This window comes from Kitasatospora sp. NPDC048239 (assembly GCF_043202015.1).
GTDB lineage: Bacteria > Actinomycetota > Actinomycetes > Streptomycetales > Streptomycetaceae > Kitasatospora.
The window spans coordinates 139159-195857 of sequence record NZ_JBICZP010000014.1 but is presented as its reverse complement, the minus strand read 5'-3'; the positions used below and the strand labels follow the sequence as shown (position 1 = coordinate 195857).

Genomic DNA, 56699 nt, shown 5'->3' with positions numbered 1-56699 from the left:
CGCGCTCCGGGGTCCGTCCGGGCCGCGGGAGCTGCGGGCCCGCTACGTGGTCGGCTGCGACGGCGCGCACAGCCTGGTGCGGAAGGCGGCCGGCCTGCGGTTCGAGGGCGACGCCTTCCCCGAGCAGTACATGCTGGGCGATGTGGAGGTGGACTGGGACCTCCCGGCGGGGTACGGCATCCGGGCCGTGCACCACGACGCGGACGGGAAGGTCGACGACCTGCTGGTCTGCATCCCGCTCCCGGGCCGGGGGCGGTACCGGATGTCGATGACGGTGCCGGACGAACTGTCCCGCGCGGGTTCGGGGGACGGCGTCGAGCACGGGTTGGAGGGCGGCCGGGCCCCCGAGCTGCGGCACATCCAGGCGGTGCTCGACCGGCTCTCGCCCCGGCCCGCGCACGCCTCGGCGCTGCGCTGGTCCTCCGCCTTCCGGATCAGCCACCGCCTGGTGGACCGCTACCGGGCCGGGCGGCTGTTCGTGGCCGGGGACGCCGCCCACATCCACCCGCCCACCGGCGCCCAGGGCATGAACACCGGCGTCCAGGACGCCTACAACCTGGCCTGGAAACTGGCGCTCGCGGTGCGCGGCATCCCCGCCGACGGCCTGCTCGACAGCTACCACGCCGAGCGGTACCCGGTCGGCGCGGAGGTCGTCGGGCGGACGGTCCGGCACGCCAGGGCGGGCGTCCCGGCCGACGCCGAGTCCGACTCCGACGACCTGGAGACGATCCTGCGGCGGGAGGCCCAACTCCTGGTCGGGTATCCGGACAGCCCGCTGGTCGAGCAGGCCGAGGGCGCGGACGCCGGGACGGGTGGCCCCGCCCCCGGCGACCGGGCGCCGGACTGCCGCGGGCTGGAGCGCGAGCTCGCGAGCTACCCGAGCCGGCTGTTCGACCTGCTGCGCAGCCCCCGGCACACGCTGCTGTTCCACGTCGACCCCGGGGCCGCCGGCGAGCAGGTGACCACGTGTGCGGTGGCCGCGCTGTCCGCGGCCCACGGGCTACTGGACGTGTACGCGGTGCTCGCCCCGGGCGCGCCGCAGCCGCAGTGGCGCCTGCCGTTCCTCCGGGACGGCGCGGGCGAGTTCGCCGCCGCCTACGCGGCCCGCCCCGGGGAGGCGTTCCTCATCCGCCCGGACGGCTACCTGGCCGGGCGGTTCCACCCGCCGACGCCGGAGCGGCTGGCGGGCTGCCTGCGCCGGACGTTCGGCGTGGGGTGAGGCCGCTGGTGAGCGGGTGTCGAACGCACGGACGTAAACGCCGTTGACCGAACGACCACTTGTGGTACGTTCAGCGTCGCCGTTTACCGCAGGGACCGAGGAGGTGAGACCGATCAACGCTGTGACAGATCGGAGCTCCCTCCCGCGCATCGCGTAGGGAGCGCCGCACCAGGCACCCCGAAAGGCTCCTGCCATGCGCTTCACCTCCCGGACGTCCTCCGACGGCGTCACCGAGCAACTCTTCACCCTCGCTTCCGACTTCGGTGAGATCCCCGGCGCCCTGTGGACGCCGGACGACGCCACCGCGGGCCGCCCCCTGATCCTGATGGGGCACGGCGGCGGCCAGCACAAGACGGCCCCCGGCATCGCGGCGCGTGCCCGGCGCTTCGCGGCCGACGGCGGTTTCGCGGTGGCGGCCGTCGACGCGCCCGGCCACGGCGACCGGCCGAGGACCGCCGAACACGACCGGATCATCACCGAGTTGCGGACCCGCGCGCAGACCGGAGGGGACGTGTCGCCGGTGGTCGCCGAGTTCCACGCGCTCCTGGCCGGCCAGAGCGTCCCGGAGTGGCGGGCGGTCCTGGACGCGGTCCAGGAGCTCGACCGGGTCGGGGCCGGGCCGGTGGGCTACTGGGGCATGTCGATGGGTTGCGGACTCGGCGTTCCGTTCGTCGCCGCCGAGCCCCGCGTCCGCGCGGCGGTGCTGGGTCTGAACGGGGCGGAGACCTCGGCCGGGGCGGCGGCACGGATCACCGTCCCGGTGGAGTTCCTGGTGCAGTGGGACGACCAGATGGTGCCGCGGGCCGCGAGCCTGGCGCTGTTCGACCTCTTCGCCTCCGCCGAGAAGACGCTGCACGCCAACCCCGGCCGGCACGGGGAGATCCCGGCGTTCGAACTGGACAGCTCGCTGCGGTTCTTCGCCCGGCACCTGGGCTGACACCCGGCCGGGAGCGACCCGCCGGGTGCGAGGCGCCGATCGGGCTTCGCTCCCGGTCGGCGGGTACGGCACACACCTGGTGCCGGGCGGCACGGCAACGTGCTGCCCGGCAGCGGGTGGTGGGGGTCTCAGGAGCGGCGCAGGCGGCGCAGCCGACGCGCGAGAGCGAGCGCGCCGGCCCCGATGGCGGGCACGCCGATGACACTGCCGAGCAGCGCGGGATTGCCGCCCGTGCCGGCGGTGGCCGGAGCGACGGGCGCGTCAGGGGCGGTCGGGGCGGTGCTCGGCGTGGCAGCCGGGGCGGTGCTCGGCATGGCAGCCGGGGCGGGCGCGGCGGGGGCGTCGGCGGGCGTGCCGGGGATCGAGTCGGTCCTGATGTTCCTGGTCTGCTCGGCCAGCAGCACCCGGGAGCCGGGCGCGGTCAGCCCGGAGCGCAGGGTGATGGACGGGAGGCCGCCGTCGGACGCTCCGTCACGGGGCAGCCCCGCCTCGGCGTTGATGCGCAGCTTCCGGGTGGCGGTGTCGCCGACCGGGACGGTGACGCCGCCGGGCAGCGTGCCGCTGAGGCCGGCGCTGCCGTCGGCGTGCCGCTCCAGCGGGACCGGCTTCCAGGCGCCGTCGGCGGGGTCCTGGTAGTCGATGGCGATCGCGCGCTCCGGGGCGCCGGTGCCACCGGTGGCCGTCAGGACCAGGACGTAGGTGCTGGTCTCGGTACCGGTGTTGGTGACGGCCTCGGTGAACTCGACCGGCTGGCCGGCGAGTCCGACCGAGGCCGGGCCGTGGACGGCCAGGGTGGCATGCTTCACGGCCTCCGCGTGGGCGGCGGGCGCCGAGAGCGCGACGGAGCCGCACAGGGCGACGGCCCCGAGAGCGGCGGCGACGGCGGCGGAGCGACGCGAACGGCGGGTGCGGATGACAGTGGACATGACGGTTCCCCCCTGGAACGTCGGTGCGGGCATAAGGAGTTACCGGCTTCCGGGCATGCGGGCACGCGGGCGTGCCGCGGAAGCGGTCGGCTGTGCGATGAGTGGAGTCGAGCGGACGCACGAGGCAGGTACCGCGGTTGCGTCGCTTCCGGGTGGTGGCCACCACCCCGCCCCTGCCTCACCCTTGAAGACGCATGGCGCGCGCCAGGGTTGCAGGTGGGTACGGAGAAATTTTCCGCTCCCCCGAGAAGACGCTGCACGCCGGCGCCGAGGGCGGGCACGCCCGGGCCGATCAGGACGGGGCGGGACCGCCCTCGACTGCCGTGCGCTGACGCCGGTAGTGGCGAGCTGCCCGGGCGCGGTTTCCGCACGACGGCTTGCACCACTCCTGCCGCCCGTGGCTCTTGACGAAGTAGCGCACGCACCGGGGCGCGGTGCAGGATCGCAACTGCGTGCACTGCGGGCCGCTGAGGAAGTCGATGGCGGCTCGGGCCAGGGCCGCGACAAGCCGGACGTGCGGATCGTCTTCCGCGGACAGCAGTCGGGCGGTGGGGACTCCTCCGACGGGCCAGTCGATCTGCGGGGCGACCGGTTCCCGCGCGGCAGCCGTGTTGAGGCGGGCCGCTGCCTGGTCGGCAGTCATCAGGCGATGGGCGTCCGCCGGGCTGGGGGGAGCCGGACTGACCGCTCGGGCGAACAGGGCCCGGACGGCCTGCCGGAGCTCGATGATCCCGAGCCTGAGGTCTTCGTCCGCTACGAGTTCTCCCGCCGGAAGGAGGCCGGCCAGCAGGTCCCCCTGCTCCTGGATCCAGCGCGTCGTTCCCCGGACCGTGGCGAGGTCATCGGCGACGCCGCCATCTCCGTCGTGGCGAATCGTGCTCGCCAGTTCCAATGCCAGCCAGCGCTCCACGAGGCATCCCCTTCCATCTCGGTGCCCGGTCGTCAGCCACTTGATCACATCCCTCCGCACACCCTAGGGTCTCTAACGGTAAACAAAAAACTTCCGTTAGGACGGGAACGGGTGGCGACACCTGCCCCGGCACAGGACGGCGGCCGAGCCCGCCATGGGAGGCGACAGCGGAATGACACTGCTCGCACAGATCAGCGACCTGCACCTGGACGGCAGCGAGCGGGCGACCCGACGCGCCACCCGCGTCATGGACTACCTGCGAGCCCTGCCCCGCCCGGTTGACGCACTCCTGGTCACCGGGGACATCGCCGACCACGGCGAGGAGGCCGAGTACGAGGAGGCGGCCCGGATCCTGGCAGCCCCCTTCCCCGTGCTCACCTGCCCCGGGAACCACGACGCGCGACCGGCCTACCGCAAGGCCCTGCTCGAAGAGGCGCCCGACCACGGCCCCATCAACGAGGTCCACCACATCGCCGGCACCGCCATCCTGATGTGCGACTCCACCATCCCGGGCCGCGACGAGGGACGCCTCGACGACCGGACACTCGCCTGGATCGACACCACCCTCACCGCGCTGCCGCAGGACACCGCGGCCCTGATCGCCTTCCACCAGCCGCCGGTCGAACTCCACCACCCCCTGCCCGACTCCGGCATGCTCGAAGAGCCCGGACAACTGGCCGACCTGCTCGACGCGCACCCGCAGGTCGCCGCCGTCCTCACGGGCCACGCCCACACCGCGGCCGCCTCGACCTTCGCCGCGCGTCCGCTGATCGTCGGACCGGCCATCACCTGGACGCTGCGCATGCCCTGGGAGGGCGACCAGGCCGCAGACCGCGACCAGCCGCCCGGCCTCGCGTTCCACGTCCTGTCCGACGACCGGCGCCTGACCACCCACTACCGCGTCGTGCTCTGATCCCCCGCTCGCACGATCCGGAGGCACCGTGGTCCATCCCTACGCCGTCGCCGGGTTCCTGGTGGCAGTCCTCCCCCTGATCGCCACCCCCGGTGCCAGCCTGGCCCTGCTGGTCCAACACGTCACCGACGGCGGCCGCCGCCAGGCCCTTCCCGTCATCCTCGGCACCGTCACCGGCCTGTACATCCACGCGACCCTCGCCGTGGCCGGACTGTCAGCACTGGTCATGCGCTCCAGCCTGGCCTTCACCGCCGTCAAGCTCATCGGCGCCGCCTACCTCATCGGCCTGGGCATCTGGACATGGCGTTCCGCCGCACCGGACGCGGCGCCCGCCCCGCACCGCCAACGCCTGCCGAAGGGGTCGGACTCCGTCTACGCCCAAGCGCTGCTCGCCAACGTCCTCAACCCGAAGGCGGCGGCCATCTACCTGACCCTGGTCCCCCAGTTCATCGCACCCCACCGGCCGTTCGGCGGCCAGATCCTCACCCTGGCCACCGCCCACGCGCTGCTGGTCGCACTCTGGCTCGCCGCCTGGACCTTCCTCATCCTGCGCGCCTCACACGCCCTGCACACACCCCGCTTCCAGCAGGCCGCCGCCAAGGCCACGTCGGCTGTCCTCATCACCCTCGGCATCCGGAGCGCCGTGACGTAGGCCGGGAGCCACCTCCGGCGCCGCGGTGACGTGGGCGAACGGCGTTCAAGTGCCGGCCTCGGGCTGATGGTCCGTGGAACAACCATCTGTGGATCAAGCATCAGCGGACGGTTACGACTTCGTGAAGGCTCGATGGAAACCATTGCATCTTCAACTATGCACAGGAAAGGCTTGCCTTAGCAGTCACTCACCATGGCCGCGTCACAGCGGTCCCCCGTCCCCCTGGAGTACCTCAATGCCGCTCGTCCCCAGCAGTGTCGTCGACACCGCCCGCCCGTATGTGGTGGGCCTGTCGCGCATCGCGATCGGCCTGCTCTTCACCTGCCACGGCGCAGCCTCGCTGTTCGGCGTCCTGGGTGGCGCCAAGGGCGGCGGCACAGTGGAGGCGCTGTCCTGGCCCGGCTGGTACGCGGCCGTGATCCAGCTGGTCGGCGGCGGTCTGGTGACACTCGGCCTGGGTACCCGGACAGCGGCGGTGATCTGCTCCGGCTCGATGGCGTACGCGTACTTCAGCGTGCACCAGGAGCACTCGCTGTTCCCGCTCCAGAACGGTGGCGAGCCCTCCGCGCTGTTCTGCTGGGCCCTCCTCCTGGTCGCCGCCACGGGCCCGGGCGCCCTCGCCGTGGACAGCCTGCTGACCCGCCGTTCGGCCCCGGCCACCACCGAGCCGGCCACCGCCTGACCGGCGCACGTCCGATGCCTGCCCGACCCGCCGAGCCGGCGGGTCGGGCAGGCATCGGCGTTCGGGGCGCAGCGGGTCAGAGAGTGCCGAACTCACCGGCCCGGACACCGGAGATGAACGACCGCCAGGAATCGGCCGGGAAGACGAGCGCGGGGCCCTCGGGGTCCTTGGAGTCGCGCACGGGCACGAGACCAGGGAGACCGGGTGCCGCCTCAAGGCAGTCACCACCCTGCTGGCTGTAGCTGGACTTCATCCACGCCGCGCGTGTCAAGTTGATGCCGGACATGTATTTCCTTCCCGAGCAGCGCGAATCCATTCGAGAGTCGCCGTCTCGGCCAGCGCTCCCACCTGCAGCCGATCGTAGTGTCTCTTCCAAACTGCCAGCATGCCGGAATCGCGCTCAAGATGGCTTCGCCCCTCCGACTCCGAGTAGCCCAGCAGGGAGTGGTCAGGGAGGGTGAGAAGTCGTATGGGCAGGGCAAACGGCCTGTGCTCGGCCATGGAGAACGGGGCGACCTGAAGAATCACGTGACTCTCGTCGAACTGCCCTTCAAGGATGGCCAACTGGTCCTTCATCACAGCCGGACCGCCGATCGGACGCCGCAGGCAACTCTCGTCGAGAACGGCATGCACGAGTGGCGGACTGCTTCGCTTCAGCAACTGCTGACGAGTGAGCAGGAAGGCCACTCGCTCCTCGGCCTGCCTTCGCGTGATCGATCCTCGGCGCACATCAGCCATCGCCAAGGCCGCCGCATAGGCCTCGGTCTGGAACAGGCCAGGCACGACACCAGACTCGAAGATCCGTATCTCGGTTGCCTTCGCCTCGTGGCTCGCATACTCCGGGAAGCCCTCAAGAAGTGCCGAGTGCTTGTTCTGCAGCCACATCAGCAGCAGCGTGCCACCGGTCTCCAGCGCCTCATCCGCCCTCCGAGCGAACTTCTCACTCGGAGGCTCACGCGTTGCAAGTTCAGCGTAGGAGACATAGGACGGGTCGAACCCGACCTTCTTTGCCAGTTGGGCCTGGGTAAGCTCCCTCGCCTCGCGTGACCTGCGAAGCTGTACGCCGAACGGCGCCCAGGGTCCTGACGTCGGGTCAAGTTGCCTGCGGTTCACCATGTGTCACCAACTTGTGGATCATCAGCATCAAATTCAAATCTCGGGCTGTTCCTACACCCCCGCGCGGCATCATAAACACGAGCCGTAAGGGGCTCGACGCACAGAGCAACCATTGGAGCATCCATGCCCCGTCGCCCTCACATTCCCGCCTACAAGCCCGAGGTGGGTGAGGTCGTCCGCGACATCGCCCACCGCTCCCCCGGCGGGACGCCCGCCGAGGGTGTCTACATGGACACCCTCGGCGGGCTGGCCTACCTCCGCCCCGAGCGCGGCGGCTGCGAGTGGACCACCAGGCCCGAGGACCTCCGGCGGCTCGAACTCCCCCGCCTCGTCCCCGTCCAGCAGCCGAGTCGGCCCCGCGCGCACGACGCGGCGTGAGCGTCGGCGGCAAACTGCTCGCGATCACGCTCGCCGTACCAAGCCTCAGCGCCGCCACCGCCGCAGTCGTCTGCTGGCCGATCCGCAGCGGGCCCCTCGCCCCGCGGATCCTCATCTTCGGCCTGATCCTCGCGACCGGTGTCATCGCCGGAATCCCCGCCTGCTTCAGCCGGCTGTCGGCGACCGAATCCGATCGCCCTCCTCCCGACCGCCCTCCTCCCGACCGCCCTCCGGCCCGGGGCCCCCGCAGGAACCGGGCGGGGGCCCCGGAGCACCCCGAACCTCCCACCAAGGAAGCCGACTTGCTGTACCCGCTGCCCGAGATCCTGACCCACCCGCCGCGCCGCCGGCTCGACCACCAGGCCCTCGTCCTGAACGCCGACGGCGCGGTCCTCCTCGTCGAGACCACCTACCGCAACGGTTTCACCCTCCCCGGCGGCCCCGCCGAGCGCGACGAGCTCCCCCATCTCGCCGCCCGCCGGCACACCGAGACCGAGACCGGCCTCGTCCTCCCCCTCCGCACCCTGCTCGCGACCGACTACGTGGACGAGCAACTCCTGCCCGAGGGCGTGACCTTCGTCTACTGGGGCGGTCGCCTCACCCGCGCGCAGGAGACGACCGTCGGCCGCCACCGCCCGCCCGAGCAGATCGTCGGCCTGCACTGGGTGCACGACGCCCGGCTCGCCGACGTCATGGCCACCGACCAGCACCGCCGGGTCACCCAGTCACTCACCGCCCTCGCCCGCGGCGCCCATCTCCCCTTCCTCCTGCGCGGCATCCCCGCCGGCTGAGGCCTGTTCCGGTAGGCCGGCACCGGGCAGGCGTCCATGCGCTCCGGCCTGCTGGTCGACGAGGTTCGCATGGTTCACGTGGTTCACGTGGTTCGGGCGAGGCCGTCGTGCAGGTGGGCCACGGCCGGAGCGGGGATCCCCACCTCACTGGCAGCGCTGCGGCTGAGCGGTGCGCCGCAGGGTTGCGGGTGTCTGTCCGTACCAGCGTTGGACGGCGCGGCGCAGGGCTCGGGCGTCGGCGTAGCCGGTGCGGGCGGCTACCGCGTTGATGCTGAGGTCGGTGTCGTGGAGGAGTCCGGTGACGTGGGCTCGGCGGATGTCCTCGACCTCACCGCTCCACGTGGTGCCGTGTTCCTCGAGCCGGCGTTGCAGGGTCCGGGTGCTGAGGCTCATGCGCTGCGCCACGGCGGACAGGGTGGGAGGGGCCGTTTCGTGCGCGGACGCCAGGGCGGCACGGAAGAGATCCAGCCAGCCGCGCAGCGGGATGGAGGTGGCGAGCGTCTGCTCGGCGTGCCTGCGCAGCACTGCCGACAGCCCCGGCTGGGAGAGGGGTGATGGCGCCTTCAGGTCGGCGGCGCGGAAGGTGATGGAACTGACCGGTGCCTCGAAGTCGATGGCGCGCGTGCCGTACAGCTCGATGAGGGCGTCGTGGCTCCGGGGCACCTCGGTGGCCAGGGCGACGTGCACGGGGACGAGGTGACGCCGTGCGGCATGGCCCAGGCGCGACTGGAACAGGCCGAGCGCGCACGCGCGGACGGCGCAGGCGGCCTCGAAGGTCAGATCGGCCCCGTTGTCGTGACTGACGGAGACGTGTCGGCCGTGCTCGATGACCTCGATGCTGCCCGTGCCCACGTCGAGGACGGTCGCCAGATACGTCGCTGCGTCACGGATCCCCTCAAGCGGGCTGGGCGCGCAGGTGATCAGGTAGTCCCAGACGCCGAGACTGCCGATGCCCGACTGCTGTGTCATCAGCAGCGCCACCTCGGGCCAAGCCGTGTGTGCGGTCATCAGCTCCGCGATGCGGATGCTGGTGGTGGTGGGAGCCCGGCACAGGTCGTCGTTGAGGTGCTCCGGCGCGAGGCCGAGCAGATGTGCGTACCCCTTCGCGGGTACGCCGAGCAGGCGTGCAGCGTTGACGTTGAGGCGGGTGAGGGCCGAGGAGGTCGTCCCCTCGTGTGCGGGCGGGATCACAGGGGCCGAGCGTAGACCAGCTCGAATCACAAGATCATCGCGGGGTGCGGCGCCGGGTGTTCCCGTCCCGGCGCGGGCGGTCCGCCCGTGGCGCGCGAGGTCTCCTTGCTGGCGCGTGCTGCCCTCGCTGAAGGATCTTCACAGCAGTAGCGTGATGATCGTTCTCGCGTGAGCCCGTCCGACTCGGTGAGCCCGGACCAGGGGCGGCCGGTGTACCGCAGCCGGTCAGGTCGGCGGGCTCCGCCACGTGGTGCAGAAGCTCCCCGTCGCAGTGGTCGACGGGACGATCGCAACAACGTCCCCGCACCGACCCGCATTGACCTGCATCGACCTGTGTTGACCTGCAGTGATGGCGGTCAGGCGCGGTGGGCAATTCAAGAAGATGAGTCGAAGGAAAGCATGATGCAGAAGTTCGCCACCCCCGCCCCGGTCACCGCCGTCCTGGACATTCCGGCGGGACGCATCCGGTTGGTCGCCGCGGACCGGGCCGACACCACGGTCGAGGTGCTGCCCGCCGACACCTCCAGGGGCCGTGACGTGAAGGCGGCGGAGCAGGTCACCGTCGACTACTCCGGCGGCCTCCTGCGGATCGACTCCCCGGCGGCAAGGAACGGGATCCTCGGCGACTCCGGCGCCGTCGAGGTGACCGTCCGACTGCCCGCGGGCTCCCGCGTCGAGGCCAAGGCGGCCAGCGCCGACCTGCGGGGCGTCGGACGACTGGGCGACGTCACCCTCGAACTCGCGCACGGCTCGGTCGAGCTCGACGAGACCGCGAGCAGCTACCTCACCCTCCAGGCCGGCGACATCCGGGTCGGCCGCCTGGGAGGACCCGCCCAGATCACCACCCAGAAGGGCGACATCACCATCACCGAGGCCGTACAGGGCACGGTGGCCCTGCGAACCGCTGCCGGAGACCTGTCCGTCGGCGCCGCCCGCGGTGTCTCCGCCACCCTGGACGCCGCCACCGCCTACGGCCGGATCGACAACGCGCTCAGGAACGCCGACGACACCCCCGCGCTCAGCATCCACGCCACCACCGCCCACGGCGACATCACCGCCCGCAGCCTCTGACACACCGCCAGCCCTCACCTGGCGCGCGAGATGCTCCTCGACCCCTGAGGCCTCCTCGCCCTCGTCACCCCTGCCGTCACGGCACGACCACGGCGTCGCCATGCCCGGAAACGCTGCCAAGGAAGGACAAGAAGAATGAGCACCACGGAGGACTACCAGGCCGCGGAGCAGCTTCTGCACCGCCCCGCCCGCCCCGGCGAGCTCGTCGTCGGCGACAAGGTCAGGCCGCAGTGGATCGACGGGGGCGCCCGCTTCTGGTACGCGGTGAGCAACGGCACCGGCAGGCGGTTCGTGCTGGCCGACCCGGCGGCGGGCACCCGCGAGCCGGCCTTCGACCACGCCCGGGTCGCCGCCTCGCTGGCCACCGCCACCGGGCAGCAGGTCGACCCCGAGGCCCTGCCGTTCCCGGCCGTCGCACTGGTCGGCAACACCGTGGAGTTCGCCGCGTTCGGCGCGTACTGGCGCTGCCGTCTCGACGACTACACCTGCGAGCCGGCCGAGTTCACGCCACCGGGCAGCCCGCTGGACGTGCCGTCGCCCGACGGCACGGTCGCGGTGTCCCGGCGGGGGCACGACCTGTGGGCGCGCTCGCTCTCCGACGGCCGCGAGTGGGCGCTGACCACCGACGGCGGGCCCGACCACCAGTACGGCCCCGGCCCGGACTGCACGGCCAACGCCACCCTGCTGCGCAAGATCGGCCTGCCGTACCTGCCGCCCGCGGTGGCCTGGTCGCCCGACTCGACGAAGGTGCTGGCGCACCGGACCGACGAGCGCGGCGTCCGGCAGACCCACCTGGTGGAGGCCGGGCCCGCCGACGGCGGCGCGCCCGCCGTACACACCCAGCGGTACGCCCACCCCGGGGACGAGAACGTGCCGCGGGCCGAGCTGGTCGTGCTGGACGTCGCCGCCGACACGGTGGTGCGCGCCCAGGCCGAGCCGCTGCTCATGCCGCAGATGTCACCGATCACCACCAAGTGGGCGTGGTGGGCGGAGGACGGCTCGGCGGTGTACTACCTCGACCGGCCCCGCGACCTGCGCACGCTCACCCTGCACCGCCTGGATCCCGCCACCGGCGAGGTCACCACCGTGCTCGGCGAGACCGGCGACACCCGGGTCGAGCCGAACCAGTGGCAGTACGAGCCGCCGATCGTGCGGGTGCTGGCCGACGAGGTGCTCTGGTACTCGCAGCGGGACGGCTGGGGCCACCTCTACCGGTACGACCTGCACACCGGCGCGCTGCTCGGTCAGGTCACCTCCGGGCCGTGGGCGGTGCGGCAGATCCTGCGCGTCGACGAGGCGGCGCGGGTGGTGCACTTCACCGCCTCCGGGCTGGTCGAGGAGGACCCGTACCGGCGCACGGTGTGCCGCGTCGGGCTGGACGGCTCCGGCTTCGCCAAGGTCACCGACGACGAGCTGGACCACGTCGTCACGGTGCCGGACGGCCAGGAGTACTTCATCGACTCCGCGTCCACGGTCGACACCCCGCCGGTGACCCGCGTCCACGACTGGAACGGGCGGGTGCTGGTCGAGCTGGAGCGCGCCGACACCGGCAGGCTCACCGCCACCGGCTGGACGCCGCCGGAGCGGTTCCGCGTCAAGGCAGCCGACGGGGTGACGGACATCTACGGGGTGCTGTACCGGCCGCGCGGGTTCGACCCCGCCCGACGCTACGCCGTGGTGGACAACGTCTACCCCGGCCCGCAGGTCACCCGGGTCGCCCCGTGCTTCGACCCCGGCGGGATGGGCATGGACGCAGAACCCCTCGCGGCGCTGGGCTTCGTGGTGGTGGCGGTGGACGGGCGGGGCACCCCGGGGCGGAGCAAGGCGTTCCACGACGCCTCCTACGGCCGCCTGGCCGACGCGGGCTCCCTGGCCGACCACGTGGCGGCGCTGCGGCAACTGGCCCAGACCCGGCCGTGGATGGACCTGGACCGGGTGGGCGTGTTCGGCCACTCCGGCGGCGGGTTCGCCGCGGCGCGGGCGATGCTGGACTTCCCCGAGGTGTTCAAGGCCGGCGTCGCCCTCTCCGGCTCCCACGACGCCCCCCGCTTCAACCAGGGCTTCGTGGAGACCTATGACGGCGCGGCCGACCCCGAGGCATGGGCCCGTACGTCCAGCGTGTCCGACGCCGGCCTCGCGGACCGGCTGGCCGGCAAACTGCTGCTCGTCCACGGCGAGATGGACGACCAGGTCCACCCGTCTCACACGCTGCGGCTGGCCGACCGCCTCGTCGCCGCCGACAAGGACTTCGAGCTGCTCATCGTGCCCGGCGCCGAGCACACGCTCATCGACTGCCTGGCCTACGTCCGCAAGCGCTGCTGGGACTTCATGGTGCGCGAGCTGATGGGCACCCAGCCCCCGGCCTACCGCCCTGCCCCGATCGCCCTCGGCCCCGAGCTGCTCGGCGAGCTCTTCTCCTGAGCCCGACAGGGTCTCCGACGTTCTGGCTCGCCGCGACGCCACGGCCCGGCTCCTGGGCGGGAGCCGGGCCGTGGTGTCGGGGCAGGGGTCGGCGGGACCGGCCCCCGGTTTCGCCGCGACGGGAGTATGAGGCCGTGGTCCCGGATGCGTCCCGGCACCAGCGCACCAACCGGAGGGTCCTGTCGTGGGCCTGTCCGGGGTCGGGCACGGGATACGCCCCGCACGCATGCGCGCGGGGCGTGCCCGTCTACTGCCTCGGGCCTGCCAGGGCGTAGACCACGGTGCCGGTGGCCAGCAGGGCCAGTGCCGTTGCGGTGGACGCCGTGGTGCCGGCGGGGAAGATCATCCAGTGGATCACCTCTCCCAACCTGCCCTGGGGAGCGGGGATGAGGAGGGCGGCCGCGATCCAGCCGGTCGGCAGGGTCCAGGCGAGTTGGGCCCCGCACAGCGCCGCCCCGAGCGCGGCCAGGCCGACCAGGCCCGCGCTGTCCCGGAGGACGACCTCGGTGGGGGCGAGCTTCGCGCCCGCCGCCTGGACCACCAGCATCGCGGCGCCGGCGAACACGCCGATCAGCAGGACGTGTGCCGCGCGGCGGGGCACCCACCGGATCGCGGCCGTCCTCTCCAGCACGACGTCCGGTCCGCCGAGCCCGACGGAGGCGGCCGCCACGTTCGCGGTGAGGACCAGGATCGCCACCCCCAGGTCCACCGGGCCCGGTCCGCCCTGGTTGAGGGCCCACACCGCCACCGCGACGAGCGCGACCGCGGCGGCCGAGGCGGGCACCTGCCGTGAACGGGCGTAGAGCGTCAGCCACCTCATCGCGCCGTCTCCCCGGCCAGGGCCGAGAGCTGCACGTACCCCGAGCAGGAGACCGTGGCGGCCCGCACTGCGGCGATCCGCGAGCGCTGCTCGGCGGGTGGCGCCGCCATCAGCTTCTCCCAGCTGGTGTCGGCGTCCGCCCAGGTCTTGAGCGACCACGCCTCGGTGCCCTTCGGCTCCAGCGGCTGGAGCCGGGGATCGTGCAGGGCCCAGCTCACCGCGATGCTCTGGACGGCGACGTCGTCGCTCCCCCCGCCCTCCCGGTCGCTGTGCCCGTGGCAGTTCGGGGCCAGGCCCTGGCCGATCAGCACACGGGTGAGTTGCTCACCCTTCGCGTCGACGAGCTGCCGTTCGTCGAAGTCGACCAGCACCACGTCGCCGGAGAGTGGGCGTTCCTGGCCGAGCGCGCGCAGCATGGTGTCCTCCCGCACCGAGGTCGGTGCCTTGTCGCCGAGGAGGTCGTGCAGCACGCGCAGCGCCTCCTTGCCGCGCAGCGCGAGTTCGGGCAGGCGTGCGCGGTTCGCCTGTGTCACGCACACCGGTCCGTCGCAGACCTGGGCTGCGGCGGCGCGGTCGACGACGTAGGCGTCACGCGGAGCGGACGGGAGGACCGGCAGGGCCACGGCCAGGCCGACCAGCACGGGGATCACCGCGAGCAGCCGGGCCCGCCGGGTCACGGCCGACAGCAGGGCGAAGCCGGTGGCGAGCAGGCCGAGCAGCCAGAGCGTCTGACCGAGGTGCACGGAGCCGGACAGGGTCAGCAGCATCTCCCGCGGCTCCACCGTCACCGGGGACAGCTGGGCGAGCCGGCTGGGCGCCGCGATGCTTACCGGCAGTACCCCGTCACCGTTCTGCCGCAGGAGGACACCCGTCAGCAGGAGGACGAGCACCACCAGGGCGGGCGGGGTGAGCACGGAGGGCAGCGCCCGTGCGACGCCCATGCCGAACACGGCTCCCGCGACGAGGGCCAGCGCCGCCACGAGCGAGATCGGCAGCCAGCCCAGCGGTGTGTAGGCGGTTCCGCCGAGGGCCACCTGGACGCCGCCCACGAGGAGCAGCAGGCCGAAGCCCGCCACCAGTGCGAGCGCCAGCGCCCCGGCCGACAGCGCCGCGCGGTGCCAGGCCGGCCGCGGCGTGGTCACCAGCAGTTCGGCCATCCGCGAGCGGGATTCGCGCAGCCCGTACACCGCCCCGATGCCCACCGCGAGCGGCCACCAGAAGCCCAGCAGGTACCTGGTCCACATGGCCATGGTGGTCCACTGGGCCGTCCACCCCGCGGTGCCCTTCCACCAGATCCCGTCGATCAGGCAGAAGACCGCCAGGCTGCCGCCCAGGACGACGATGCCCGGCCACGGGGCGGCGGAGCGCTTCCACTCGATTCGCAGGACACGCGCGCTCACCAGTTGCCTCCCGGCTGCCCGGAGTTGCGGAGCAGCGCCGAGTAGCCGCGCTCCAGGGGGCTGTCGCCGGGGTACTCGGCGCCGCCCGCCGCGGCCAGGTCCTCGGGTGTGCCCTGGAAGACGAGGCGGCCGTCGGCGAAGAGCACCACGTCGGAGCAGGCCGCCGCGACGTCCTCGACCAGGTGGGTGGAGACCACCACGCAGGTGTCGCGGCCCAGTTCCTGCAGCAGTTCGCGAAAGCGCAGCCGCTGCGCCGGGTCCAGGCCGGCCGTCGGCTCGTCCAGCAGCAGCACCGCGGGGTCGTTGACGATGGCCTGGGCGATGCCGGCCCGCCGCACCATGCCGCCGGACAGGGTCTTCATCCGGTGGTCGGCGCGGTCCGCCAGGCCCACCCGTTCCACCGCCCGCTGGACGGCCGCGGGGATGTCCGCCTTCGGGACCTCCTTCAACCAGGCCATGTACTCGACGAACTCACGTACCGTGAAGCGCTTGTAGTAGCCGAAGTCCTGCGGCAGGTAGCCGATCCGGCGGCGCAGCGCCCGGTGGTCGCCGATCCCGCCCACGGAGGTGCCGAGCAGTTCCAGTTCGCCCTCGGCGGGGCGCAGTACGGTGGCCAGCGCCCGGATCAGGGTGGTCTTTCCCGCCCCGTTGGGCCCCAGGAGGCCGTGGGTGCCGGTGCCCAGGGAGAGGTCGAGTCCGTCGACGGCCATCTTCTTCCGTCCGACCCGTACTCTCAGGCCCTCGGCCCGGATCTCCCAGGCGTAGGTCTTCGGCGCGGTGTCCGCCGCGCTCGTGGTGGGCGTCATGCGGTGGTCCCTTTCGAGGGTCGACGATGGTTTCACAGCGTTGAGTACGCGTTTCTGCGGGCGATCACGGCGCCGACGCCGAGGGCCAGGAGCAGTCCCCAGGCGGGCAGTCGGTCCGGTTGCAGGGCGAGCTCCAGGGCGTGCGGGACGCGGCCGGTGGCCCAGGCGGGCGCCACGATGGCGGCGGCCCACGCGGTGGCCAGCCCGGCGGCGGCGCGGGTCACGCCGACCACGCTGCCCAGGGCCAGGGCGGTGGAGGTGAAGGCCAGGGAGGGCAGCAGCCACTGCGCGGCCGTCATGGATCCGCTCCACCAGCCGCCCGCCAGGAGCACGGGCAGGACCACCACGAGGACCGCGGTGGTGCGTCTGAGCAGCAGGGGCAGCCCGGACCGGGCGGTCGAGGCCGTCAGCTCGTGCGCCGGGTCCAGGCCGCGCGACCAGGAGGCGGCGACGCCGCACAGCGGCAGCACGGGCGCGATCAGCAGCATCGGCGAGGCGTCGCCGGAGAGCGCCGACGGCCAGGCCTCGTCCAGCAGCAGCGCCATCAGGGTGACGAGGACGGTCATGGCCAGCCAGGGGCCCATGGCCGGGGTCATCCAGGCCGACACCCAGCGCGGGCGGAACCGCCGCGAGGGTGCCCTGACGGCCGCGTCCAGCTGCGGCTCCAGACCGGCCCGGACGGTGTCGACGAGCGCGGCGATGCCGGGTGCCTCGGTGACCACGGACTCCGCCAGGCGGCCGCGGCACATCGCGCAGGTCTCCAGGTGGGCCTCCAGGGCCCATACCGCGTCCGCGGCCAGCTCCGTGTCACCGCGTGCGTAGTCGTCGATCAGCCGCATCGACGCGTGTCCCGCGCTCATGCCAGCGCCTCCCTCATCGCGATCCGGGCCCGACGGGCACGTGTCTTGACCGTGCCCTCGGGCAGTCTGAGCAGGACGGCGGTCTCCCGGACGGTGAGTCCGTCGAGCACCATCGCCTGCAGTACCTGTCGGAGCTCCGGCGCCAGCTGCCGCAGGGCGTCGCCGACGTCGCCGCCGACGGTCCCGGCGAGTGCCTCCTCCTCGGCCGCGGGCACCACCGCCCGCTCGGCGGCGGCGACCGGCGGTTCGGCGTGGTGGGCACGCCGGCGGAACGCGTCGACGAGGCGGCGCGCCGCGATCGTCCACAGCCATCCGACGGCCGTCCCGCCGACCGCGCTGCCGGCGAACGCGTCGGCCGCCCGCCACACCGCCAGATAGGTCTCCTGCATGACCTCGGCGACGATCTGCTCGTCGGCGCAGCGGCGGCGCAGTCGCACCGCCAGCCACGGCGACGTGCGCCGGTACAACTCGTCGAACGCTCCGCGTTCACCTCTGGCCACCAGCCGGAGGAGTCGCTCCTCGTCCAGCTCGTCCAGTGCTCTCCTGCGTGATCTCACACCTGCCAGACGACGGAATCGGCGTGCAGGTTCTGCATTCGGGGTGATCCGCGTCACAGTGCCGCGGGGGGAGGTTTGTCCGGGCCGGGGGCGCATCGCACGAGGTGGGGGCTCTGGGAGGCCGTCGGGCCGGGCCGTGACCGTGGCCGCGCCCCCGTCGTACCCCGGCCGTGCTCCCGCCTCGCCCCCCGGCGGGACCGGCGGGGGTGCGGTGCGGCGGGCCCGGTGCGCCGTGGCCCGGTGGGAGGCACCGGACGCACCGGCCACCAGGCCGGATGCCCCGCGCGGGGCTCCGCGGCCTTCCCATAGAGTGCTTCCGTCCGCTACACACCTGTGGCGCCGGGTGCCGACCCGTCCACGGGCCCGACCGAGGAGCAGCCGTGACCGACCAGGCGTCCATATCCCTGCAGCAGGAGATCGCCCGGGACCTCCAGGTGAGCGCGTCCTTCGACGCCGCGCAGGAGATCGAGCGCCGGGTGGCCTTCCTCGCCGACCGGCTGACCTCCACGGGTCTGCGCGCGCTGGTGCTCGGCATCAGCGGCGGCGTGGACTCCACGACGGCGGGCCGGCTGTGCCAGCTCGCCGTGGAGCGGGTCCGGGCCGCCGGGCACGACGCGACCTTCTTCGCGATGCGGCTGCCGTACGGCGCGCAGGCGGACGAGAAGGACGCGCAGCTGGCGCTGGAGTTCATCCGGCCGGACCGGATCCTGACCGTGGACGTGAAGGCCGCCAGCGACGCCGCGCTGGAGGCGGCGCTGGCCGGGGGCACGGTCTTCCGGGACGCGCACCACCAGGACTTCGTGCACGGCAACATCAAGGCGCGGCAGCGCATGATCGCCCAGTACGCGGTGGCGGGTGCGCACGAGGGGCTGGTCGTGGGCACCGACCACGCCGCCGAGGCGGTCTCCGGCTTCTTCACCAAGTTCGGCGACGGTGCGGCCGACGTCGTCCCGCTCACCGGTCTGACCAAGCGGCGGGTGCGGGCCGTGTCGCAGGTCCTGGGTGCGCCGTCCGCACTGACCCACAAGACCCCGACCGCCGACCTGGAGACGCTGGACCCGGGCAAGCCGGACGAGGACGCGCTCGGCGTCACCTACGACGACATCGACGACTTCCTGGAGGGCGAGCCGGTCGAGCAGGCGGCCTTCGAGGTGATCGTCCGCCGCTACCGGCTCACCGAGCACAAGCGGCAGCTGCCGATCGCCCCCTGACGCGGTCGGGCTCGCCCTGCGGCGCGCTCCGGGCGCCGCAGGGCGGACGGGGCGCCGCAGGGCGGACGGGGCGCCGCAGGGCGGACGGGGCGCCGCAGGGCGGACGGGGCGGTACGGGCGTCCGCAGACCTTAGGCCCTGTCCGGCGGGCCCGTACCGTCAGCGCGCCCCGGTCGGCCCGGCCTCCCCGGGCCGGCCGGGGCCGCTCTCCTCGACCCACACGCCCGGCAGGTGCGGCTCCAGGTCACGGAAGAGGCGCCGCGCGTCGATGACGGCCTCCGGTGGGTGGACGCCCGGGCGGCGGGCGGTACCGTCCAGCACCTGCGCCAGCCCGAGCGCGAGCGGGATCCCGGTGGCCCGGGCCATGTCGGCGAGCAGGCGCGGCGGCTCCTCGGCCGGGCGGGCCAGGACGGTGAGCGGGCGGCCGTCGCGCAGGCCCGTGGCGGCGGCGAAGAACGGCGGCAGCGCGCCCGGGCCGCGGAACGCGGCGGCGCGGACGGCGGCCGCCAGGGCGCGGCCGGTCGGCGGGTCGGCGAGCAGCGCCGCGGCGGACTCGTTGTCCAGCCGCCCCCGGTCGAGGTCGCGCCGCAGGCCGTCCAGGTAGGCGGCGGTGCCGCGGGTGACCACCATCAGACAGGCCGCGTTGCCGACGGGCGCGAGGCTGCGGTGCAGGGTGACGGGTTCCGGGTGGCCGACGGTGTACCCGGTGCCGGTGCGGCCGCCCGGCAGGGCGAGGGTGACCGGCCGCAGCGGCGGCCGCCGCACCGGCTCCCCCCGCTCGACGACGGCGACCGTGCCGCTGATCTGCTCCATCCAGTGGACGGCGGCGGCGCCCGGGCGGCCGTCCGGACCGGTCAACTCCTCGCCCGCGTCGGGGACGTCGACGGGCCAGGCGGTGTACAGGTCGTGCAGGGTGTCGAGCCGTTCGGCGGCGAGCACGGCCAGCAGGTTGGAGAGGCCCGGGCTGGCGCCCATGCCGAGCACGGCCGTGACGCCCGACCTCCTCGCCTCACCGTCCAGTTCGAGCATCCGGACGGTCGGTTCCCAGTCGTCGCACAGGTCCAGGTAATGGGTGCCGGTGCGGATCGCGGCGGCCAGTACCGCCGGGCCGAACCGGTAGTAGGGGCCCACGGTGTTGAGTACCGCATCGGCCTCGGCGAGCGCGGCTTCGAGTCGCCCGCCGTCCGTGATGTCGAGCTGACGGACCGTCAGATCCACTCGGCACGGCTGGAGCGCGGCGGCCAGCCGGCGGGCCGCCGCGAGGTCGCGGTCGGCGACGACGAGGCTCCGGACGCCGGGCAGTTCGACGGCGGCCCGGACGGCGGCCGCACCCATCGCGCCCGCTCCGCCGAGGGCGAGGATCCTCATCGGTGCGCCCCTTTCGGCGCCACGGACTCCAGGTAGCGGCGCAGGTCGTCCAGGTAGCCGTCGACATAGACCGAGCGGGGTGCGGCCACCGCGGTGAGCAGGCCCCGGAGGGAGTCGTCCTCGACGCCGGGCGCGGCCAGGCCGTGGCTCGCCCCCGGATAGCTCCGTACGGTCAACTGGCCCGGCCCGGTGAGGAGTCGGCGGTAGCCGGACTCGGTGTCGGCGACGTCGACGTTACGGTCCCGGCCGCCGAGCACCAGCAGCACGGGCACCTTGAGCGCGGCCAGGTCGGCGGTGGCGTCCGCGGTGAAGTTCCGGCCGATGAAGCGCCAGCGCCCGGGCGTCAGATCGCCGAGGTCGGCGCCGACGGCGGCCCTGGCCTGTTCGTACGTGGCCCCCTTGCGCAGCTGGTCGTTGACCCGCTCGCGGCGGGCGAGTTCGGCGTCGATTCGACTCCGCGGGGCATGCTCGTCGGCGAGTTCGGCGAGCAGGTTGTAGCGGCCCTGCCGGAGCCAGTCGACCGCCGGGGAGACGGCGATCACGAACCGGACCTCGGGCACCCGGTTGGCGACCTTGGGCAGCACCCAGCCGGCCTGGCTGATGCCCCAGAGTCCGATCCGGTCGGGGTCGACGCCGGGCTGGGACCTGGCCCAGGCGATGGCGGCGGCGGTCTCGGCGGCCCGGTCGTCCATGGACTGGTCGAGCCAGTCGCCGGGCGCACCCCCGACACCGGGCTTGTTCCAGGAGAGCGAGGCGAAGCCGGCCCGGGCGAGGGACTCCCAGATCGGCCGGTAGAAGGAGTCGCGGGTGGCATCGGCCGGGCCGTCGCCGTGGACGAAGACCACCAGGCCGAACGGCCCGTCGCCGCCCTCGGGCCGGGCGAGTACGCCGTCCAGCGGCTGGGCGCCACCGGTGATGGTCACCCGCTGTTCGCGCAGCTCGTAGCTGTGCTGGTAGGCCACCCAGCCGACCGCGGCGCCGGCCGTCAGGACCAGCGCGAGCAGGGTGCCGAGCAGCCGCCGGAGCCACGTGCGGGGTGTTCGTCGCGCCATCAGGCCACCAGATCCCATCGCCATCCATCGCTATCTATCACTGCCAAAACTATCGTTTCGTTTTCGATAGTTTGGAGCGTACTACACTCCTCCGGGGAAGGGAGCGGTCGAGATGACGGAGGAACCAAGGCCCGAGGTCCCCACCAGGACGCTTGTCGAAGGGCTGGTCCGGGCGGACGGCACGGTCGACGCCGGCGAGCTGTACGAGGTGGCCGGCACACTCGGGATGTCCGACCAGCAGGTGCGGCTCTGCATCAAGCGGATGGCCGCCGAGGGCCGGATCGTCCAGGAGGGCCGGGGTCGGCGCGCCGTGCTGCGGGAGACCGAGGAGGCCCGGCTCGCGGCCGAACCGGAGGTCGACTTCGTCCGGCACATGTACGCCCAGGACGCCGGGCTCGCACCCTGGGACGGCAGCTGGCACCTCGCCGCCTTTGCCGTGCCCGAGTCCGCCCGCCCCGCCCGGGACGCACTGCGCGAGGCCCTGGTCGCGCTCGGCGGTGCGGCCGTCCAGGGTGGCGTCTACGCCTGCGCCAACGCCTGGGAGCCGTACGTCGAGGCCGAGGCCGAGCGGCTCGGGGTGCGCGACCGGCTGACCCTGATGACCAGCACCGACCTGCGGATCGGCGACGAGGCGGGGCCGGCGGCACTGGCCCGACGGCTCTGGCCGATCGACGAACTCGCCGACGGGCACCGCCGGTTGGCCGCCATCGCAGGCGAACGGCTGGCCCGGCTGACCGGCGCCCAACCCCCCGGCCGGACCGAACGGCTCGCCATCACCGTGGAGTTGGCGGCCGCGTTCACCCGCGCGACGACGCCCGACCCGCTGCTGCCGCCCGAACTCCTGCCCCATCCCTGGCCCGGCGCGGAGGCCCGCACGCTGACCGCCGACTGCTGGCGGCTGCTGCTGGCGGCCGAGGCCTCCGACCCCGCACCCGGGCCCCGGCTCTTCCACCGCTACGAGCGGGTGGTGCGCGAGATCACCGGTAGGCCGGAGGGCACCTGACGCCGCAGCGGGCGCGGTCGGGACCCGACCCGCACTGCAGCCGACATCCGGGCCGCCCGCCCGCTACCGCGTCAGGCGATAAATTGGATTTTGTAAGTCGTATTAGCTAGCGTGTGCATCGTGAGGCTGACCAAGAGCACCGACATCGCTCTCCGCATCGCCATGCGGCTGGCCGTCGTCGAGGACGACGCCACCCCGACCACCCGCGAGGTGGCCGAGGCGGTCGGCGTGCCGTACACGCACGCCGCCAAGGTGGTCAGCCGGCTGCAGCACCTCGGCGTGGTGGAGGCGCGGCGCGGACGCGGAGGGGGCCTGGCCCTCACCTTCGCCGGCCGCACCGGATCACTCGGGCTGCTGCTGCGCGAGCTGGAGGGCGTCGGGGACGTGGTCGGCTGCGAGGACGATCCGCCGTGCCCGCTGCGCGCCGCCTGCCGTCTGCGCGGGGCGCTGCGCACCGCACAGGAGGCGTTCTTCGCGGCGCTCGACCCGCTCTGCATCGGCGACCTGGTCGCCTCCCCCACCGGGCCGGTCCTGCTCAGCCTCACCATCAGACCCACGGACTGACCCGACCCGCCCCGCCCCGCGGGGGCCGCCGAACACCTCCCCCGGGGCAGAACGCCCACACCCGCTTCCGCACGCACCTGCACGCGGGCTTAAATACGACTTTCAGATACCAGTTTGGAGCGAGATCGATGCTGTCCGCCAAATCCGCCGAGGTCGTCGAAGCCACTCTGCCCGCCGTGGGCGCCGCGATCGGCGACATCACCCCGCTGTTCTACGACAAGCTGTTCGCCGCCCACCCGGAGCTGCTGCGCGACCTCTTCAACCGGGGCAACCAGGCGAACGGCACCCAGCGGCAGGCGCTGGCCGGGTCGATAGCCGTCTTCGCCTCCGCGCTGATCGCCCACCCCGACCAGCGGCCGGACGCCATGCTCGCCCGGATCGCGCACAAGCACGTGTCGGTCGGCATCTCCGCCGACCAGTACCGCATCGTCCACGAGCACCTCTTCGCCGCCATCGTCGAGGTCCTCGGCGAGGCCGTCACCCCCGAGGTGGCCGCCGCCTGGGACGAGGTCTACTGGCTGATGGCCAACGCGCTGATCGCCATCGAGGACCGGCTGCGCGCCGAGGCCGCCGCCGGGCAGGGCAGCGCGGACCCGGCCGACCTGTGGCGCCCGTACACCGTGGTCGCCCGCTACCAGGAGACCGACGAGGTGGCCACCTTCCTGGTCCGCCCCGCGGACGGCGGGCCCGTGCCGCCCGCCCGCCCCGGCCAGTACGTCTCGGTGCGGACGGTGCTGGCGGACGGCGCGCGGCAGATCCGCCAGTACAGCCTCTCCGGCCACCCGGACGGCGCGCTCCAGTTCTCCGTCAAGCGGGCCGCCGGGTCCGAGGACACCCCGGCCGGCGAGGTCTCCACCCACCTGCACGACCACCTGCGGGCCGGCGGGGTCGTCGAACTCACCCCGCCGCTCGGCGATGTCGCGCTGGCCGACGGCGACGGGCCGGTCCTGCTCGCCTCCGCCGGCATCGGCAACACCCCGATGACCGCCATGCTCGCCCACCTGTCCGCCGTCGGATCGACCCGGCCGGTGGTCGCCGTGCACGGTGACCGCGACCAGCTCGCGCACGCCTTCCGGGCCGAACTCACCCAGCTCACCGCCAAACTGACGGACGCCACCGCCCATGTCTTCTACGAGCGGCCGCTCGGCGACTGGCCGGCCGAGCGCACCGGACTGGTCGACCTCTCCACGGTGGCCGTCCCGCCCGGCACCACCGCCTACCTGTGCGGTCCGCTGCCCTTCCTGCGCTCCGTCCGGACGCAGCTGCTAGCCGCGGGCGTGCCGGCGGCGGACATCCACTACGAGGTGTTCGGCCCCGACCTGTGGCTGGGCGCCTGATCCGACCGGCGTGGCGGTCCGCGCACCCTGGAGGTCGGCCCGGTCACCACGGCCCGGTCACCGCGGCCTGGTCACTGCGGCCCGGTCACTGCGGCCCGGTCAATGCGGCCTGAGCTCCAGGGTGCAGCACTTGGCGCCGCCCCCGCCCTTGAGCAGTTCGGAGAGGTCCACCGGGACGGGCTCGTACCCGTGCTCGGCCAGCCGACCGGCGAGGCACTTGGCGGTCTCCGGCAGCAGCACCCGGCGGCCGTCGGAGACGGCGTTCAGGCCGAACACCTCGGCGTCCGCACGGTCCGCGAGGATCGCGTCCGGGTAGAGGGCGCGCAGGGCGGCCCGGCTGTCGGGGGCGAAGGCCTCCGGGTAGTACATGACGTGGTCGTCGTCGAGGACGGCCAGCGCGGTGTCCAGGTGGTAGAAGCGCGGGTCCACCAGGGTCAGGCTGAGCACGGGCACGCCGAACAGCGCGCCGGCCTCGGCGTGGGCCGCACGGTCGGTCCGGAAGCCCGTCCCGGCCAGGACCCTGCGCCCGGCGACCAGGTGGTCGCCCTCGCCCTCGTTGACGAACCCGGCCCGGTGGACCTCGCGGAAGCCGTTGGCCTGGAACCAGCTCTGGTAGGCGTCGGACTCCCCGGCCCGCTCCGGGTGCCGGAACGTGGCGACCAGCGCCCGGCCGTCCAGCACGGTGGCGCCGTTGGCCGCGTACACCATGTCGGGCAGGCCCGGCACCGGCTCGATCAGGTCCACCGTGTGGCCGAGCCGCCGGTACAAGGAGGCCAGCCGCTCCCACTGGCGGACGGCGAGGGCGGTGTCGGTGGGCTGCGCCGGATCCATCCAGGGGTTGATCGCGTAGTCGACGGTGAAGTGCGTCGGTCGGCACATCAGGTAGCGACGCGGCCTGGCGGTCCGCTCCGGGGTTCGGTTCGGCATACGGCAACCTCCGCCGTCCGGTGGTGCGGGAACACGGGAGGGGTACCGGGGTACCCCGGCCGCACGGGAGTAGGGGCGTTCGCCCCAGAGAGCGGCTGCCCGGGTGGCGCCGTTCGTACGCACGTGCGGACTACCCCGGCGGACGCAACCCCCCGCGCACCCGGCGCGGTCCCCGGCGCACAGGCGCACGGGGGGCTCTGCACCGGAGGGTGACAACCGCTCAGACCGCGCCCGGCGCCCGGCTTCCCGAGCCCGCCGACCGGTGGACCGGCAGCAACAAAGCAACGGCCCGCCGTGTTCCGGGAAGCGCACGTGGCCCATCTCACGTACCGCTACGGGCCACCTACGGTGGCGTAGGTCACTTGAGACAGTGAACTATCTCCTTCATGTCGAACCTCCAGGAGACCCTTGACCTCAGTTCGTACGCCGCCCTCGGCGACAGCTTCACCGAGGGCCTGAACGACCCCGGGGCCGGCGGCGCCTTCGCCGGCTGGGCGGACCGGCTGGCAGGCCTGCTCGCCGAGGGTCGCCCGCCCGGCGGGTTCCGCTACGCGAACCTCGCCGTACGCGGCCGACTGCTCGACCAGATCACCGCCGAGCAGGTGCCGCAGGTCCGCCGCATCCAGCCCGACCTGATCACCTTCTGCGCCGGCGGCAACGACATCCTGCGCCCGGGCAGCGACCCGGACGAGGTGGCCGAGCGCTTCGAGGCCGCCGTCGTCCAGCTCGTCGAGTCGGCGGGGACGGTCCTCATCTGCACCGGCTTCGACACCCGGGGAGTGCCGCTGTTCAAGCACCTGCGCGGCAAGATCGCCACCTACAACGGCCACATGCGGGCCGTCGCCGACCGCAACGGCTGCAAGGTGGCGGACCTCTGGTCGCTGCGCGCGGTGCAGGACCGCCGGGCCTGGAGCGAGGACCGGCTGCACCTGTCCGGCGAGGGCCACCAGCGGGTCGCCCTGCTGGCCGCCCGCTCGCTGGGGCTGCGCACCGAGCAGGACCCGGAGGCGCCCTGGCCGGACATGCCCGAGCTCTCCCCCGCCGAACAGCGCAGGGAGAACCTGCACTGGGCCCGCACCTACCTGGTCCCGTGGGTCGGCCGCCGCCTGCGCGGCGAGTCCTCCGGCGACCACGTCGAGGCGAAGCGCCCGGAGCTGCTTCCCCTCTGAGAGGGTGTTCGACAGGGGACCCCCCAACTGTCCGGCTCGAGTGATGCGGCACGGCCTTGATTCCATGATCCCGCAGAGGTCGGGTCCAGGTCGGCGGTACTGATCATTCGTGACTGAACGACGCCGGCACCCCTCGGACCTGAAGGACGATCAGTGGGAGCTCATTGAGCCTCTGCTGCGGTGGCGGGCCGCCCGCACCGAAGCGACGCGGGAACCCACCCGCGTCGCTTCGACGGCTTCGACGCCGGTGTGCTCCAGGACGGTGATACCCAGCCGGCCGCAGGCGCGGCGCAGCGCCGGAGCCCCGCCCTCCGCGACCGGGTATGTGGAGCAACAGTGCAGAGCCGCCCCCGAAGCCGGTCCCGAGTCGACGCGTCCGGATATGCTGGCGCCCGATGACGAGTTGCGCGCGGGGGCGGCGTGTCTCTGTTGCGGTGGCTCACCGACAGCGACGGCAGGGGAGATCGTGCTCAAGCTGAACGCCCCGGACAACACGACGAACTACACCATCTCCGACCACGACTACCCGGAATCCGCCACGGGACGTTCCGGGCCCGGCTGGAGCTGGATGTGGGTGCCCTACCCGTTCAACTCGCAGTCGGTGAAAGGGCAGTTCTCCCACCGGGTCTTCAAGCACCACCAGACGTCCCACAGCGACCTGCGGGCCTTCATCGGTGAGAACATCGCCGGCCATGATCAGCGATGGTCCACGGCCGCCGTTGCCGCTCTTCGGGACGTCACCGCGCAGGAGTTCGTCCTGGTCTGCTCGAACGTCTGGGCGTTCGCGTCATTCGAGGTCCGCTCGGGCCGGAGCGCGGAAGCGGGTACGGCCTTCTACAACGGCTGGGTCAACGACGTGAACAGCGACCCGGACAACCCGTACGTACTGATGGCCTCCAACAAGCCCACCGTCCTGGTGCGGCGTTGACCCGAGCCTGAAGGCCTCTCTGAGGCTGCGTCAGGCGGACCGGCGGCCCCGCCACCCTTCGATCGGTACGGGTGGGCGGGCCGCCGGACGCCCGAGCTCGCCTCCCGCTTGCCCGTGCTCAATTAGCCCCCGCCCGAGGATGGTTGACGACCGACTACCAGGCGTAGCCTCGATCGGTACGGAACGCGCATCCATCGGGGGGACCATGCTGTTCGTCGCCGTCATCGCCATCGTCGCCGGGTTCGCCCTCGGGTGCCTCACCGCCTCGGCCGTCCTGAGGAACCAGGCGATCGATGCGGCCCGACGGGCCGCCGCCTCAGCCGCTGTCGCCGCGAAGTCCGCGGAGGATGCCCGGGCGCTGGTCGCGACGACGGTGTCAGCGGTACGGACGGTTCCGGCGGTGTCGGCGGCGCGGGCTCCGACGGTGTCCACCGCGAAACCGAAGCCGAAGCCGAAAGCGGAGCCCGGGCCGAAAGCACGGCCGAATCCGGCACCCGTTTCGGGCGCCCGGCGCACGGAACTCGCCCTCGTGCACTCCGCGCTGGTCGGGCTGGAGCAACGGCGCCGGGCCGAGGCGGCGGATCCCTCCGCACCCCGGGACGCCGTACCCCGATCCCGGCAACGCGCCGCCAAGCCCGCGCCCGAGCCCGCCGCCACGCCCGCGCCGACCCCCGTCGATGAGGACGGCCTGCCCCGCCTCACCGCGACCACCGGTCCGCTGGACGGCCCCGGGCCGGTCCCGCAGCGCCAGGAGGGCGAGCGGTTCCACTACTCCGGCCGGACCGACGAGCCGACCGAGCTGGAGTTCCCCATCGAGCGGCCCGAGCCCGGAGTGGTGGCCGTGGCACTGGTGGAGGCGACGACCAAGTCGAGCCTCTCCATCACGCCGATGGTCAGGACGCGCACCCGCGTCGACACCCACTCCTCCCTGCTCTACGTCGCCTCCTACCATGGGCGCGGACGCTCCCGCAGGGTGCTGGCCGGCGACGTCACCCACCTCAAGGTGGAGGCAGGCCGCCGCAGCGAGTGGTCGGTCCGGCTGTACGCCCCCACGGAGGTCGACGAACTGCTCGGCGAGCGCGAGGGGTTCGGCGAAACAGTCCTGGCGGTCCGCCCCGGCGACCCCACCGAGGTGGTCATCCACGCCAAGTCCTCCTCGTGGCACGCCCAGTTCGTCTGCGGCTGCTGGCGCGACGACGACTGCGAGTGCCCCTCGCCCAAGGGGCTGCCCTCCTGGTTCCGGACCTACATCAGTGCCTACGGCGAGGCCATGCGGGTGGTCACCCTCCCCCGCCCCGGCCTGTTCGTCCTGCACACCGACAAACCCACGGACCCCTGGCGGCTCCAGGTCCGCCCCTACGGCTCCGGCCCAAAGCACGACTGACCCCGGGCGGCCTACACTCTCCGTTGTGGCAGCCGTGGAGTCAGTGATCCGTCCGGCGGTCGCGGCCGATCTGAATGCCGTGGCCGGGATCTTCACGCACTACGTCCGCCACACCGTGATCACCTTCGAGGAGATTCCTGCGCCGGTGGACGCCTGGCAGCGGCGGCTCGACGAGCTCGCCGCCCAGGGTCTGCCCTTCCTGGTCGCGGAGCTGTCCGGTGAAGTCGCGGGCTATGCCTACGCGGCCCCGTGGCGCCCCAAGCCCGCCTATCGGCACACCGTCGAGAACTCGATCTACCTCGCCCCCGGCCGGACGGGCCGAGGTCTCGGCGGCGCCCTGCTGGAAGCCCTGCTGGACGCCTGTGCCCGGACCCGCGCACGACAGATGATCGCCGTCATCGCCGACGCAGGCGCCGACGCCTCGGTCGCACTGCACCGCCGTTTCGGGTTCGCCGATGTGGGCCGGCTGACTGCCGTCGGCTACAAGCACGGCCGCTGGATCGACACCGTACTGATGCAGCGAACGCTTGGCCGCACACCGGCAGGCCCACGCCCGGACTCGACCGAGACCGCTGACCTGGATCGGTGACCTGCGAAGTACGGGCCTCGGGCCGCGAGGAGTTCGGGCAGACGCTCGGGAGCGTGAACGGACAGGTCGCTGCCCCGGGGAGGTACTGCTGCCGCAGGCCGTTGGTGTTCTCGTTGGGGCGTAGCCCGGCTGTACGAGCCGGGAGCAGACCTCCCGGCTCAACTCGACAGGCCCCTGAGCGCTGGACCGGGGTGTTGCGACGAACCGTAGGACCCACGTGGCCCGGTGCGGGAGCGGTGGTTCAGGGGGTTGTGGTGGGTGTTGAGGGCTGGAAGGTGGCGGGCAGGCTGCCCTGGGTGAGGGTGGCGGCGAGGTCCCGGGCCTCGTCCTCGTTGTAGGTTCCGCTGATGACGACCTCGCCGCCGGTGATCGCCTGCATGACGGCCGGGTGTGAGACGACCGTGCCGTCCAGCAGGATGGCGATCTGGTTGGCCGGGTCGGACCGCTGGGCCAGCTTGCCCGTCACCTCGGTGAAGGCCGCCGCGCCCTTCTGGTTGAAGGAGAGCGTGACCTGCCAGCCCCGGCTGGACTGGATGTCGAACTCCGCCGCGGCCTTGGTGACATCGGCACCGCGTACCGCGAGCGGTCCGAGGGCCAGCTTCATGGCGGCCGGTTCGGTCGTGGAGACCGAGCCGCAGACCACCAGCGCGGCCGCCGGATCGGTCGGCGCGGTCAGGGCCTGCGCGGTGGCGCCACAGGTCAGAGCGGTGAACCGGGAGGCGAGATCGGGCGGCACCGTCCCGGTCGGCAACGGGTCCGGCCCGCCGATCGGTTGGGCGGTGGCGCCGGGCGCGAGCGCGAGGACCGGGCGGAACTCCAGCACGGCCTGTCGGCCCAGGGCGACCAGGCGGTCGGCGGCGACCGGGCCCGCGACCGAGAGCCGCAGCCCGCCGGGCACCGGCGACACCTGGGCGTCCGACAGACCGCGCGCCTTGGCCCGGCCGAGCAACAGCTCGCCGGAGCGCGCGAGTTGCGCCTCGTCCAGTTGGTGGTCGGGGGTGAACACGGCCACCGTGCGGATGGCCGAGGAACTCGAGGCCGACGACGCCGCGGGGGTCGACCGTGCCGGCTCGGGCGTCGCCTTGTCGGCGGAGCAGGCGGCGACCGCCGAACCGGCGAAGGCGAGGACGACCGTCGCCGTCAGTACCCGGAAGGACTTTCGGCCGGCCCGCGGAGTAGCGATTCCCATGCCGTGAGTCTCCAGCGGGCCGGTCCCCGGTCGCTGGAGACCGCCGATCACGTGACGCAACCGTGACACGTACCTCCCGGGCGAGGATCGGAGAGCTGCCTGGGTCACCCCGTCACGAGGTCACCGGGGCGGACGGGTCACCGGGACGAGACCGGACTGGTAGGCGATGGCGACCAGTTGGGCGCGGTCGCGGGCGTCGAGCTTGGCCATGGCGCGATGGACGTGGGTCCGCACGGTGAAGGGGCTCACGTACATCCGCTCGGCGATCTCCTCGTTGGTCAGGCCGGTGGCGGCCATCGCCATCACCTCGCGCTCGCGGGCGGTGAGGGCCGACAGTCGCTGCGGCGCGTCGGGGGCGGCGGGCTCGGGCTGGGCGAGGAACTGGTCGATCACGGCGCGGGTGGCGGCGGGCGAGAGCAGGGCCTCGCCCGCCGCGACCGTCCGCAGCGCCGCGAGCAGCTCCTTCGGGTCGGCGCCCTTGCCGAGGAAGCCGCCGGCGCCCGCCCGCAGCGCCTGGGCCACGTACTCGTCGATCTCGAAGGTGGTGAGGATGAGCACCCGGGTACCCGCGAGGTCCTCGTCACCGCAGATCGCGGCCGTCGCGGACAACCCGTCCACTCCGGGCATCCGGATGTCCATCAGGACCACGTCGGGCCGGGTGGCGCGGGCGAGTTCGACGGCCTCGCGGCCGTCGGCGGCCTCCCCCACCACCTCCATGTCCTCGGCGGCGTCGATGAGCACCCGGAACGCGCCGCGCAGCAGCGCCTGGTCGTCGGCGAGCAGTACGCGAATGGTCATGCGGCTTCCTTGTCCTCTCGGGCGGCGGCGGTTCGCAGGGGGAGTTCGGCGGAGACCAGGAAGCCGCCTCCCGGACGGCGGTCGGCGGAGAACCGGCCGCCCACCGCGGAAGCCCGCTCGCGCATGCCGATGAGTCCGAAGCCGGTGGCACCGGCCGCCGGACGGGCCGCCGCGGGGCCGGTCCTGGTCCTGGTCGCGGACCCGGGCCCGGCGGGCGCGGTGCCGGCGGGCCTGCTGACGACGCGCCCGCTCGCGACGGGCCTGCCGTTGGCGACGGGCGAACCGTTGGCGACGGTGAGCACGACCCGGCTGTCGGAGTAGGCCAGCGTGACCTCGGCGCCGGCGACCCCGGCGTGCTTGGCGACGTTGGTCAGGGACTCCTGGACGATCCGGTAGGCGGTCAGGTCGACCCCCGCGGAGAGCGGGCGCGGCTCACCCTCGACCGCGAGCCGGACCGGCAGTCCGGTGCGTTCGAACGAGCTGATCAGGGCGGGGAGCTGGCCGAGGCCGGGGGCCGGCTCCAGGGGCGCCTCGGGATCGTCGGCGCGGCGCAGCAGCCCGACCGTGGCCTTGAGCTCCTGCAGTGCGGAGCCGGTGGTGTCCGTGAGGTGGCTGAGCATCTCCCGGGCCTCGGTGGGGTGGGTGTCCATGAGGTGGACGGCGATGCCGGCCTGGGCGTTGGCCAGTGCGATGTGGTGGGCGACCACGTCGTGCAGGTCGCGGGCGATCCGGATCCGCTCGTCGGCGACCCGGCGGCGGGCCTCCTCCTCCCGGGTGCGTTCGGCGCGTTCGGCGCGCTCCTCGATCGCGGCCAGGTGGGCGCGCCGGTTGCGGATCGAGTCACCGATGGCACCGGGCAGCACCACCCAGGTCAGCACCCCGATCTTCTCCCCCAGCGGCGCGCCGGAGTCGACGATCAGGGCGGTGACGGTGAGCACGACGCCCGAGACGGCCGTCGCCACCCGCGCGGTGAGCCGGTCGGTGCGCACCGCGAGGAAGTAGAGCGCGACGAGGAGCGGGGCGATCAGGGTCGGGCTGGGCCGCGTGGCGGTCAGCTCGACCACGACCCCGCAGGCCAGCGTCACGGCGGCCACCGTGCGCGGGTACCGCCGGTGGTAGAACACGGCCGCGCCGGAGAGCACCGCCAGGACGAACGCCGTGGGCTCGGGGCTCCTGTAGTGACCGCTCGGGTCGACCCTGGTGCCCGCGACGGTCAGCGCGATCAGCGCGAGCCCGGCCACGGTGTCGATCAGACGGGGGTGGCGGCGGGCCAGGCGCTGCCAGATGTCGGTCATTCTCCTGCTCTCCGGTTCCGGGGTGCCCTGGCGGCGCCCCCGGCCGGGGTTCTGCCAGTACGGCGTCCGCCGCCGGGTGGCGACGGGCGGGCCGGGGGCCGTCGGCGCGCACGGCGACGGCCCCTGACCTGGGAGGAGGATTCAGACGCCCACCGAGTGCCTGACCGGCTCCGGCTCCGGCTCCGGCACCCGGGTGTTCAGCCGGGCGCCCTCGACGTCGATGTCGGGCAGGATCCGCTCCAGCGGGCGCGGCAGCCACCACGCCCTGCGGCCGAGCAGGGCGAGGGCGGCCGGCACGATCGCCATCCGGACCACGAAGGCGTCGAAGGCGACGGCGGCGGCGAGGCCGAGGCCCATCATCTTGATCATCGACTCGTTCATGCCGATGAAGCCGGCGAAGACGCTGATCATGATGAACGCGGCGGCCGTGACGACGCGGGCGTAGTGCCGGAAGCCGGTGACGATCGCCTCGCCGGGCTCCTCGCCGTGGACGTAGGCCTCACGTATTCGGGTGACCAGGAAGACCTCGTAGTCCATGGCCAGGCCGAAGACCACGCCGACCAGGAAGATCGGCATGACGCTCATCACCGGGCCGGTCTGGTCGACTCCGATCAGGTCGGCGAGCCAGCCCCACTGGAAGACCGCGACCACGGCGCCGAGGGCAGCGGCCACCGACAGCAGGAACCCGAGCGCCGCCTTCAGCGGGACGAGGACGGAACGGAACACCACCAGCAGCAGGAGCACGGCCAGGCCGACGACGACCGCGAGGTAGGGGACCAGTGCGTCGGTGAGCTTCTGGGAGACGTCGATGTTCATCGCGGTGGCACCGCTGACCAGCACCGTCGCACCCGTGGCCGTCTTCAGTCCGTCCGCCCGGTCGCGGATCGCGTGCACCAGGTCCTTGGTCTCGGCGGCACTCGGGCCGGTGGAGGGGACGGCGTTGATCATCGCCGTGTCCCCGGTCTTGTTGAACATCGGGGGCGACGCCGACACCACCCCCGGCAGGCCCGCCACCGTCCTGCCGATCCGCTCGGCGGCGCCCTTCGGGTCGGCGACGCCCTTGGCGTCGACCAGGACGGTCAGCGGGCCGTTGAAACCGGGGCCGAAACCGTCGGAGAGCAGGTCGTAGGCGCGGCGCTGGGTGGTGGAGGTCGGCTGCGACTCGTCGCCCGGCAGGCCGAGGCGCAGGTCGAGGGCGGGCACCGCGAGAATGCCGAGACCGAAGACGCCGGCCAGCAGCACCGCCACCGGGCGGCGCAGGACGAGGCGGGCCCAGCGGGCGCCGCCGTTGACCGGCTGCGCGTCCGGGATGCCCGCCCCGTTCGCGGTCGGGGCGGACCCGGCCGGAGCGTTCCGCGCCCGGCGCAGGCCCCGGGTGCGGGCACCGCCGAAGCCGCGGCGGGCGGCCGAGCGGCGGGGCAGGACCCGCCGGCCGAGGAACCCGAGCATGGCCGGGACGAGGGTGAGGGCCACCAGGACCGCCACCACCACCGTGCCGGCGGCCGCCAGACCCATCTTGGCGAGCACCGGAATACCCACCACGGAAAGGCCGGCCAGCGCGATGACGACGGTGAGCCCCGCGAACACCACGGCCGAACCCGCCGTGCCGACGGCGCGCCCGGCGGCCTCCCGGGGCTCGTGGCCGTCGGCGAGCTCGGCGCGGTAGCGGGAGATGATGAAGACCGCGTAGTCGATGCCGACCGCGAGGCCGAGCATCATCGCCAGCGTGCTGGTGGTGCTGGAGAGCCCCAGCGTGCTGCCGAGCGCGGTGATGCCGGCGATCCCGAGGCCGACCCCGACCAGGGCGGTCAGCAGCGGCAGCCCGGCGGCTGCCAGCGACCCGAAGGTGATCACCAGGACGACGGCGGAGAGCGCCATGCCCACGGCCTCCGTCGAACCGCCGGCCTCGGGCTCGGCCTGCAGGGCGGTGCCCCCGATCTCGACCGTCAGCCCGGCGTCCCGCCCGTGCTGCGCGGCCTGTTCGAGGGCGTCCGTGGCGGAGGTGGTCAGCTTGCCGGGCTTGGCCTCGTAGCCGACCGTCGCGTAGGCGGTCGAGCCGTCCCTGGAGACGGCGCCCGCCTGGAAGGGGCTGACCGCACTGGTGACCTGCTCGGCGTGGGCGAGCTCGGCGACCGTCCGCTCCACCGCCTGCTGGTTGGCCGTGGCGGTGATCTTCTGCCCGGACGGCGCGACGAACACCAGGCGCGCCGAGGCCCCGTCGGCCATGGCGCCGGGGAAGCGCTCGTCCATCAGGTCGAAGGCCTGCTGCGCCTCCGTGCCGGGCATGGCGAACCCGTCGTCGGGTGCGGCCGGAGCCTTGGCGGCCAGAACCCCGGCGGTCGCCAGCAGCGCGACCCAGAACAGGGCCATCAGGCGGCGCCGGAGAAAGGCCCATCGGCCCAGGCGGTACAGGATTGTGGCCACGGGAGAGCTGACTCCTTCAAATGACGATCACCAGGTGCACGCCCGGACCCACCCGTCGGCCTGTCGGCCCGGGTCGCCCGGAGCACGGCAATCCTCGGTCGGCCGGGGCGCTCACGTCGTCATCGCTCCGCAGGCGGTTCACGTACTGCGCACGCAGTAGCGAACCGCCACGAACGGAGTACTTCGGGCCTCGCGGGGAGCAGGTCGGGGCTACCCCCGGGCCTGGGCACGGGCTCCCCGGTCTGACGCACGGCCTCCCCGGCCGCCGCCCCGTTGCCGACCCTTCCGTCGGTCCTCGGGCCAGCCCTGCGAATTCCCCACCCACCGATGAATCACACGTTCGAGTGGCGTCACGGCGACACGCCCGGCGAGCCAGCCGGAGACCGGCATCATCGTCCCTCCGAGGCCCCAACGACCCGTTAGGAGACACCCGTTGACCACCACGACAACCAGCCAGAACGATAAACCGACGGACTCCGGGGACCACACCGAGGAGATGGCCTGGAGCTACCAGGGCGACACCAGCGGCCAGGCGGCGGCCGCGATGACACCCGCCCGGATGGCACGTCGGCTGCCCCAGCTGATCGCCCGCTCCTTCGCGCCGGCCTGGCGGCTGGACCGCGGTTCGGTCCTCGCCCTGCTGGCCTGCCAGGCCGTCTCCGGCGTACTCGGCGCGTTCGGACTGTTCGCGACGACCGGCACGATCACCGCGCTGGTGGGCTCCGGCGACGTGTCCGGCCGGATGTGGGACGCGGCGCCCTCGGTCCTGCTGATCGCCGCGTCCGCGGGCCTGCGGGCGCTGCTGGGCATCGTGATCACCTGGCTGTCGCACCGCCTGTCGCCGAAGATCTCCCGCGAGTCCGAGCTCCGGCTCGCGGCGGCGACGATGAACGCCGAGCTCTCCGCCTACGACACCTCCGGGTTCCAGGACCGGTGGGACGCCGCCGACCGGGGCGCCGAGGTGTCCCAGGAGATCCTCGGCCAGGCCCAGAACGTGATCGCCGCCGCCGCGTCGCTCGTCGCCGCGGCGAGCGTGGCCGGCATCCTGCACCCACTGCTGCTGCCGCTGCTGCTCCTGGCCGCGCTGCCGCAGGGCATCGCCTCGATCAAGGTGGCCCGGCTGCAGTACCTGGCGATGCTCGACACCTTCGCCGACCGGCGCGTGCTGGGCCTCATGCGCTGGTTCATGGCCGACAAGGCGTGCGCGGACGCGATCCGCGCCGACACCATGGCGCCGGTCCTGCTGGACCGCTACGCGCGGGCCGGGGCCAAGGTCGACCGGCGCACCAACGAGGCGGCGTGGACGTCGCTGCGGGTCTCCCTCGTCTGGGCACTGGTCGCCGGAGCGGGCGGCGCGCTGGTCTGGGGCGCGCTGGTGTGGCTGCTGGCCACCGGCCGGATGTCCGTCGTCTCGGCCGGCACCGCGGTGTTCGCCCTGGTGGCGGCCGGGAACGCCCTGCGGGGCGTGGTCGGCGAGGGCACCACGCTGTTCCGCACCGGCATGTACCTGGACGACTGGTCGACGTTCCTGGACGAGGCGGGCGGCCACCGCCTCGACCGCGGGCGGACCGCCCCGGCACCGCCGGACCGAATCGAGGTGCGCGGGGTCGGCTACCGCTACCCGGAGACCGATGCCACGGCCCTGGAGGACATCGACTTCACCATCCGTCGGGGCGAGATCGTCGCCGTCGTCGGCGTCAACGGCTCCGGCAAGTCCACCCTGATGCGGCTGCTGACCGCCCTGTACCTGCCCACCGTGGGCGCCGTCCGCTGGGACGGCACGGACACCCGGGAGCTGGACCCGCACGCCGCATGGAGACATGTCGCCGTCACCACCCAGGAGTTCGCCCGCTGGCCGATGAACGCCGTCGACAACGTCCACCTCGGCCAACCGGTGGACGACCCGACCGCCCTGGAGCGCGCGGCGTCGGCCACCGGCGCCGACGAGGTCGTCGCCGACCTGCGCAGCGGCTGGCGGACCTTGCTGTCGAAGAAGTGGTGGGGAGGCGTGGAGCTCAGCTCCGGTCAGTGGCAGCGCCTTGCCGTGGCCCGCTCCTTCTACCGGCCGGCCGCGCTCATGATCCTGGACGAGCCGACCTCCGACCTCGACCCGCGCGCCGAACACCGGATCCTCCGGAACCTGCGCGCACTCGCCCGCAGCCGGGCGATCGTGCTGGTCACCCACAACCTGATCAACACCGCCGTGGCCGACCGGATCGTGGTCCTCCACAAGGGCCGCATCATCCAGGAGGGCACCTTCCCCCGGCTCACCACCACCGACGGCGCGTTCCGCGAGATGTGGCTCATGCAGCACGACCGCGGCGACCATTCCGACCGCGCCGACCATACCGACCGCGCCGACCCCGGCATCCCGGTCCAGTCCACCGGCAGGGCCCGCACCGAACGCGCCCGCACCGAACACGCCGACACCGAACGCGACACCGCTCAACGCGCCGGCACCGAACACGACACCACCAATCGCGACACCACCACGCAGGACGACACCGAACCGGACGGCACCACGCAGGACGACACCGACCGGAACGGCACCGAAGGGAGCGGCAGCAAGCGCAACGGCACCGAGAGGGCGGACAGCAGAGGAGGAAGCAGCCGAGAAGCCAGCACCGAGTAAGGGTCGGCCGCCCGGGAGGGCACGACGGCATCAGGCCGTCGGCGGATGTCACCTGTGCGCTACCCCCGAGACGGGTGCCACCTCGCCGGTACAGCCCCGCTCGAGGCAAGCCCCGGGCGGTCGGCCTACCCGCCGACCAGCGGCAGCCGACCGCCGCGAAGTGACCATCGGGGCCAACATGTGTGCCCACAAGGGCAGTTCAGGAGGCGATCGGGTCACGACCCGCAGGCTCGGCCGCCACCTGTCGGCGGCCGAGCGGCAGTCGTCCGCCCTCCACCCCGGCCACCGGGGCCGGAGTGGGCGTTCTGATCATTTAGCGTCACCTTCCCCGTTTCCACACGCGCCAATCACACGTGGAGAGCAATCCTCGCTCCGCACCTCCGCTCTGTTTACGGAGAGCGAAACCATCCCGTGATCTCACCGCCGCCCAGGCGGCGAAAAAGCGCTCTTGGGGTGGCCCTGACGGTCGGTTAGGTTCTCCTTATGGCACGTCGTAACGACGGGCCCGGCACCACCGCCGCGTCGGACGGCATTGACCGACTGTCTCTGCGGACCGCCGGGTCGGGAACTGCGGCCGCCCTACGGCAAAGCGGCCCGTCGGCCGCCGACAACCACGCCATTAACCCACTGAAATCATCCACCAACCGACGATCGGGAGAAAATGATCGGCTGGCGAACCCGGCTTGACGGCCGGCCCCGCACCCGTCCGGCGGCCCCCGCCGCGCGGACCGGTGCCGCCGTCCGAGCGGGCTCCGACCATCCGGCACCACCGGCGGCACCTGCGGAGTCCCAGGTTCCGACGGGCCCCTCGCGGCCCGCCCGCGGCGGAGGCGGGGCCCACACCCCCGGGCGACGCGACGGGGCTTCACCACCGTCCGGAAATCGGACGGCACCGCGGCCGAAATGACGGACGGGCCTCACCGCCGCCGGTCGAAACCGACGGGACCCCGGGTGAGGACGGCCGCATGACAACAGTCGGGACCGACAACTCGCCGCGCCCGACATCACCAGAATACGGCCGCACCGGGTGGCACCGGGAAACGGCTTCCGCGGTACATTCCGCGGCGGTCGCGAACGGCTCCCACAACCGGGAAAACCGCGCCTGTTACCCACGGGACTTATCGTGACACTGCTGAAGACCCGCACATCGATCCTCGTCGTCGAAAGAAATTCGCTGCTGCGCAAGGGCTTGCACGCGCTCTTCTCCGCCGAGGCGGATCTGGTCGTCCACGCGACCGTGAGCGACGTGACCGAGGCCTTGGAAGTGCTGTCGGAGCACCGCATCGACGTGGTGCTGTACGGGGCGAGCGAGTCCCTCGCCGCCGCCGAACACGACCTGGTCCGACTCCTGGACCGGGGCGCCCCCTGTCGGGTGGCCGTGCTGAGCAAGCACGAGCGACCCGGCGAGGTGGAGATGTACCTCAGCTCCGGAGTGAGCGCCTATCTGCCGGAGGACGTGACCAGCGACTGCCTGGTGTCCGTGGTCCGGGGGCTGGCCGTCAACCGGGACCGGGTGTACATCATGGCCTCACGGTCCGGCCTCGGGCTGGCGGCCGGCCAGCGTGGAACCCAACTCTCCTCCCGGGAACGGGAGATCATGGGACTGGTGGCGAACGGCCTGAGCAACTCCGCGATCGCCTGCCGCCTCAGCATCGCCCCGGGCACCGTCAAACGACACCTGAGGAACGTCTTCGTCAAACTCAACGCGGTCTCCCGAATCGACGCCGTCAACAAGGCCAGGGCCGCCGCGCTACTGGTGCCGTTATGCTGAGCGCGCCGTTCGGCCGTGCTCCATCACCGGCGGCAGCGCACCCGGCCGACGCGGCTCGCGCAGCTGCACGACACCGCTGAGCAGGTCGTTGTGCAGGTCCCGCAGCGGCTGCGAGGGATCGATGCCCAGGTCGTCGTTGAGCTTGCGGTAGAGCGAGCGGTAGACCTGCAGCGCCTCGCTGCGCCGCCCGGTCAGGTCGAGCGCGAGCATGAGCTGCTCGTGGAACCACTCGTTGAGCGGGTGGTGCAGTGTCAGTGACCGCAGCTCCGGGATGAGCTCCCGGTGCCGGCCGATCTGCTGGTCGGCCAGGATGCGGTTCTCCAGCGCCCGCAGGCGCATCTCCTCCAGGACCGCCACGTGGCCCGCCAATGTGCCGCCGACGGGGATGTCCGCCAGGGCGGAGCCGCGCCAGAGCCGCAGCGCCTGGCGCAGCCGGTCCGCCGCCGCCTCGGGGTGCCCGTCCGCCAGCAGGCGGGCGCCCTCGAGGTGCAGCCGCTCGAACTCCTGGGCGTCGAGCTCCTCCTCGCCCAACAGCAGCAGGTAGCCCGGCGCCTTGGTGAGGATGAAGTCGCGGCCCTCCGCCCGGCAGAGCTTGCGCAGTTGGTAGATGTAGGTCTGCGCGGTGGTCACCACCGTCCGCGGGGGGCTGTCGCCCCAGATCTCCTCGATGATGACGCCGAGATCGACGATCCGATTCGCGTGCAACAGCAGGATCGCCAGCGTCCACCGGACCTTCAGTGCGCTCGGTGTGCAGTGAATTCCCGAATCGAGGACTTCGAGCGGGCCTAGAACATTGAACCTCATGACGCCTCCGATTTCGCCGAGATTATCGCTCGACCCATATATATCCACTCTTCGATCAAGCCCTCAAGGGGACTGCGCGCAAGGTGGCACCTCCGCTATTCCAAGGCGTCCGGCGCAGTTGTTCCGAAGGGAATACTCCCCCGCCGATCGACCCCCGCCGATCGGCGGACCCACCGTCAAGTGCTGTTAGACTGGAGCACGTTGGACCCATGTCTCGATCCGAGGAGAATGACGTGCCCCGAAAGATCCGTGTTGCTCCGGTTATGCAAGAGAAGACCGAAGAACTAGGGGAAGCACGTCATGTCAAGCGTGAACATCGGAATCCTGGCCCATGTCGACGCCGGTAAGACCAGCCTGACCGAGCGGCTGCTGTACTCGGCCGGCGTCATCGACCGGATCGGCAGCGTCGATCGCGGCGACACCCAGACCGACTCCCACGAGATGGAGCGGCAGCGCGGCATCACCATCCGGTCGGCGGTGGTGTCCTTCACCGTCGGCGACGTGAAGGTCAACCTCATCGACACTCCCGGCCACCCGGACTTCATCTCCGAGGTGGAGCGGGCCCTTGGCGTGCTCGACGGAGTGGTGCTGGTCGTCTCGGCGGTGGAGGGCGTCCAGGCCCAGACCCGTCTGCTGATGCGCACCCTGGTCAAGATGGGGATGCCGGTGATCCTCTTCGTCAACAAGATCGACCGGATGGGCGCCCGCTACGACGACCTGCTGGAGGAGATCCGCACCGAACTCACCCCGACCATCGTGCCGATGACCAGGGTGGATCGCATCGGAACGCCGCAGGCCCGCGCCGTGGCCCGCCGGATCGCGGCCGGAGACCTCGGACCCTCCACCGGCCCGGGCGAGTTGCGGGACGAACCCGGAGAGCTCCCGGACGACTTCGCCACCGACCTGGCCGACGCACTGGCCGATCACGGCGACGCGTTCCTGGCGCGCTACCTCGACGACGAGACGGCGCTCACCGCAGAGGACTACACCACCGAGCTCGCCCGGCAGACCCGGCTGGCGCAGCTGTACCCGGTGTTCTTCGGCTCGGCCGTGGCCGGTGCCGGCATCACCGAACTGATGAACGGAATCACCAGCCTGTTTCCGGTCAATCACGGAGGCGCCGAAGGCTCACCGCGTGGCACGGTGTTCAAAATCGAACGCGGCTGGGCCGGTGAGAAGGTCGCCTACGTGCGACTGCACTCGGGTGTGCTGGGGCCCCGGAGCAAGGTGTCGATCCACCGCCGGGACCAGCACGGCGCCCTCGTCGAGCTGCCCGGCCGGACCACCGTGGTCGAGGTGTTCGACCAGGGCTCCGCGGTGATCGAGGCCGAGGCCGGCGCCGGGGACATCGCCAAGGTCTGGGGGCTCAAGGGCATCCGGATCGGCGACCAGCTCGGCAGTGCCGAGGGACTGGGCGACCGGCACCTCTTCGCGCCGCCGAGCCTGGAGACCGTGGTCCGGGCCACCAGGTCCGGTGCGATGCCCGAACTGTACGAGGCGCTCCTGCAGTTGGCCGACCAGGATCCGTTCATCAACGTCCGCAAGAACGACGAGGAGCAGGAGGTCTCGGTCTCGCTCTACGGCGAGGTCCAGAAGGAGGTCATCAAGGCGACGCTCGCCGACGACTACAAGCTGGACGTGGTCTTCGAGGGCAGCCGGATCATCTGTGTGGAGCGGCCGGTCGGGGTCGGCGAGTGGGTGGAGGAGATCGACTACCGGAGCAAGACCTTCTTCTGGGCCACGGTCGGGCTGCGGGTGGAGCCCGGGGCGCTCGGCTCGGGGGTCGTCTTCCAGCGGTCGGTCGAACTCGGCTCGCTCCCGCACGCCTTCCACAAGGCGGTCGAGGAGGCGGTGCGTTCGACGCTCCACCAGGGCCTGCACGGTTGGGAGGTGCTCGACATCCTGGTGACGCTGACGCACACCGGGTTCGCCAGCCCGGTCAGCGCGGCGGGGGACTTCCGCAAGCTGACACCGCTGGTCCTGATGAACGCGCTCAAGCAGGCGGGGACGCAGGTGTTCGAGCCGGTCAACAGGTTCGAACTGGAGGTGCCGGCCGAGAACGCCAGCACCGCCCTGTTGAACCTGGTGGAGTGCACCGGCACGCCGGAGACGACGAAGGCGCAGGGCACCACCTGCCTGGTGGAGGGCACCATCCCGGCCCGCACGGTGCAGGAGTTCGAACAGCGGCTGCCGGGGCTGAGCCAGGGTGAGGGCGTTCTGCTCACCCGGTTCCACGGCTTCCAGCCGGCGGTCGGCGCGACCCCGAGCCGCCGCCGGACGGACACCAACCCGCTGGACCGCAAGGAGTACATGCTGCGGGCGTTCGGCCGGATCTGACCTTACGGCCACCGCCGAACCGCTGGGCCGGAAAACACGGACAGGTCCCGATCACCGATGGTGATCGGGACCTGTCCCGTTCCGGCGGCCTGCACATCTGCTGCAACACGGGCCATCCGGGCCATGCATCCGCTCAGGGCGGCCCGCGTCCGGTCGACCGGTCTTCACCCTTCGTCCAACCTGCTCCCGCACCAACGATTTTGGCGGGAGGTGTCGACGCCGTGAATCCGCTCGGCGCGGGGGTGTACCCGGATTACCCGGCGCGATCCCGGGTATTCCCGCGCGCGTCCCGGGAAATGGCCGGGGCCACCGTGCGTAATGCTCTCGGAACGCACGGAACACACGGAACGCCGGAACTCCGCGCGCAGGTAAGCGAATGACGGGTACGGACCGAAGACGCCCGCTCCGATGAACCGCGCTCCGGCCCCGGCGGGCAAGTTCGTCGCCCCACCATAGCGACCGACCATAGCGGCCGACGAAACCTGGTGAGGATTGGAGCATTCCCGGAAGTCGGGCGACACAGGCGTTGCGACGGCACAATGTGACCAGGGACACGATCTCACCGGCGACACCATGCCTCCGGCAACACGATCCCTTCGACGGCACGATCTCACCGGCGACGCAATGTGACCGACAACAGGACGTGACCGGCGACCGGACGGCGGCCGATCCCATCGAATGCCCACCGGTCAGTGAGGCGCAGGGGCGACCCCTTCCGGCAGCAGCGCGCAGGCCCGCAGCACCTCGGGGATCCGGTCCGGGCCGCGGTCGCGGGCGGCGAGATAGCCGTCCGGCCGGATCAGCAGGAACTCCCCGGGCGCCACGCCCAGCGAACGGCGCAGAGTGCCGTCCGCGTCGGGCACCACGCCCGGACCGTCACCGTCGGCCAGCAACCGGACGGAGACGGCGGCGCCGAACGAACGCTCCACCTCCGCCAGGACCTCCCGGTAGCCGTCGATCCCGGCCGCGGGCACACCGGCCCCCGAATCACCGCCTCCGGGCACACAGGCCAGCAACGTCCAACGGGGATCGGCCAGTTCGGCCCGGAGCGCACCCCAGTCGACCCCGCCCCCCGCCGGCCCGGCGGCCCCGGGCACCCGGTCGCCGGGCCTGATCCCGCCGGCGCCGCGGGTGCCACCGGTGCCACCCGCGGCACCCGCGGCGCCGGTCGGCAGGGTGAGCGGGCTGTCCGGATAGGCCAGAGCCAGCCCGCAGAAGCCGCGGATCATCCTGCCCTCGATCCGGCGCCGCAGCGGCGGGACCGCGCGCAGCACGGCGGTGCCGGCGGTGAGCAGCGCCGGCGCCAGTGCGGTGCGCAGCGAGACCAGCGCGGTGGCGGTCCGGGTGGAGCGCAGCAGCACGGCGCCGGTGGGGACCCGCTCGGCGTCGTAGCTGTCGAGCAGTTCGGGCCCGGCGTGGCCGCGGACGACGTCGGCGAGCTTCCAGGCGAGGTTGTAGGCGTCCTGGAGTCCGCTGTTCATGCCCTGGCCGGAGGCGGGGCTGTGGACGTGCGCGGCGTCGCCGGCGAGGAAGCAGCGGCCGGAGCGCATCCGGGTGATCTGCCGCTGCTGCACGGTGAACACCGAGAGCCAGCTGGGCACGCCGACCTCGACCGGTCGGCCGAGGGCCCGGCCGACCTTGGCGGCGAGCCGGCGCCGGACCAGTTCGGGGTCGTCGGCCCCGGCGACGTCGACGGTGTCCACGACGCGCCACTTGCCCGGCTCGGGGAAGGGCACCAGCAGCAGGGTTCCGGGGTCGGTGTGCAACAGGTGGTTGCTGTCCGGCGCCAGGTCGGCGTCGAGTGTGACGTCGGCGTTGAGCCACTCCTGGGTCGAGTCCCCGACCAGCCGCATGCCGAGTTGGCGGCGGACGGTGCTGCGTCCGCCGTCCGCGCCGACCAGCCAGGGCACCGTCGTCTCCTCGGTCCGCCCGTCGGGGTGGCGCAGGGTGACCTCGACCGCGTCGGGCCCGGGCTGGACGGCGGTCAGTTCGACGCCCCACTCGATGTCGACGCCGTGCCGGGCGGTGCGCTCGCGGAGCACCCGCTCGGTCACCACCTGGTCCACCATCAGGCTGAAGGGGTAGCGGGTGGGCAGCGTCTCGTAGTTGGTGTCGAACCGGACCAGGGTGCGGCCCCGGCGGTGCATGGTGAAGTGGGTGACCCGTCGGCCCAGGGGCAGCAGTGCGTCGAGCGCCCCCATCTGGTCGAGCACCTCCATGGTCCGCGCGTGCACCGCGAGTGCCCGGCTGCTGGTGGCCGGGCCGTCGGCGGCGTCGATCAGCCGCACCCGCACGCCGCGGCGGGCGAGTTCGTGTGCCGCGGTGAGCCCGACCGGGCCGGCGCCCGCGACCAGGACGGTCGGCGGTCGGTCAGCCATGGCGCTCCTCGGCGAAGCGCTTGGCCAGTGCCAGGGTGGCACGGCTGTTGCCGCCCGCGGCCTGGCGGATGAACGCGCGGGCGGAGGCGATGGTCGCGTCGGGGCCGAGCACGTCGGGGATGGCCTCCGGGTTGAGGACGACGGCGTGCCAGGAGGTCACCCGGACCCCGTGTCCGGTCTCCTCGAAGGACCACCGACCGGTGTGCGCGGCCATCATCGAGGGTGTGCGCAGCTGCTTGTAGGCGATGCCGGACCCGGGGAAGCAGATGCGGATCGACTCGGTGGTGTGCTCGGACCCGTCCGCGGTGCGGGTGTCCATCGACATGTGCTGGATGCCGGGGGTGTCCTCGCGCAGGTCGAGGCGGGCCACGTGGGGCAGTCGACTCGGCCATTCGGCGGCCTCGTTGAGGAAGCCGTAGACCGTCTCCAGCGGGGCGTCGACCAGCACCGAGTCCTCGAACTCGAACTCCAGGCGGGCCAGTTGGGCCCAGCTCTCGGCGAGGGTCTTGATGTTGCCGAGTTCGGTGCGGCTGTTGCGGTCGGTGGCCCGGGTGATCCACTCGACGCCCTGCGGGTCGTCGTCGACGGCGGTGAACTCGTGGGTGAGGGTCAGGTTGGAGCCGCCGGGCCGCTCGCGGACCTGCCACTCCCCCGCCATCGAGGCGACCGGGGGCGAGGAGACCTCCTGGCGGAAGCGGATCCGCCGCAGGCCGCGGTCCAGTTCGCGGCGCGAGGTCCACTGCGCGACCTCGCCGTTGGCGCCGGCCCAGATCCGCAGCCGCTCGACGCCCGCCGCAAGTTCCGCGTGTTCCACGTGCAGGGTGGGTCCGAACCGCCGGGGCCACGCCTTGGCGTCGGCGATGACGGCGTAGACGACGTCGGCGGGGGCGTCCACGTCGATGTCGTGGGTGGTGTGCTCGGTGCGGGTCATTCGTCGACCACCTTCCGTCGCGGGTTCACTCGTGGGGTTCAGTCAGTGGGAAAGCCACAGTTCCTGACGGTGCGTCAGTAGATTCCGAGGCCGCCGCAGACGTTGATCGCCTGGGCGGTGACGGAGGCGGCCGCGGGCGTGGTCAGGTACTCGACCATCCCCGCCACCTCGTCCGCGGTGGAGTAGCGGCCGAGCGGGATCTTCTGCTCGAACCGGTTGAGCACGTCCTCCTCGCTGGTCTCCCAGGTGGCGGCGTACGCCTGGCGGACCCGGACCGCCATCGGCGTCTCGACGTAGCCGGGGCAGACCGCGTTGACCGTGGTGCCGGTGACGGCGAGCTCCTTGGCCAGCGCCTTGGTGAACCCGATGACGCCGGCCTTGGACGCCGAGTAGGGGGCGCCGAGCGGGACGCCCTGCTTGCCGCCGGTGGAGGCCACGGTGATGATCCGCCCGTGGCCGGTCTGCTCCATGCCGCCGGTGGTGAGCACCTCGCGGGTGACCCGGAAGACGCTGGTGAGGTTGGTGTCGATCACGTCGTTCCAGAGCTCGTCGGTGATGGCGGAGGTGACGCCGCCGCCGTTGCGCCCGGCGTTGTTGACCAGCACGGTGATCGGGCCGAACCGGTCCACCGCGGCCCGCACGACCCGTTCGACGTCCTGCTGGGAGCGGACGTCGGCCGCGACGCCGTCCACGTCGAGCCCCTCGGCGCGCAGCCGCCCGACCGTCTCGGCGACGTCCTTCCCGGTGCGGGCGCAGAGGAAGACGCGCAGGCCGCGCCGTGCCAGCCGGACGGTGGCGGCCAGTCCGATCCCGCTGGTGGCCCCGGTCACCAGGGCGACCCCGGTTGTGTCGCTGCTCATCGCATCAGCCTCCGCTTCAGAGTCCGGGGCCCGTTCGGCGCCCCTGGGCCCGACCCTGCACCGCGGGCTTCGAATCCCGTTGGAGCGGGCCCGCACGGAACGCGCTCGACCGGGATTCGAAACGGGGCTGGGAACGTCGCCCTACCGATCCCGAACAACCCGAGGAGGCCCCGCAGATGCCCGGAACGCTCTACGAGGAGGTCCAGCACTTCTACGGCCGGCAGATGCGCCACCTGGACGAGGGCGCGGTCACGGAGTGGGCCGCGACCTTCACCGAGGACGGCGTCTTCGCCGCCAACGCCCGGCCGCACCCGCAGGAGGGCCGGGCGAGCATCGAGCAGGGCGCCCGGGAGGCCTCGGCGCGGCTGGCCGCCTCGGGCGTCCAGCACCGGCACTGGCTCGGCATGCTGGAGGTCGCCGAGCAGCCGGACGGCAGTGTGCTCGCCAAGACCTACGCACTGATCGTCGCGACGCCCAAGGGCGGTGCCGCCGCGGTGCACCTCAGCTGCAGCTGCGAGGACCTGCTGGTGCGGGAGGCCGGGGAGCTGAAGGTCCGGCACCGCCAGGTGTACCGGGACGACCTTCCGGCCGTCTGAGAGGAACCCGACGTGCCCATCCCATCGGACAGTGTCCCATCGGACAGTACGACCTTCGGTGCCCCGCTGGACACCGTGGCGGAGCTGATCGGCGGCCCGAGGATCGACGACCTGCTCCGGCGCTCGGCCCGGCGGGCACCGCGGCACCCGGCGCTGGTCGCCGAGGGCCTGGTGCTCGACTACGCAGGTCTGGACGGGCGGGTGTCCCGCTGCGCCGAGGCGCTGCGCGGCGCGTTCGGCGGCCCCCGGACGGTGATCGCGATCGCCGCCGAGCTCACCGCGGAGTTCGCCGTCACCTTCCTGGGGATCTCCCGCTCCGGCAACACCAGTGCCATGTTCAACCCGCTGATCTCGGACGACACCCTGGTGCACGTGCTGAACGCGTGCGGGGCACGGGCGGCGGTGCTGTCGCCCGCGATGCACCGGCGGGTCGCGGCGGTGCGGCACCGGATCCCGGCGCTGGAGCACATCGTGGTGACCGCCGACGCGGGGGACGGCACTCCCGTGCTCGACGCCCTGCCGCGGGCCGCCGTCCCGGACGGCGAGGAGGTGGAGACCGCCTGCCTGCAGTTCACCAGCGGGACGACCGGCGCGCCGAAGACGGTGCGGCTGAGCCACCGCAACCTGCTGGTGAACGCCGCGCAGTCGGCGTACGCGCACCGGCTGGAGGCGGACGCGGTCTCGCTCAACAACCTGCCGTCGTTCCACCTCATGCACCTGAACACCGCGCTCGCGGTCGGCGCGACCCATGTGCTCTGCCCCGAGCAGGACCAGGAGGCGATGGTGGAGCTGGCCGGTCTCTGGCGGGCCACCCACCTGTACAGCCTCCCGGTGCGGCTGTCCCGGCTGGCCGGGGACCTGCGGCTGCCGGCGCTGCGGATCCCCTCGCTGCGGGCGGTGCTGTCCGGGGGCTCCGCGCTGCCGCCGCGCACCACGGCGGCGCTGTCGGAGCACTTCGGGGTCCCGGTGGTCCAGGGCTACGGCCTCGCCGAGACCTCGCCCTCGACCCACTTCGACCTGCTGGACCGGCCGACCACCGGATCCTGCGGCCCCCCGGTGGCCGGGACGGCCTGCCGGATCGTGGACGTGCAGACCGGCGCGGTCCTTCCGGTGGGCGAGAAGGGCGAGATCCAGGTCAAGGGGCCGCAGCTGATGCTGGGCTACCTCGGCGACGGCCACCCCGCGGTACCCGCGGACGGCTGGTTCAGCACCGGTGACGTCGGGCGGATCGACGAGGAGGGCCGGCTGGCCGTCGTCGACCGGATCAAGGACGTCTTCAAGTGCGACAACTGGCTCGTGTCGCCGACCGAGATCGAGCGGGTGCTGATGCGGCACCCGGCGGTCGCCGACTGCGTGGTCTTCGACCACCCCGACGAGCTGAGCGGCGCCGTGGCCGTCGGCCTCGTCGTCCCGAGGGGCCCGGACGTCGACCCGGCCGCGCTGGCCGAGTTCGCCAACGCCCAACTGCCCTACTACGAGCACCTGCGGCACCTGCGGCTGGTGGAGGGCATCCCGCGCTCCGCCACCGGCAAGGTGCAGCGGCGCGATCTGCGCGACTGGGTGCCCGGCCGCCCCTGACCCGGCACCAGGCGCCAATCTCCAACAACCGCGCAACCCGCGCAACCTGCTCAACCTGCTCAACCGACTGATCAACCAGCCAGGAGGAACACCGTGTTCACCTTCATCAACCGTTTCACCGTCACCGGTGACGTCGCCGAGTTCGAGACCCTCGTCAAGGAGATCACCGAGCACATGAGCGCCCAGCCCGGGTTCCGCTCGCACCGGCTGTACCGCTCGGCCGCCAACGCCCTGGTGTACGTGGAGACCGCCGAGTGGGACGACGCGGCCTCGCACAAGCTGGCCACCGCCGACCCGGCGTTCCGCTCCCGGGTCGGCAAGGTGATGGCGCTGGCCCAGGCCGAGCCGGCCCCGTTCGACCTGATCGCGCAGCACGGCGCCTGAGGAGAGCTGAAGATGACGACGACTGGCGAAACCATTCCGCAGGCGGTGATCCGGCTGCGCGAGCTCGCGCTCGGTGCGGCCGGCGCCGCCTCCGTCCGCGCGGCGGCCCGGCTGGGCCTGGCCGACGCGCTCGGGGAGGAGCCCGCCGCCGTGGCCGATCTGGCCCGGGCCGTGGACGCCGACCCTGACGCGCTGCAGCGGCTGCTGCGCTCGCTGACCTGCTACGGCGTGTTCGCCGAGCAGCCCGACGGCCGGTACGCGCACACCGACACCTCCCGACTGCTGCGGGAGGACACCGACCGGACCCTCAAGCACATGGTGCTCTGGGGCACCGAGCCGTGGACCTGGGAGCTGTGGGGGCACCTCGACGAGGCCGTCCGCACCGGCAAGGCCGTCTTCCCCGAGCTGCACGGCATGGACTTCTTCGACCACCTCCACGACCAGGCGCCGGAGTCGGCCGCGGTCTTCGACAAGGCGATGACCCAGTCCAGCCGGCTCTCCGCCCTCGCCCTCGCCGACCGGCTGGACCTCAGCGGGGTCGCCACGGTGGTGGACATCGCCGGCGGCCAGGGGCACGTCCTCGCCACGCTGCTGGAGCGCAACCCGGGGCTGCGCGGCACCCTGCTGGACCTGCCCGAGGTGGTGGCGGGAGCCGACCCGCGGCTGCGGCCCGGCGGCGCGCTCGCCGACCGCGCGACGCTGCTGGCCGGCGACTGCCGCCGGGAGATCCCGGTCTCGGCCGAGGTCTACCTGCTCAAGAACATCCTGGAGTGGGACGACGAGAGCACCGTCCTGACCCTGCGCAACGTGGTGGCGGCGGCGTCGCCGGGCAGCCGGGTCATCGTGGTCGAGAACCTGGTGGACGGCAGCCCCGAGATCCGGTTCACCACCGCGATGGACCTGCTGCTGCTGCTCAACGTCGGCGGCCGCAAGCACACCAAGGCGGGGCTGGTCGCGCTCGTCGAGGAGGCCGGTCTGCAGCCGGTCGAGGTCCGCCCGGTCAACTCCTACCTGGACCTGGTCGAGAGCGTCGTCCCCGGCAAGGAGGGCTGACCGCCGCGTCCCGGCGAAACGGCGTCGGGGGCCCCGCCCCGCCCGGGCGGGGGGCGCCCCCCCCCGCGCCCCCCGCGCCCCCCCCCCCGCCCCCGCACCCCCCCCCCGCCGGGGGGTGTCGGGCCCCCCCCGGCCCGGGGGGCGCCCCCCGGGCGCCCGCCGCCCGGGGGGCGCCCCCCCCCCGCCCGGGGGGGGGGCCCCCCCCGCCGCTCTGCGGCAGCTGCACGCCTACCGGGAGCAGCACTCCGATCCGGCCGGGAGCAGCACAGCGCCCCGCCGATCATCCGGCGGGGCGCTGCGGTGGGCACTGCGGTGGGTACTGCAATGGCCACTGCGATGGGTAGCTGCGGCGGGAACTGCTCAGAACGCCCCGGAGAGCCGCTTCACCGCCTGGTCGATCCGCTCGTCGGTCTCGGTGACGGCCACCCGCACGTGCCGCGCGCCCGCCTCGCCGTAGAACTCCCCGGGCGCCACCAGGATGCCGAGCTCGGCCAGCGCGCCCACGGTCTCCCAGCAGGGCTCGTCCCGGGTCGCCCAGAGGAACAGCGAGCCCGCCGACCGGTCGATCCGGAAGCCGCTCTCCAGCAGCGCCGAGCGCAGCAGGGCCCGCCGGCGCGCGTAGCCCTCGCGCTGCCGCACCAGGTGGTCGTCGTCGCCGAGCGCCGCCACCATGGCGGCCTGCACCGGGACGGGCACCATGTGCCCCGCGTGCTTGCGCACCTCCAGCAGCGTGGCGATCACCACCGGGTCCCCCGCGGCGAACCCGGCCCGGTAGCCGGCCAGGTTCGAGCGCTTGGAGAGCGAGTGCACGGCCAGGACACCCTCGTGGCTGCCGCCGCTGACCTCGGGGTGCAGGACCGAGCGGGTCTCGCCCTCCCAGACGTGTTCGAGGTAGCACTCGTCGTTCACCACGAGGGCGCCGCGCTCCCGGGCCCAGGCGACGATCGCGCGCAGCTCGGCGGTGCCGAGGACGCGGCCCTCCGGGTTGGACGGCGAGTTCAGCCAGACCACCTTGGGGTCGGGGCCCTCGTAGGTCAGCGGCGAGGCCGTCCGGATCAGTCGGGCGCCCGCCAGTCGGGCACTCACCTCGTAGGTGGGGAAGGCGAGTTCGGGCACCAGGACGACGTCGGAGGGGCCGAGGCCGAGCATCGTGGGCAGCCAGGCGATCAGCTCCTTGGTGCCCACCGCCGGGATCACCGCGGCCGGGTGGACGGTCGCCCCCTCGTGGCGCAGCAGCCAGGCCGCGACGGCCTCGCGAAGCTGCGGCGTGCCCTCGGTGGAGGGGTAGCCGGGGGCGTCGGCCGCGGCGGCGAGCGCCGCGCGCACCACGGCCGGGGTCGGGTCCACCGGGTCGCCGAGGGCCAGGTTCACCAGCCCGTCGGGGTGGGCGGCGGCGCGCTTGCGGTAGGGGAACAGGACGTCCCAGGGGAACTTCGGCAGCCGCTCGATCATGCCCGCACCCCGTTCGGGACGTTCCGGGCCAGCGGCGGTGCCTGGCAGTCGGAGTCGATGCCCCAGGAGACGATCCGCTCCGGGGTGATCCGGATCAGCTCGTCGTCGACGTGCGGCAGGATCTCCTTGCCGCCGACCGGGAGCGCCTCGGCGGTGCCCCGGATCTCCAGGCCCCTGACCGACCAGGTCGCCGGGTCCACCACGTCGTCCACGACCAGCGAGACCCTCGGATTGGTCTGTACGTGGCGGTACTTGAGGCTGCGGGCCATGCCGCGCCCGGTCACGTCGACGGTGCCGAGCTCCGCGTTGTAGTGGAAGCCGAGCGGGACGACGTGCGGCTGCCCGCGGCCGTCCACGGTGGCCAGGCGGGCGAGCGACTGCGAGGCCAGGTAGGCGGCCTCGTTCGCGGTGAAGGGGGTGACGGGCATGACGGGTCCTCCGTCGGTCGGATCGGGATTCCCGCCGACGCTAGGCGCTCCGCTTCGAGCCGGTTTGGTGCCCGGGCGCCCGCCGCGGCGGCCAACGGCGCTGGACACCCACTCGAAGCGCCGCTGGCACGGTGGGCCCGTCGTACAGGACCAGCAGCGGAGGTCGCGGTGGACTGCGATGTGGTGGTGGCGGGAGCGGGGCCGACCGGCCTGATGCTCGCCTGCGAGCTGGCGTTGGGCGGTGCCCGGACGCTGGTGGTGGAACGGAGAAAGGAGCCGGAGAAGCATTCGAAGGCCATGGGAATGCAGGGCCGCACCGTGGAACTGCTCGAACTGCGCGGGCTGCTCGACCGGTTCCTGGACGGGGCCGGTCTGCTCAAGGGCGGGAACTTCGCCAGCCTGGGCGTGCCGATGCGGTTCGAGGAGTTCGACACCCGGCACCCGTACGTGCTGCTGGTGCCGCAGCTGCGGACGGAGGAGCTGCTGGCCGAACGGGCGCTGGAGCTCGGCGTCCGGATCGTCCGGGGCGACCCGGTCACCGGGTTCGTCCAGGACGCGGACGGGGTGACGGTCGAGACCGGGGGCGGCACCCTGCGGGCGCGCTACCTGGTCGGCTGCGACGGCGGCGGCAGCGTCGTGCGGCGGCAGGCGGGGATCGGCTTCACCGGCCAGGACCCGCACATGTACGCGCTGATCGGGGACATGCGGTTCAGCGGCGACCTACCGCGCGGCGAGGGCCTGGGCCCGATGCGCCCGGTGGGCCTGGTCAATCCCGAGCGGAGGTCCTGGTTCGGTGCGTTCCAGCACCAGCCGGGCGTCTACCGGGCCACCGTCGCCTGGTTCGGAGAGCCCTTCCCCGACCGCAACGCGCCGGTCACCGAGGAGGAGATGCGCGCGGCCCTGGTCGAGCACACCGGGGGCGACCACGGGATGCACGACGTCACCTGGCTGTCCCGGCTCACCGACGTGTCCAGGCTTGCCGACTCGTACCGCAGCGGCCGGGTGCTGCTGGCCGGCGACGCGGCGCACATCCACCTGCCGGCCGGCGGGCAGGGGCTCAACCTCGGTATCCAGGACGCGGTGAACCTCGGCTGGAAGCTGGCGGCCGTGGTGCGCGGCCACGGCGGCGAGGAGCTGCTGGACAGCTACCAGAGCGAACGGCGGCCGGTCGCCGACGGCGTGGTGCACAACACCCGTACCCAGGCCGTGCTGATCGACCCGGACCCGCGCTACGACGCGCTGCGGCAGACCTTCCGCGAGCTGATGGCGCTGCCGGACACCAACCGGTACATCGCGGGGATGCTGTCCGGCTTCGACGTCCGCTACGGGACGGGCGAGCACCCGTCGGTCGGCCTGCGGATGCCGGACGCCGACCTGCTGACCGCCGACGGCACCGGGCGGATCAGCGACCACTTCGTCGAGGGGCGCGGGCTGCTGCTGCTGCCCGAACCGGCCACGGCCGCCTCAGCCCCGCGCGGATCAGCCCCGGCCGCCTCGCCGCTGGCCGACTGGGCGGACCGGGTGACCACCCTGACCGCCGGGATCGCGGGCGCGGAGCCCGACACCGCCTTCCTGCTGCGCCCCGACGGCTACGTCGCCTGGGCGGGCCACCCGGCCCGGCACGAGGAGCTCCGCAGTGCCGCGACCACCTGGTTCGGCGCCGCCGGCTGAGCGCCGGACCCCGGCCGACCCTGCCCACTCGGCCAACCCGGCCCATTCGGCCGACCCATGACCAGGCAGAACGCAATCCGTACCCCGTGAGAGGAAGAACCATGACGTCGGAAACCGGCAGCCCCGCTGCCCGCGCGCGCCGGATCGTCGCGCTCAACACCGCCTACTTCCAGGCGAAGGCGCTGCAGAGCGCGGTGGAACTCGGCCTCTTCGAGCTGCTGGCGGACCGGTCCGCCGACATCGAGGAGATCAGGACCGAACTGGGCGTCGCCCACCGGCTGTTCAAGGACTTCCTGGACGCCCTGGTCGGCCTCGACCTGCTGGAGCGGGAGGACGGCCGCTACCGCGTCGCCGCCCTGGCCACCGAGTTCCTCGTCCCGGGAGCCCCGACCTACCTGGGCGGCACCGCCCAGCAGCACGCCCGGCTGCACTTCCACGCCTGGGCGCAGCTGACCGACGCGCTCCGCGACGGCAAGGCGAAGTCCGCCGTCGCCGCGCAGGGCCCGCTGGCCTACCCCAAGCACTACGAGGACCTCGACCGCGCCCGTCAGGTCATGATGCACATGGACGCCCACAACGGCTTCACCGCCGACGAGTTGGCGCGGCAGATCGACTGGAGCGGCTACACCTCCTTCGTGGACGTCGGCGGTGCGCGCGGCAACGTCGCCTCCCGGATCGCCGCGGCCCACCCGCACCTGAAGGGCGGGGTGTTCGACCTGCCGGCGCTGCGCCCGCTCTTCGACGAGCTGGTGGGCGCGGCGGGGACGGCCGACCGGGTCTCCTTCCACGGCGGCGACTTCTTCGCCTCGCCGCTGCCCGAGGCCGACGTGCTGATCTTCGGACACGTGCTGCCGGACTGGCCGGTGGCCGACCGCCAGGAGCTGCTGCGCCGCGCCTTCAAGGCGGTTCGGCCGGGCGGGAAGGTGGTGCTGTACGACGCCATGATCGACCCGGACGAGCGGGACCCGGAGGTCCTGCTCCAGCGGATCAACCACACCATGATCCGGGACGACAGCTCGGCCTACTCGCTCGACCAGGCCCGTGCGTACCTGGAGGAGGCCGGCTTCACGGTCGACCGGGTGGTCGCCACCGACACCATCACCAGGGACCACCTGGCCATCGGCACCAAGTCCGTCTGACCGGAGGGGAGAACGGCATGGCAGCGCACACCACGAAGCAGCAGTCCGGGCAGCCGTACGACGTCGTGATCGTCGGCACCGGCCTGTCGGGCACGATGCTCGGATCGATCCTGGCCAAGCAGGGCTTCCGCATCCTGCTGCTGGACGGCACCCACCACCCCCGGTTCGCCGTCGGCGAGTCGACCATCGGGCAGACCCTGGTGGTCCTGCGGCTGATCGCCGACCGGTACGGCGTGCCGGAGATCGCCAACCTGGCGAGCTTCGAGGACGTCCTGGCCAACGTCAGCAGCGCGCACGGCCAGAAGAGCAACTTCGGGTTCATGTTCCACCAGGACGGCGAGGAGCCGGACCCGACGGAGACCAGCCAGTTCCGCATCCCCGCGATCGTCGGCAACGCCGCGCACTTCTTCCGGCAGGACACCGACGCGTACATGTTCCACACCGCCGTCCGCTACGGCTGCGACGCGCGGCAGGACTACCGGGTGGAGCGGCTCGACCTCGACGACGACGGCGTGACGGTGGTCGGCACGGACGGCAGCAGCTTCCGCGCCCGCTACCTGGTCGACGCCAGCGGGTTCCGCTCGCCGCTGGCCAAGCAGTTGGGGCTGCGCGAGGAGCCCAGCCGGCTCAAGCACCACGCCCGCTCGATCTTCACCCACATGGTCGGCGTGGGGGCGATCGACGACCACGTGGACACGCCGGAGGAGCTGCGCCCGCCGGTGCCGTGGAACGACGGGACGATGCACCACATCTTCGAGCGGGGCTGGATGTGGGTGATCCCGTTCGACAACCACCCGGGGGCGACCAACCCGCTGTGCAGCGTGGGGATCCAGCTCGACCCGCGGACCTACCCGGCCCGCCCGGACCTCACCCCCGAGGAGGAGTTCTGGTCCCATGTGGAGCGCTTCCCGGCGGTGGCACGGCAGTTGAAGGGCGCCCGTAGTGTGCGGGAGTGGGTCAGCACGGACCGGATGCAGTACTCCTCGACCCGGACGGTCGGCGATCGCTGGTGCCTGATGTCGCACGCGGCCGGGTTCATCGACCCGCTCTTCTCCCGCGGGCTGTCCAACACCTGCGAGATCATCAACTCGCTTTCCTGGCGGCTGATGGCGGCGCTGCGCGAGGACGACTTCTCGGCGGAGCGGTTCGCCTACGTTGAGACGCTTGAGCAGGGCCTGCTGGACTACAACGACCGGCTGGTGAACAACTCCTTCATCTCCTTCTCGCACTACCCGCTCTGGAACTCGGTGTTCCGGATCTGGGCCTCGGCCAGCGTGATCGGCGGCAAGCGGATCCTCAACGCGCTGACCGCGACCAAGGAGACCGGGGACGACTCGCACTGCCAGGCCCTGGACGAGAACCCGTACCCGGGGCTGTGGTGCCCGGTGGACTTCTACAAGGAGGCCTTCGACAAGGTCACCGAGGTGTGCGAGGCGGTGGACGCGAAGCGGATGACGGCCGAGGAGGGGGCGGCCGTCCTGGAGCGCCAGGTGCGGGAGTCGGACTGGATGCTGCCCGCGCTGGGCTTCAACGACCCCGACACCCACCACATCAACCCGACGGCGGAGAAGATGTTCCAGATCGCGCAGTGGGCCACCGACCACGCGCGCCCGGAGATCCGGGAGCTGCTGGCCGCCAGCGCCGAGGAGGTCCAGGCCGCGATGCGCAGGAAGTAGCGGCAGGAGCGCACACCAGCGGCGGGGGGGGGGGGGGGGGGGGGGGCCCCCACCCCCCCCGCCCCCCCCCCCCAGCGCGCCGCGCGCCTGGCCGAGGACTAGATCTACGACCTGGTGGGCCC

The 56699-nt window shown here is 72.8% G+C and carries 51 protein-coding genes (1 of these 51 running past the window's edge); 28 read left to right on the top strand and 23 right to left on the bottom strand.

The features are described from left to right. Both ACGFZP_RS30810 and ACGFZP_RS30805 read left to right on the top strand, forming a co-directional pair. Positions 1 to 1219 carry the 3' portion of an FAD-dependent monooxygenase gene (locus tag ACGFZP_RS30810; RefSeq protein ID WP_392939285.1) on the top strand. The gene continues 416 nt to the left of window position 1, outside the view, so the window shows 1219 of its 1635 coding nt (coding positions 417-1635); the start codon falls outside the window, past its left edge; it ends in the stop codon at positions 1217 to 1219. Positions 1220 to 1412: 193 nt separating this feature from the next. After that, positions 1413 to 2156: an alpha/beta hydrolase gene (locus ACGFZP_RS30805; RefSeq protein WP_392939284.1), complete on the top strand. Its 744-nt coding sequence runs from the start codon at positions 1413 to 1415 to the stop codon at positions 2154 to 2156. 128 nt (positions 2157 to 2284) lie between these two features. Here the strand turns inward: ACGFZP_RS30805 and ACGFZP_RS30800 are convergent, their stop codons facing one another. Together ACGFZP_RS30800 and ACGFZP_RS30795 are read right to left on the bottom strand one after the other, a co-directional pair. Then, positions 2285 to 3082: a hypothetical protein gene (locus tag ACGFZP_RS30800; protein ID WP_392939282.1), complete on the bottom strand. Its 798-nt coding sequence runs from the start codon at positions 3080 to 3082 to the stop codon at positions 2285 to 2287. 292 nt (positions 3083 to 3374) lie between these two features. Next, positions 3375 to 3992, bottom strand: a complete 618-nt coding sequence (locus tag ACGFZP_RS30795; protein WP_392939280.1) for an ABATE domain-containing protein — start codon at positions 3990 to 3992, stop codon at positions 3375 to 3377. Positions 3993 to 4164: 172 nt separating this feature from the next. On the opposite strand from ACGFZP_RS30795, the gene ACGFZP_RS30790 reads away from it, so the two are divergent. The 3 genes from ACGFZP_RS30790 to ACGFZP_RS30780 all read left to right on the top strand — a co-directional run bounded on the left by ACGFZP_RS30790 (position 4165) and on the right by ACGFZP_RS30780 (position 6239). Further along, the gene (locus tag ACGFZP_RS30790; protein WP_392939279.1) at positions 4165 to 4905 is read left to right on the top strand and encodes a metallophosphoesterase; all 741 of its coding nucleotides are present in this window, start codon (positions 4165 to 4167) and stop codon (positions 4903 to 4905) included. Positions 4906 to 4933: 28 nt separating this feature from the next. Then, positions 4934 to 5557 carry a LysE family translocator gene (locus tag ACGFZP_RS30785; protein ID WP_392939277.1) on the top strand — a complete coding sequence of 208 codons (624 nt, stop codon included), beginning with the start codon at positions 4934 to 4936 and terminating at the stop codon, positions 5555 to 5557. A gap of 235 nt (positions 5558 to 5792) precedes the next feature. Then, positions 5793 to 6239, top strand: a complete 447-nt coding sequence (locus tag ACGFZP_RS30780) for a DoxX family protein (RefSeq protein ID WP_392939275.1) — start codon at positions 5793 to 5795, stop codon at positions 6237 to 6239. A gap of 76 nt (positions 6240 to 6315) precedes the next feature. Here the strand turns inward: ACGFZP_RS30780 and ACGFZP_RS30775 are convergent, their stop codons facing one another. Both ACGFZP_RS30775 and ACGFZP_RS30770 read right to left on the bottom strand, forming a co-directional pair. Beyond that, positions 6316 to 6525 carry a DUF397 domain-containing protein gene (locus tag ACGFZP_RS30775; protein WP_392939273.1) on the bottom strand — a complete coding sequence of 70 codons (210 nt, stop codon included), beginning with the start codon at positions 6523 to 6525 and terminating at the stop codon, positions 6316 to 6318. After that, entirely contained in the window at positions 6507 to 7355 is an 849-nt protein-coding gene (locus tag ACGFZP_RS30770; RefSeq protein ID WP_392939272.1) for a helix-turn-helix domain-containing protein, read from the bottom strand. The genes ACGFZP_RS30775 and ACGFZP_RS30770 overlap by 19 nt, the downstream gene beginning before the upstream one ends. Before the next feature lie 123 nt (positions 7356 to 7478). On the opposite strand from ACGFZP_RS30770, the gene ACGFZP_RS30765 reads away from it, so the two are divergent. Next, entirely contained in the window at positions 7479 to 7733 is a 255-nt protein-coding gene (locus ACGFZP_RS30765) for a hypothetical protein (protein ID WP_392939271.1), read from the top strand. A gap of 302 nt (positions 7734 to 8035) precedes the next feature. Further along, the gene (locus ACGFZP_RS30760) at positions 8036 to 8524 is read left to right on the top strand and encodes an NUDIX domain-containing protein (protein WP_392939270.1); all 489 of its coding nucleotides are present in this window, start codon (positions 8036 to 8038) and stop codon (positions 8522 to 8524) included. 144 nt (positions 8525 to 8668) lie between these two features. On the opposite strand, the gene ACGFZP_RS30755 is transcribed toward ACGFZP_RS30760, so the two are convergent. Further along, positions 8669 to 9715: a helix-turn-helix domain-containing protein gene (locus ACGFZP_RS30755; RefSeq protein WP_392939268.1), complete on the bottom strand. Its 1047-nt coding sequence runs from the start codon at positions 9713 to 9715 to the stop codon at positions 8669 to 8671. A gap of 402 nt (positions 9716 to 10117) precedes the next feature. Here ACGFZP_RS30755 and ACGFZP_RS30750 point away from each other — a divergent pair, with 402 nt between their 5' ends. Both ACGFZP_RS30750 and ACGFZP_RS30745 read left to right on the top strand, forming a co-directional pair. After that, entirely contained in the window at positions 10118 to 10786 is a 669-nt protein-coding gene (locus ACGFZP_RS30750) for a DUF4097 family beta strand repeat-containing protein (protein WP_392939359.1), read from the top strand. Between the two features lie 135 nt (positions 10787 to 10921). Beyond that, complete coding sequence (locus ACGFZP_RS30745) at positions 10922 to 13207, top strand: DPP IV N-terminal domain-containing protein (RefSeq protein WP_392939267.1); 2286 nt, start codon at positions 10922 to 10924, stop codon at positions 13205 to 13207. A 247-nt stretch (positions 13208 to 13454) separates the two neighbouring features. Here the strand turns inward: ACGFZP_RS30745 and ACGFZP_RS30740 are convergent, their stop codons facing one another. The 5 genes from ACGFZP_RS30740 to ACGFZP_RS30720 are packed head-to-tail and all read right to left on the bottom strand — an operon-like array spanning position 13455 to position 17650. Further along, complete coding sequence (locus tag ACGFZP_RS30740; RefSeq protein ID WP_392939266.1) at positions 13455 to 14027, bottom strand: hypothetical protein; 573 nt, start codon at positions 14025 to 14027, stop codon at positions 13455 to 13457. Then, positions 14024 to 15427 carry a hypothetical protein gene (locus tag ACGFZP_RS30735; RefSeq protein ID WP_392939264.1) on the bottom strand — a complete coding sequence of 468 codons (1404 nt, stop codon included), beginning with the start codon at positions 15425 to 15427 and terminating at the stop codon, positions 14024 to 14026. The genes ACGFZP_RS30740 and ACGFZP_RS30735 overlap by 4 nt, the downstream gene beginning before the upstream one ends. After that, positions 15424 to 16233: an ABC transporter ATP-binding protein gene (locus ACGFZP_RS30730; RefSeq protein ID WP_392939262.1), complete on the bottom strand. Its 810-nt coding sequence runs from the start codon at positions 16231 to 16233 to the stop codon at positions 15424 to 15426. Before ACGFZP_RS30730 ends, ACGFZP_RS30735 begins: the two co-directional genes overlap by 4 nt. A 32-nt stretch (positions 16234 to 16265) precedes the next feature. Continuing rightward, positions 16266 to 17093, bottom strand: a complete 828-nt coding sequence (locus ACGFZP_RS30725) for a zf-HC2 domain-containing protein (RefSeq protein WP_392939261.1) — start codon at positions 17091 to 17093, stop codon at positions 16266 to 16268. Continuing rightward, entirely contained in the window at positions 17090 to 17650 is a 561-nt protein-coding gene (locus ACGFZP_RS30720; protein WP_392939260.1) for an RNA polymerase sigma factor, read from the bottom strand. The genes ACGFZP_RS30725 and ACGFZP_RS30720 overlap by 4 nt, the downstream gene beginning before the upstream one ends. A 380-nt stretch (positions 17651 to 18030) precedes the next feature. Between ACGFZP_RS30720 and nadE the strand changes: the two genes are divergently transcribed. After that, complete coding sequence (nadE, locus tag ACGFZP_RS30715) at positions 18031 to 18861, top strand: ammonia-dependent NAD(+) synthetase (RefSeq protein WP_392939258.1); 831 nt, start codon at positions 18031 to 18033, stop codon at positions 18859 to 18861. A 158-nt stretch (positions 18862 to 19019) separates the two neighbouring features. Here the strand turns inward: nadE and ACGFZP_RS30710 are convergent, their stop codons facing one another. Next, positions 19020 to 20228, bottom strand: coding sequence for a saccharopine dehydrogenase family protein (locus tag ACGFZP_RS30710; protein ID WP_392939257.1), 1209 nt, complete (start codon positions 20226 to 20228; stop codon positions 19020 to 19022). Next, a complete protein-coding gene (locus ACGFZP_RS30705; RefSeq protein WP_392939255.1) occupies positions 20225 to 21280 on the bottom strand; it encodes an alpha/beta hydrolase family protein in 1056 nt (351 codons plus the stop codon). The genes ACGFZP_RS30710 and ACGFZP_RS30705 overlap by 4 nt, the downstream gene beginning before the upstream one ends. Before the next feature lie 112 nt (positions 21281 to 21392). Here ACGFZP_RS30705 and ACGFZP_RS30700 point away from each other — a divergent pair, with 112 nt between their 5' ends. From ACGFZP_RS30700 to ACGFZP_RS30690, 3 genes are all read left to right on the top strand, one after another. Beyond that, positions 21393 to 22283 (top strand): PaaX family transcriptional regulator C-terminal domain-containing protein, encoded by an 891-nt coding sequence (locus ACGFZP_RS30700; protein WP_392939254.1) that lies wholly within the window; start codon positions 21393 to 21395, stop codon positions 22281 to 22283. Positions 22284 to 22403: 120 nt separating this feature from the next. Further along, complete coding sequence (locus ACGFZP_RS30695; RefSeq protein ID WP_392939252.1) at positions 22404 to 22847, top strand: RrF2 family transcriptional regulator; 444 nt, start codon at positions 22404 to 22406, stop codon at positions 22845 to 22847. Between the two features lie 128 nt (positions 22848 to 22975). Further along, positions 22976 to 24184 carry a globin domain-containing protein gene (locus tag ACGFZP_RS30690; protein ID WP_392939251.1) on the top strand — a complete coding sequence of 403 codons (1209 nt, stop codon included), beginning with the start codon at positions 22976 to 22978 and terminating at the stop codon, positions 24182 to 24184. A 99-nt stretch (positions 24185 to 24283) separates the two neighbouring features. Here ACGFZP_RS30690 and ddaH read toward each other — a convergent pair whose 3' ends face one another. Then, positions 24284 to 25111, bottom strand: a complete 828-nt coding sequence (gene ddaH, locus ACGFZP_RS30685) for a dimethylargininase (protein ID WP_392939250.1) — start codon at positions 25109 to 25111, stop codon at positions 24284 to 24286. Between the two features lie 386 nt (positions 25112 to 25497). Here ddaH and ACGFZP_RS30680 point away from each other — a divergent pair, with 386 nt between their 5' ends. The 4 genes from ACGFZP_RS30680 to ACGFZP_RS30665 all read left to right on the top strand — a co-directional run bounded on the left by ACGFZP_RS30680 (position 25498) and on the right by ACGFZP_RS30665 (position 29181). After that, positions 25498 to 26280 (top strand): SGNH/GDSL hydrolase family protein, encoded by a 783-nt coding sequence (locus tag ACGFZP_RS30680; protein ID WP_392939248.1) that lies wholly within the window; start codon positions 25498 to 25500, stop codon positions 26278 to 26280. A 466-nt stretch (positions 26281 to 26746) separates the two neighbouring features. Beyond that, the gene (locus tag ACGFZP_RS30675; RefSeq protein WP_392939247.1) at positions 26747 to 27208 is read left to right on the top strand and encodes a hypothetical protein; all 462 of its coding nucleotides are present in this window, start codon (positions 26747 to 26749) and stop codon (positions 27206 to 27208) included. 529 nt (positions 27209 to 27737) lie between these two features. Beyond that, positions 27738 to 28592 (top strand): hypothetical protein, encoded by an 855-nt coding sequence (locus ACGFZP_RS30670; protein WP_392939246.1) that lies wholly within the window; start codon positions 27738 to 27740, stop codon positions 28590 to 28592. 25 nt (positions 28593 to 28617) lie between these two features. Beyond that, the gene (locus ACGFZP_RS30665) at positions 28618 to 29181 is read left to right on the top strand and encodes a GNAT family N-acetyltransferase (protein WP_392939245.1); all 564 of its coding nucleotides are present in this window, start codon (positions 28618 to 28620) and stop codon (positions 29179 to 29181) included. Positions 29182 to 29422: 241 nt separating this feature from the next. Here ACGFZP_RS30665 and ACGFZP_RS30660 read toward each other — a convergent pair whose 3' ends face one another. The 3 genes from ACGFZP_RS30660 to ACGFZP_RS30650 form a co-directional block, all read right to left on the bottom strand. Beyond that, entirely contained in the window at positions 29423 to 30370 is a 948-nt protein-coding gene (locus tag ACGFZP_RS30660; protein WP_392939244.1) for a hypothetical protein, read from the bottom strand. 120 nt (positions 30371 to 30490) lie between these two features. Continuing rightward, the gene (locus ACGFZP_RS30655; protein WP_392939242.1) at positions 30491 to 31168 is read right to left on the bottom strand and encodes a response regulator; all 678 of its coding nucleotides are present in this window, start codon (positions 31166 to 31168) and stop codon (positions 30491 to 30493) included. Then, entirely contained in the window at positions 31165 to 32463 is a 1299-nt protein-coding gene (locus tag ACGFZP_RS30650; RefSeq protein ID WP_392939241.1) for a sensor histidine kinase, read from the bottom strand. Before ACGFZP_RS30650 ends, ACGFZP_RS30655 begins: the two co-directional genes overlap by 4 nt. Between ACGFZP_RS30650 and ACGFZP_RS30645 the strand changes: the two genes are divergently transcribed. Then, positions 32453 to 32590, top strand: coding sequence for a hypothetical protein (locus ACGFZP_RS30645; RefSeq protein WP_392939239.1), 138 nt, complete (start codon positions 32453 to 32455; stop codon positions 32588 to 32590). The genes ACGFZP_RS30650 and ACGFZP_RS30645 overlap by 11 nt on opposite strands. Positions 32591 to 32604: 14 nt before the next feature. On the opposite strand, the gene ACGFZP_RS30640 is transcribed toward ACGFZP_RS30645, so the two are convergent. Next, on the bottom strand, positions 32605 to 34887 hold the full coding sequence (locus ACGFZP_RS30640; protein ID WP_392939237.1) for an MMPL family transporter: 2283 nt from the start codon (positions 34885 to 34887) through the stop codon (positions 32605 to 32607). 433 nt (positions 34888 to 35320) lie between these two features. Here ACGFZP_RS30640 and ACGFZP_RS30635 point away from each other — a divergent pair, with 433 nt between their 5' ends. Both ACGFZP_RS30635 and ACGFZP_RS30630 read left to right on the top strand, forming a co-directional pair. After that, entirely contained in the window at positions 35321 to 37519 is a 2199-nt protein-coding gene (locus tag ACGFZP_RS30635) for an ATP-binding cassette domain-containing protein (RefSeq protein WP_392939235.1), read from the top strand. Between the two features lie 1123 nt (positions 37520 to 38642). Further along, positions 38643 to 39290 (top strand): response regulator transcription factor, encoded by a 648-nt coding sequence (locus ACGFZP_RS30630; protein ID WP_392939233.1) that lies wholly within the window; start codon positions 38643 to 38645, stop codon positions 39288 to 39290. Here the strand turns inward: ACGFZP_RS30630 and ACGFZP_RS30625 are convergent. Beyond that, positions 39282 to 40094, bottom strand: coding sequence for a BTAD domain-containing putative transcriptional regulator (locus ACGFZP_RS30625; protein WP_392939231.1), 813 nt, complete (start codon positions 40092 to 40094; stop codon positions 39282 to 39284). The two genes, ACGFZP_RS30630 and ACGFZP_RS30625, sit on opposite strands and share 9 nt — an antisense overlap. 300 nt (positions 40095 to 40394) lie before the next feature. Between ACGFZP_RS30625 and ACGFZP_RS30620 the strand changes: the two genes are divergently transcribed. Then, entirely contained in the window at positions 40395 to 42431 is a 2037-nt protein-coding gene (locus ACGFZP_RS30620; RefSeq protein ID WP_392939229.1) for a GTP-binding protein, read from the top strand. A 689-nt stretch (positions 42432 to 43120) separates the two neighbouring features. On the opposite strand, the gene ACGFZP_RS30615 is transcribed toward ACGFZP_RS30620, so the two are convergent. The 3 genes from ACGFZP_RS30615 to ACGFZP_RS30605 all read right to left on the bottom strand — a co-directional run bounded on the left by ACGFZP_RS30615 (position 43121) and on the right by ACGFZP_RS30605 (position 46600). After that, positions 43121 to 44809 carry an FAD-dependent oxidoreductase gene (locus ACGFZP_RS30615; RefSeq protein ID WP_392939228.1) on the bottom strand — a complete coding sequence of 563 codons (1689 nt, stop codon included), beginning with the start codon at positions 44807 to 44809 and terminating at the stop codon, positions 43121 to 43123. After that, the gene (locus ACGFZP_RS30610; RefSeq protein ID WP_392939226.1) at positions 44802 to 45740 is read right to left on the bottom strand and encodes an aromatase/cyclase; all 939 of its coding nucleotides are present in this window, start codon (positions 45738 to 45740) and stop codon (positions 44802 to 44804) included. The genes ACGFZP_RS30615 and ACGFZP_RS30610 overlap by 8 nt, the downstream gene beginning before the upstream one ends. A gap of 74 nt (positions 45741 to 45814) precedes the next feature. Further along, a complete protein-coding gene (locus tag ACGFZP_RS30605) occupies positions 45815 to 46600 on the bottom strand; it encodes an SDR family NAD(P)-dependent oxidoreductase (RefSeq protein ID WP_392939224.1) in 786 nt (261 codons plus the stop codon). A 176-nt stretch (positions 46601 to 46776) separates the two neighbouring features. Between ACGFZP_RS30605 and ACGFZP_RS30600 the strand changes: the two genes are divergently transcribed. The 4 genes from ACGFZP_RS30600 (at position 46777) to ACGFZP_RS30585 (ending at position 50211) form a co-directional block, all read left to right on the top strand. Beyond that, entirely contained in the window at positions 46777 to 47196 is a 420-nt protein-coding gene (locus tag ACGFZP_RS30600; RefSeq protein WP_387951874.1) for a nuclear transport factor 2 family protein, read from the top strand. A 12-nt stretch (positions 47197 to 47208) separates the two neighbouring features. Continuing rightward, positions 47209 to 48774, top strand: a complete 1566-nt coding sequence (locus ACGFZP_RS30595) for a class I adenylate-forming enzyme family protein (protein WP_392939222.1) — start codon at positions 47209 to 47211, stop codon at positions 48772 to 48774. A 93-nt stretch (positions 48775 to 48867) separates the two neighbouring features. Then, on the top strand, positions 48868 to 49158 hold the full coding sequence (locus tag ACGFZP_RS30590) for an antibiotic biosynthesis monooxygenase family protein (RefSeq protein ID WP_387951870.1): 291 nt from the start codon (positions 48868 to 48870) through the stop codon (positions 49156 to 49158). Positions 49159 to 49170: 12 nt separating this feature from the next. Next, positions 49171 to 50211 (top strand): methyltransferase, encoded by a 1041-nt coding sequence (locus tag ACGFZP_RS30585; protein WP_392939221.1) that lies wholly within the window; start codon positions 49171 to 49173, stop codon positions 50209 to 50211. Between the two features lie 360 nt (positions 50212 to 50571). Here ACGFZP_RS30585 and dapC read toward each other — a convergent pair whose 3' ends face one another. Next, complete coding sequence (gene dapC, locus ACGFZP_RS30580) at positions 50572 to 51663, bottom strand: succinyldiaminopimelate transaminase (protein WP_392939220.1); 1092 nt, start codon at positions 51661 to 51663, stop codon at positions 50572 to 50574. Further along, complete coding sequence (locus ACGFZP_RS30575) at positions 51660 to 52091, bottom strand: PPOX class F420-dependent oxidoreductase (protein ID WP_392939218.1); 432 nt, start codon at positions 52089 to 52091, stop codon at positions 51660 to 51662. Before ACGFZP_RS30575 ends, dapC begins: the two co-directional genes overlap by 4 nt. 168 nt (positions 52092 to 52259) lie before the next feature. Between ACGFZP_RS30575 and ACGFZP_RS30570 the strand changes: the two genes are divergently transcribed. The 3 genes from ACGFZP_RS30570 to ACGFZP_RS30560 all read left to right on the top strand — a co-directional run bounded on the left by ACGFZP_RS30570 (position 52260) and on the right by ACGFZP_RS30560 (position 56577). Continuing rightward, complete coding sequence (locus ACGFZP_RS30570) at positions 52260 to 53762, top strand: FAD-dependent monooxygenase (protein ID WP_392939217.1); 1503 nt, start codon at positions 52260 to 52262, stop codon at positions 53760 to 53762. A 101-nt stretch (positions 53763 to 53863) separates the two neighbouring features. Further along, the gene (locus ACGFZP_RS30565) at positions 53864 to 54901 is read left to right on the top strand and encodes a methyltransferase (protein WP_392939215.1); all 1038 of its coding nucleotides are present in this window, start codon (positions 53864 to 53866) and stop codon (positions 54899 to 54901) included. A 17-nt stretch (positions 54902 to 54918) separates the two neighbouring features. Continuing rightward, entirely contained in the window at positions 54919 to 56577 is a 1659-nt protein-coding gene (locus ACGFZP_RS30560; RefSeq protein ID WP_392939214.1) for an NAD(P)/FAD-dependent oxidoreductase, read from the top strand. Positions 56578 to 56699: the final 122 nt, after the last annotated feature.

Coding starts and splice junctions, on each gene's coding strand:
- ACGFZP_RS30805 (WP_392939284.1), top strand. CDS start 1,413: ATGCGCTTCACCTCCCGGACGTCCTCCGACGGCGTCACCGAGCAACTC.
- ACGFZP_RS30800 (WP_392939282.1), bottom strand. CDS start 3,082: ATGTCCACTGTCATCCGCACCCGCCGTTCGCGTCGCTCCGCCGCCGTC.
- ACGFZP_RS30790 (WP_392939279.1), top strand. CDS start 4,165: ATGACACTGCTCGCACAGATCAGCGACCTGCACCTGGACGGCAGCGAG.
- ACGFZP_RS30780 (WP_392939275.1), top strand. CDS start 5,793: ATGCCGCTCGTCCCCAGCAGTGTCGTCGACACCGCCCGCCCGTATGTG.
- ACGFZP_RS30775 (WP_392939273.1), bottom strand. CDS start 6,525: ATGTCCGGCATCAACTTGACACGCGCGGCGTGGATGAAGTCCAGCTAC.
- ACGFZP_RS30770 (WP_392939272.1), bottom strand. CDS start 7,355: ATGGTGAACCGCAGGCAACTTGACCCGACGTCAGGACCCTGGGCGCCG.
- ACGFZP_RS30765 (WP_392939271.1), top strand. CDS start 7,479: ATGCCCCGTCGCCCTCACATTCCCGCCTACAAGCCCGAGGTGGGTGAG.
- ACGFZP_RS30750 (WP_392939359.1), top strand. CDS start 10,118: ATGCAGAAGTTCGCCACCCCCGCCCCGGTCACCGCCGTCCTGGACATT.
- ACGFZP_RS30745 (WP_392939267.1), top strand. CDS start 10,922: ATGAGCACCACGGAGGACTACCAGGCCGCGGAGCAGCTTCTGCACCGC.
- ACGFZP_RS30740 (WP_392939266.1), bottom strand. CDS start 14,027: ATGAGGTGGCTGACGCTCTACGCCCGTTCACGGCAGGTGCCCGCCTCG.
- ACGFZP_RS30730 (WP_392939262.1), bottom strand. CDS start 16,233: ATGACGCCCACCACGAGCGCGGCGGACACCGCGCCGAAGACCTACGCC.
- ACGFZP_RS30725 (WP_392939261.1), bottom strand. CDS start 17,093: ATGAGCGCGGGACACGCGTCGATGCGGCTGATCGACGACTACGCACGC.
- ACGFZP_RS30710 (WP_392939257.1), bottom strand. CDS start 20,228: ATGAGGATCCTCGCCCTCGGCGGAGCGGGCGCGATGGGTGCGGCCGCC.
- ACGFZP_RS30705 (WP_392939255.1), bottom strand. CDS start 21,280: ATGGCGCGACGAACACCCCGCACGTGGCTCCGGCGGCTGCTCGGCACC.
- ACGFZP_RS30700 (WP_392939254.1), top strand. CDS start 21,393: ATGACGGAGGAACCAAGGCCCGAGGTCCCCACCAGGACGCTTGTCGAA.
- ACGFZP_RS30690 (WP_392939251.1), top strand. CDS start 22,976: ATGCTGTCCGCCAAATCCGCCGAGGTCGTCGAAGCCACTCTGCCCGCC.
- ddaH (WP_392939250.1), bottom strand. CDS start 25,111: ATGCCGAACCGAACCCCGGAGCGGACCGCCAGGCCGCGTCGCTACCTG.
- ACGFZP_RS30680 (WP_392939248.1), top strand. CDS start 25,498: ATGTCGAACCTCCAGGAGACCCTTGACCTCAGTTCGTACGCCGCCCTC.
- ACGFZP_RS30660 (WP_392939244.1), bottom strand. CDS start 30,370: ATGGGAATCGCTACTCCGCGGGCCGGCCGAAAGTCCTTCCGGGTACTG.
- ACGFZP_RS30655 (WP_392939242.1), bottom strand. CDS start 31,168: ATGACCATTCGCGTACTGCTCGCCGACGACCAGGCGCTGCTGCGCGGC.
- ACGFZP_RS30645 (WP_392939239.1), top strand. CDS start 32,453: ATGTCGGTCATTCTCCTGCTCTCCGGTTCCGGGGTGCCCTGGCGGCGC.
- ACGFZP_RS30650 (WP_392939241.1), bottom strand. CDS start 32,463: ATGACCGACATCTGGCAGCGCCTGGCCCGCCGCCACCCCCGTCTGATC.
- ACGFZP_RS30625 (WP_392939231.1), bottom strand. CDS start 40,094: ATGAGGTTCAATGTTCTAGGCCCGCTCGAAGTCCTCGATTCGGGAATT.
- ACGFZP_RS30620 (WP_392939229.1), top strand. CDS start 40,395: ATGTCAAGCGTGAACATCGGAATCCTGGCCCATGTCGACGCCGGTAAG.
- ACGFZP_RS30615 (WP_392939228.1), bottom strand. CDS start 44,809: ATGGCTGACCGACCGCCGACCGTCCTGGTCGCGGGCGCCGGCCCGGTC.
- ACGFZP_RS30610 (WP_392939226.1), bottom strand. CDS start 45,740: ATGACCCGCACCGAGCACACCACCCACGACATCGACGTGGACGCCCCC.
- ACGFZP_RS30605 (WP_392939224.1), bottom strand. CDS start 46,600: ATGAGCAGCGACACAACCGGGGTCGCCCTGGTGACCGGGGCCACCAGC.
- ACGFZP_RS30600 (WP_387951874.1), top strand. CDS start 46,777: ATGCCCGGAACGCTCTACGAGGAGGTCCAGCACTTCTACGGCCGGCAG.
- ACGFZP_RS30585 (WP_392939221.1), top strand. CDS start 49,171: ATGACGACGACTGGCGAAACCATTCCGCAGGCGGTGATCCGGCTGCGC.
- dapC (WP_392939220.1), bottom strand. CDS start 51,663: ATGATCGAGCGGCTGCCGAAGTTCCCCTGGGACGTCCTGTTCCCCTAC.
- ACGFZP_RS30575 (WP_392939218.1), bottom strand. CDS start 52,091: ATGCCCGTCACCCCCTTCACCGCGAACGAGGCCGCCTACCTGGCCTCG.
- ACGFZP_RS30565 (WP_392939215.1), top strand. CDS start 53,864: ATGACGTCGGAAACCGGCAGCCCCGCTGCCCGCGCGCGCCGGATCGTC.
- ACGFZP_RS30560 (WP_392939214.1), top strand. CDS start 54,919: ATGGCAGCGCACACCACGAAGCAGCAGTCCGGGCAGCCGTACGACGTC.